Below are 55,910 nucleotides of genomic sequence, written 5' to 3' on the forward strand. Positions count from 1 at the left end.
GGCTGGGAGGAGGTCGAGGAAGGCGAAGTGGCCGAGTGGGAAGTGCACGAGAAACGCTGAGTCATCCTCCCCTCAAGACTCGGGGCCGCGGTCCGTCGCCTGACGGGCCGCGGCCCTTTCCGTCAGGAAATGTCGCCGCGTCTTGCCAATAAGGCTGGAACCTGCTAGAAAAATTCGTGTTTTTTTGGATAATGGCTTTTTGCGCACCTTCAGCTGTACGACGGATGACGCGTGAATCTTTTCGAGGAATTCGAGCAGCTTGTCAGGGAGTTTGAAGAAGAGAAGATCGGATACGTCGTGGTCGGGGCCGTCGCGATGGCCTTCCACGCGGAACCGAGATTCACGCAGGATATCGATATTCTGCTCGAACCTGAAGATTTTGCGAAGATGAAAGGGATACTCGAGGTACACGGTTATATGGAATCGGCGCAGCCGTGGACGTTTCAGAGCACGCCTTTGACGCTCCGGCGATTCCTCAAGGTCGAAGGACGCGACCAGATGATCATGGATATCCTTCTGGCAGGAGACGCCAGACATCTGGAAATAATCCGCAACGCCCTCGAAGCTTCCGGCGAGGGATGCACCGTCAGGGTCGCCAGCAGATCGGACCTCATCTGGCTCAAGAAACAAAGAGGTTCGCTGCAGGATCTGGCCGATATCGAGAGGCTGTCGGATGAAGGACGTTGAAACCGTCATGAGACAGCTCAGCAACCTGTACGAGTTCAACAGAAGATTGAAGACGTTCAGGCTGCATGAGCCTCGCTCCGCCGATGTTCGGATTCCGAAGCAAGAGCAGAGCCGTATTTCGCCGAGGCCCCCCCAGGGGTCGGACGCGGCCGACCCCGCGTCCTGAAGTTCAGATCATTCCCGTCTTTTTGAGGGCCTTGGCGGCGAAGAGGCCGCCGACGGCGCCGCCGACGGCCTGGATCACGTTGGCCAGGATCTCGGCTGCCGCGCCCTGCAGGCCGATGTTGGGCATCAGCGTCTCCCCGATGAAATACACGGCGATCATGGCCAGGCCGCCCAGGGCGAGCATGGCGTACTGCGTCGCGCCGCTGCGGCTTGCCGCCAGCGCGGCCAGGGCCCCTTCGGCGCCCTTGGCCAGGAAGGTCAGGGGGGCAAAGACGGCGAAACCGCTCAGGACGTCGGCCAGGGCCGAGCCCACGCCGCAGGCGGCCAGGGCCCAGAGCGCCCCCTGGCGCGGGTTCATGAAGCCCAGCACCAGGCCGCCGAAGACCACGGCCACGTCGCCGACGTTGAAGTAGCCCCGGCTGGGCAGGGGGATGCGCACGAAGAGGGTCGTCAGGCAGGCCAGGGCCGTGATGGACAGGGCGGCGATGCGGATATTTTTCATGGTTCCTTCCTCAGGTGACGGGTTCGGTGGTCAAAAAGCTCCAGGGTCTTCTCGGTCTGCTGGTAGATGCTGATGTAGGCGGCCACGATGACCCCGCAAAGCCGCAGGAACCTTCCGCTGCGGCGGCCGGCGAAGTGCGGCGTCAGGTCCATGAAGAAGCGGTAGCGGTGCAGCAGGGGCGTACATTTTTCCATGACGGCCTTCAAGACGATGGCGTTGCGGCGGGCCCCCGGACGCAGTGGCAGGCCCAAGATGTCGCGGAAGGTGATGGATTCCAGGCCGAGCTTCACGATCAAAAACGAGTTGGGGAAAACGAGGGCCTTGAGCAGGGAGTCGCTCAGCCAGTCTGTGCGGCCCATGAGGCCCGCCCATTGAAAGGCCGCTCCGAAGGCCAGCAGGGAGAGGACGAAGGGCAACACGAAGAGGATCGACCGCCCTGCGGAGCGCAGGCCGCCTCTCCACGCCGCGGCGGTGAGCAATATGGCCAGCAGTGCGGCCTGCAGCTCCATCCGCCCGTACCAGGGGCCGAAGACGAAGAGCCCGAAGAAGGCCGTCAGCAGGCCGAAAATCGTCAGCACTTTCAGGCCGGCCACAATCGCTCCAAGCCGAGGTGAACCTCCGGCCTTCCGGTGTCAGGACGCACGAAGGCCAACTCGAAGCCGCCCGGCAGGTCCGGCCTGACTTCCGGCCTCTCCAGGTGCGAGACCTGCACGACCCAGCCGAAACGTGACAGATTCAGGGCCGTGAACTGGGGGGCGGTCAGGTATTTGTCGAATTCGTCGAGAATGACGACCTCCCTGCAGCCGCCGGCCTCGATCCAGGCCGAGGCCAGGTCGGCCAGCCCCTGCGGCGCTTCGCGGCCCATCAGGGCCAGGGTGGCGCGCATGGTGTTCTGCTGCAGGTCCATGTCTTGGGCCAGGTACAGCAGGCAATGCCGGTCCCGCAGGTTCGGGATGAGTACGTGCTCCAGGAAGGTCGTCTTGCCCGCGCCGTTCTCCCCGCGCAGGCGCAGCCAACTGCCCCGCGGCAGCCGCAGGTCGCGGGCGAGCTCGTAGCGCAGGCCCGCGTGGGGGACGGGGTAGGTTCCGGCGGCGAGTTCAAGCATGGCGGCCTGCCGGTTGCGGTACGTTCCCGACCAGGGTGAAGAGTCCGGCCTCGGGCAGGACGGTCGCGAAGCGGTCCAGGAGAAGCTCCCGGTTGCGCGGCGAGAGGGTTTCGAGGACGTGCACGAGCAGGATGCGCAGGGGCCGGCGCGGCAGCAGCGCCATGAGGGTCAGGCAGCAGATGATGGCCTGCTCCCCGCCGGAATAGGACGAGAGCAGCCGGCCGGGTTCGAGGCGGACGTCGAACAGGGCGCACTCCCGGCCGATGTCCGCGAGGGCTCCATCACCGGCGCCCAGGAGCAGGAGCTCGTCCTCTAGGGTAGTACCGACGAAGAGGTTGTGCATGTCGATGACGCAGTGGTCGCGGCCATGCTCGGCCAGGGTCGAGGCGTTCACGGGCGTCCTGCGCTCTTCGGATTTGTTTTGCTTGACTGGCACGGGCGGTGATGCAATGGACATGCTCCATGATCAAATACAGTATCGAATGCTGGCTCTACAACGATCTCCAGGATCGCTTCCTGTTGCTGCGCTGTCCTGTGACGCACCGTCATGATGAATACTGGCAGCCCGTGACCGGCGGCCGCAACGCCGAGGAACCCTGCGTCGAGGCCTGCCTGCGCGAAGTGGAGGAGGAGACGGGGGTGAAGCTCGCCGCGGAGATGCTCGAAACCGTCATCACGGAATTCTGCTTCTGCATTCCCGAGGCCCGCATCGAACTGCGCAAGCCCGTGTATCTGGCGCGAGTGCGCAGCGAAAAGGTCGTCCTCTCGTCCGAGCACATCGGCTACTACTGGTTCGACGCCGTGGACGTGGAGGGGCACCTGCACTGGGACTCCAACAAGGAATCCTTCCGTCAGGTCCTGGCCTTCACCCGCCGTCAGTTCGCTCCCGCCCCCAGCAATCCTTCCAGATAGGCGACGATCTCGTCGCCGTCCCAGCGGGCCATGCCCGTGTGCCCGAAAACCACCCTGCCCTGGCGGTCGAAGATGTACGTCGTCGGCAGCCCTTCGGCCTGCAGCTCCGGCGGAACGGGCGGGTCGAAGACGTACAGCGGCATGTCGAGTTCCCTGGACATCGGGTGGGCGCGCACTTCGTCCGCGGTCTCGGTGCTGATGCACAGCACCCGCAGGCCGTCGTTCCCCTCGAATTTCTTCCACAGGTTCCGCAGGTACGGCATCTCGGCCCGGCAGGGCGGGCACCACGTGGCCCAGAGGTTCACGACCACGACCTTGCCGCGCAGGTCCGCAAAGGACGTGGCGCGGCCGTCCAGGTCCGAGAAGGTCCCCTGCAGGTCGCCCAGGCGGGTCATGGCCGGGATTTCCGGTTGGCCGGCGTCGGCGTCCACGAAACCGCCCATGATGACCAGGGCCGAAGCGGCTTCCAGCAGAAGCAGGGCGACGGCGGCGAAAAGGGCGCTTAGGGCCGGGTGTTTCGGGATATTCATGCGGTTTCCCCGCCCTGGGTCAGGCCAAGGCTCGTCTTGAGGCTGCTGATTTCACCGGGGCTCAGGTGACGCCATTTCCCGGACGGCAGATCGCCCAGGGTCAATGGGCCCAGCCCCACCCGCTTGAGGCGCAGGATGGTCAGCCCGAGGTCGCGGCACATGCGCCGGATTTGACGGTTGATCCCCTGGCGTAGGGTCATGCGCAGCAGGGTGCCGCCGCTGCGCAGCGTCCTCGCCTCGACATCGACCGGAGCCAGCGTTTCCCCTTCCTCAAGCCGCATGCCCCGGCGCATGACGTTCAGGGCATCCTCCGTCACGGCCTCGCGCACCAGCGCCTCGTAGAGCTTTGGGTGTTCGTGGCTGGGGTGGGTCAGGCGCAGGGTTACCTCGCCGTCGTTGGTCAGCAGCAGCAGCCCTTCGGACATGAAGTCCAGACGCCCTACGGGAAAGAGTCGAAGCCCGCGCAGTTCGCGCGGCAGCAGATCGAGGACCGTCTGACGGCCCTGGGGGTCGCGGACCGTGGTCACCGTATGCGCGGGCTTGTGCAGCATGATGTACACGGGCTCCGCTCCCCGGCCCCCTCTCACGGGCTTGCCGTCGCAGGCCACCTCGTCCCTGCCGGGGACGACCCGCGTGCCGGGTTCGCGCTGGACCGCGCCGTTGACCTTCACCCGGCCGGCCTGGATCAGGGCGTCGGCCCCGCGGCGCGAGGCGATGCCGGCATCGGCCAGGTACTTGTTCAGACGCACTTCACTGTTTTCGGACATGGGCGAAGCAATAGGGAGAAGCCTGCCGCAGGGCAAGCAAAAAGGCGTACGCCTGCCTGCTCAGTCCGTCTTTGCGGCGCGTTTCAGGTCGATATGCTCGGGTTCCTGATGCCGCCCGCCGCGCGTGATGCACAGATCGTGGATGAGGCCGTTGGCGATGGAGTAGATCCAGCCGTGCAGGTAGAGCGAGCGGCCCCGGTCCCACGCCTTGCGCACGATGCTGTTCAGGGCCAGGTTGCGGACCTGCAGCTTGACGTTGAGTTCGCACATGTCGTCCAGGTTCGGGGTCCGGTTGCGCTCCATGAGGTCCTTCACGTTCTCCAGCCAGTGGGCCAGCAGGCCCGGCGTCTGGTCCTTGAGCACGGCATCGATGCCGCCGCAGCCGTAGTGGCCGCAGACGATGATGTGCTTCACCTTGAGCACGTCCACGGCGTACTGCAGGACGCACATGAGGTTGATGTCCGTGTTGATGACCTGGTTGGAGATGTTGCGGTGCACGAAGACCTCGCCCGGCATGACGCCGATGAGCTGGTCCGCGGGCACGCGGCTGTCGGAGCAGCCGATCCACAGGAACTTGGGCTTGTGCTGGCTTTCCAGCTTGCTGAAGAAGCCCGGGATGTTCTTTTCGACATTCTGGGCCCAGATCCGGTTATTGTCGAGCAGCTTTGCTATTTCTTTCATGTCGCTCATCCGTTGGGTGTTGGGGTTTGAGCTGATTGTTTACTCATTTTGTCCGGATCGCGCAATGCGTCTCCCGTACCCGGAAACGATCGGGGCGCGCGGGTGGACCAAAAGCTCGGGTTGGGCTAGACTGGCGGTCCGCCGGCCGGAATCGTCGCCCTGTCCGGCAGCGCCGAACGCCATCCCGAAGGCCGGCGCAGCCCCCTCCACGCCTTTGCACCATGCTCCCTTCCGCCGGCATCGGGCGTGGAACCCGTTCACTTCAATCCCTGTGAGGTTGCAATGAACTTGGACAGTTCACGCTGGTGTGCGCGCACCTTCGCCGCGGAACACGCCGGCATCCTCGACGTGGTCAGGACCGCCGACGACCTCGACGCGGCGCGCAAGGCGCTCTACCTTTTCGTGACCGAGCGTCAGTATCTGATTCTTTTCGACGACCGCGAGCATACCGCCTTCGAGATGACCGTAGCCCGCGACTGTGCCCGCGTTCTGCGCGCGGTCCTGGCCAGAGGTTCCGACGCGCGGGCCGGCTTCAGTGTGGCCCAGGCCCTGTGGGACCTGGCCCGCGGCGTGGAGCGCCCGGACCTGAAGGCCGGCTTTTTCGCCGAGCTGTCGCACCTTTTTCACGGACTGAACGGCACCCCCCTGGGTGTAACCCCTGAACCCTCGACCCTGGACGAGGTCAGCGGGCGCGAGGCGGCCGTGGCCAGGTCCCTTGAACTCGACCGCATCTGGGAGGGCATCGCGCAGGCCATGGCGCGCTACGAATCGGGCCTTGAAGCGGCCTCTTTGGATCGGCGCAGGCAACGCAGACAGGAGCTCCAGACCCTGTTCAACGCATCGGACCCTGAGTGGGAGGACTGGCACTGGCAGGTGCGCAACATCATCGAGGACGCCGAAGGCCTGGCTGCGGCCGTCAACCTGCGCGATGACGAGCGCGCCGCCGTGGAGCGGGCGGTGCGGACGAAGCAGCCCTTCGGGATCACGCCGTATTACGCCTCCCTCATGGACAGCGACCCCGCGATCGGCCGCGACCGGGCCGTGCGCGCCCAGGTCATCCCACCGGCCTCCTACGTGGAGTGCATGGCCGTCCACGGCGACAGCCGGGCCGAGGTCTTCGACTTCATGCGCGAGGCCGACACGTCGCCCGTCGATCTCGTCACGCGGCGCTACCCGGCCATCGTCATCCTCAAGCCCTTCAACACCTGCCCGCAGATCTGCGTCTACTGCCAGCGCAACTGGGAGATCGAGCGGGCCATGGCGCCGGGGGCCATGGCGTCCCGGGCCGACCTGGAGCGCGCCGTGGGGTGGATCCGGCGGCACCCGGCCATCAAGGAGGTCCTGGTCACGGGCGGCGACCCGCTGGCCATGGGCGACGGGCCCCTAAAGCGCATCCTGAAAAGCGTCGCGGACATCCCCCACGTGGAACTCATCCGCATCGGCACGCGTACGCCCGTGACCCTGCCCATGCGCATCACCTCGGATCTGGCCCGCATGGTCGGTTCCTTCCGCGAGCCGGGTGTGCGCGACGTCTGCCTGGTCACCCACGTGGAACATGTCTCGGAAGTGACGCCTGAGTTCGTGGCCGCCGTGGACAGGCTCAAACGGCAGGGGGTGAGCGTCTACAACCAGCTCGTCTTCACGTTTTACGTCTCCCGGCGTTTCGAGGCCGCGGCCCTGCGGCGCCTCCTGCGCAGATGCGGGGTGGAACCCTATTACACCTTCGCGCCCAAGGGCAAGGAGGAGACAGAAGCCTACCGCGTGCCCATCGCCCGCATCCTGCAGGAGCAGCAGGAGGAGGCGCGCCTGCTGCCGGGCATGCGCCGCACCGACGCGCCCGTCTTCAACGTGCCGGGCTTGGGCAAGAACCATCTGCGCGCCGCGCAGAACCGCGACGTGGTGTCCATCCTGCCCGACGGCTCGCGGGTCTACGAGTTCCACCCGTGGGAGAAGAACATCGTCGAGCGCGACTCCTACATCGGGCAGGACGTGCCGATACTGACGTACCTCGAACGCATGGCCGACTGCGGCGAGGACCCGGACGAGTATTCGAGCATCTGGTACTATTATTAGGGCGAAAAAAAGCCTCCCCGGTGAAGGGGAGGCATGAGGGTCCGATAACGGTACGGGGTTTTAACGTGGGCCTTGAAAGGCATGGATCCCCCGATGCGACCTGAACCCATCGACGCTATTCGGCCATGACGAACTTGCCGCCCTTGACCTGGACCATGACCATGGAGTCCACTCCCAGGCCGTTGTGGTCCTCGGGGGTCAGGTTGTAGATGCCCGATATTCCGACATAACCCTTTGTCTGCTCGATGGCCGCGCGCAGCGCCTCGGGCTCGGTGCCGGCCTTCTCGATGCCCTTGACGACGAGCATGATGGCGTCCCAAGCGTAGCCCGAGTGGGTGTTGATGGGGAACTGCTTGGCGTAGCCCTTCTCGGTGTAGAGCTTGATGAATTCCTGGATGACGGCCTTCTGCGGGTCCGTGTCCGGCAGTTCGTCCGCGACCATGAGCTTGGTGGCGGGCATGCGGTTGCCCTCGGAGGCCGGGCCGGCCAGTTCGACGTACTTGGGGTCCGGCAGGCCGTGGCACTGGAAGAGGGGCAGGTCGATGCCGAGCTGGGCCACGTTCTTGGCCGTGATGGCGCCGGCCGGGCCGGTGGTCCAGACCACGAGGGCCTGGGGCGCGGCGTTCTTGGCCTTGGTCAGCTGGGCGGTCATGTCCGTGTCGCGGGCGCCGAAGGATTCCTTGATGAGGATCTCTATGCCGAACTCGGGTCCGAGCTGCTCCATCCAGCGCAGGCCGTCCTTGCCGAAGCCGTCGTCGGCCGAGAGCAGGGCGATCTTGGTCAGCCCTTTGTCCTTCAAATAGGTGAAGAGACGCTTGACCGCGATTTCCGAGCGCTGGGGGGACTTGAAGACCCAGTCGAAGGGGCCGAACTTGCCGCCCATGATGACCGGGTCGCCGCCCACGGTCATGACCGTGGGCGTCTTGCCGTCGTGGACGATCTTTTTCACGTTCATGCCCGTGTCCGTCAGCGTCGGCCCGATGATGGCCACGACCTTGTCCTTGTGGATGAACTTGGTGGCGATATTGGCCGCCTTGGCCGGGTCGCCCTCGGTGTCGGCGACGATCAGCTCGATCTTCTTGCCGCCGATGCCGCCCTCGGCGTTGATCTTCTCCACGAGCATTTCCGCCACCAGCTTGCTCGGCGTGCCGATGAAGGACGCGCGGCCCGACAGGTCGAAGAACCCGCCCAGCTTGATGGTGTCCTCGGCCAGGGCCGGGGCGGCCAGCAGCATGAGGCCGGCCAGAAGTCCTATAATCCTGCGCATGTCGTCTCTCCTCTGGAAAATGGTTGTTGCCGTTGTGGGAACGCCCTTGAAATTACACGATCTCGTCCTGGATGCGGCTGTCGAAGACCCGCTGGCTCTTGCGCTCCGAGCGGGGGAGGCTGCCGTAGTCCACGATGTCCAGATCCACGGAAACCATGAGCTGTCGCTTGATCTGATGCACGGCCTCGTGGGCCATTTCCGGCGCGCGGGACGCCCCTACGCCCTCGGCCCGCTCCACCACCAGGCGCAGGTTGTCGCGCCCGCCCTCGCCGCGGGTCAGGTGGATCTGGTACTCTGAGCCCAGTCCCGGCACGGCCGAAAGGATGGTGTCGATGGAACTGGGGTAGATGTTCACGCCGCGGAACTTGATGGTGTCGTCGGAGCGGCCCTTGATGCGCGAGTGGCGGGGCATGACGCTGCCGCAGGTGCAGGGGCCGGGGATGATGCGCGTGATGTCGCGGGTGCGGTAGCGGATGAGCGGGGCGCCCTCCTTGCACAGGGACGTGACGACCATCTCGCCCCATTCGCCGTCGGGCAGGGGCGTGAGCGTCTCGGGGTCCAGGATCTCCAGGAGATAGTAGTCCGACCAGTAGTGGATGCAGTCGTGGTCCGGGCATTCGATGCCGACGCCTGGGCCGTAGAGCTCCGTCAGGCCGGTGATGTCGAAGAGTTCGGCCCCGCCGAAGAGCTCCGAGATCTTCTTGCGCATGGAGCGGCTGGAGCGTTCGGAGCCGTAGATGATCTTCTTCACGGCGATCTTGTCGGCGATGCCGCGCTTGTGGATCTCCTCTGCCATCAACAGGGCCATGGAGGCCGTGGAGCAGAAGACCGTGGACTGGAAGTCGAGCAGGAACTGGATCTGCATGTCGATGTTGCCCGGTCCCACAGGCACGGCCAGGGCCCCGACCCTCTCGCAGCCGAGCTGGAAGCCCATGCCTGCGGTCCACACGCCGTAGCCCACGGCGATCTGCACGCGGTCCAGGGGCGTGACGCCGGCCGTCTGGTAGCAACGGGCGAACATGGAGATCCAGTCGTCGAGGTCCTTCTGGGTGTAGCACAGGACCTTGCGCTTGCCCGTGGTGCCGGAGCTTGCGTGCACGCGCACGAGCTGCTCGAAGGGCACGCTCTTCAGGGGGAACGGGTAGCCGTCGCGCAGGTCCTCGGTGGTGGTGAAGGGCAGGCGGCGCAGGTCGTCCAGGCTCTGGATTGCGTCGGGCGTGACGCCGGCGGCCTCGAGCTTGGCGCGGTATGCGGGCGAGCCTTCGTAGGCGTGGCGCACGGTCCACTGCAGCCCTTTGAGCTGGTGGGCCTGGAGGTCCTCGGCGGAGGCGAAGGCGGGCATGAAATCGGTCTGCATGGGTGTTTTCTCCAGTCGGATATTGGTCAGTCCGGCCGCGCCGAGGCGGCTGGCCGAGGGGTTGTCGTGGCTGGCCGCGCCGAGGAAGGCGGCGCGCAGGGCCGGGTCAAGGAGCAGGTCGCGGCTCTTGCCCTGTTCGACGATCCTGCCGCCGGCCAGCAGGAAGGCGGTGTCCGAGGCCGACAGGGCCCGGGCGGCGTTCTGTTCGACGACGAGGATGGTCGTGCCGGCGCGGGCCAGCTGGTGGATGATGGCGAAAATCTCGTCGGTGACGATGGGCGCCAGGCCCAGGCTCGGCTCGTCCAGGAGCAGCAGGCGGGGCCTCGCCATCAGCGCCCGGCCCATGGCCAGCATCTGCTGTTCGCCGCCCGAAAGGGTGCCGGCCAGCTGTGCGCGGCGCTGGCTCAGCTTGGGGAAGCGGGCGAAGACCTCGTCCATGCGCCGTTTCTCCTCGGCCTTGGGCAGGCTCAGAGGGATGGCCCCGAGCTGGAGGTTCTCCAGGACCGGCAGGTCGGCGAAGACCTCGCGGCCTTCGGGCGACATGGCCAGCCCCAGGCGGACCATGCGCGCCGGCGTGGCGCCGGTCACGGGTTTGCCGTCGAGAAGGATCTCGCCGCCCGAGGGCTTGAGCAGACCCATGATGCACTTCAGAAGGGTGCTCTTGCCTGCGCCGTTGGCCCCGACCAGGGCCACGGTCTGCCCGGCCTCGACGGCCATGTCGATGCCGAAGAGGGCCTGGGCCGCGCCGTAGTGGGCCGTCAGATTTTTTATGGTCAGCATCAGGCCGTGGCCTCCATTCGTCCGAGATAGGCTTCGAGCACCAGCGGGTTGCGGCGGACTTCGTCGGCCGTGCCCGTGGCGATGCATTTTCCGCTGTCGAGGACCACGACCAGGTCGGCGATGTTCATGACCAGGTCCATGTCGTGCTCCACCAGCAGGATGGTGTGTCCGGCCCGGCGCAGGTTGCGGAGCTGGTCGCCCACGGCGGCCGTCTCCTCGGCGTTGAGGCCGGCCACGGGTTCGTCCAGAAGCAGGAGCTTGGGGCGGCCGACGATGGCCCGGGCCAGCTCCACGCGCTTCTTGTCGCCGTAAGCCAGGACCCCGGCCGGCCAGGAGGCCTTGTCGGCCAGTCCGAAGGCGTCCATGGCCTCCAGGGCCCGCAGCCGCAGTTGCCGTTCGCGGTGGCGCAGGTACGGCAGGCGCAGCATGGCCATGAGCATGGAGCCACCGGCCTCGCAGGTCAGGCCCGTGAGCACGTTGTCCAGGACCGAGAGGCGCGGGAAGAGCCGCAGGTTCTGGAAGGTGCGGTGGATGCCCAGGCGCGTGACCTTGTGGGCCGGCAGCCCGGCGATGTCCGAGCCCTGGAAGAGGACGGCGCCGCTCGTGGGCGGGTTGACCCCCGTGATGCAGTTGATGAGCGTGCTCTTGCCCGCGCCGTTGGGACCGATGAGGGCCGTCAGGCGTCCCATGGGCGCGCCGAAGCTCACGTCCTGCAGGGCGGGCAGGCCGCCGAAATTCTTGCCTACGCCCTCAAGCCGCAGCATGACCGCGCCTCCTCAGGGCCAGGCGGACCCGGACCATGTCCGTCAGGCCCGTGATCAGGCCCTGGGGCAGGAACATGAGGACCAGCACGAGGATGCCGCCGTGCACGAAGTCCTTGTAGGTGTCGAAGAACTCTACCCACTCGGGCATGAGCGTCAGGAAGGCTGCGCCGAAGACCGAGCCCCAGATGGAGCCCATGCCGCCGATGACGACCATGATGACGAAGTCCGTGGAGGCGAAGATGCCGAAGGTGTCGGGACTGACGTAGGCGTAGCAGTGGGCGAAGAGGCTGCCGGCCAGGGAGGCCAGCACGGCCGAAAGCACGAAGACCTTGACCTTGGTGGCCCGCGTGTCGACGCCCAGGCAGGCGGCGGCCGTTTCGTCCCCGGCCAGGGCGGCCATGCCCCGTCCCACGCCGCTGCGCACGAGGTTCAGGCACAGCAGCAGGCAGGCCATGGCGAAGCTCCACAGCAGGTAGTGCAGGCTGACGGGGTCGTCGACGCTCGCGCCCGGCACCGAAAGGCTCGGGATGCCGGCGAAGCCGCTGGGTCCGCCCGTGACATCGTCCCACTGCAGCAGCACCGTGTGCACGACGTAGTTGAGGCCCAGCGTGGCCATGGCCAGGTAGTGGCCCGAGAGGCGCAGCACCGGGATGCCCACGGCCAGGGCCACCACGGCCACGAGGGCGGCGACCAGGAACATGGCGGACCAGGGTGGCAGTCCGAAGGTCACGGTGGCCACGGCCGAACCGTAGGCGCCCAGGCCGAAGAAGGCCGCGTGGCCGAGGGATATCTGGCCCGTGTAGCCGATGAACAGGTTCAGGCCCAGGACCACGATGGCGTTGATGGCGATGAGGTTGGTCAGGCCCAGGGTGTAGGGGTTGTCCTCGACGAGGGGGAAGAGCAGCAGTGCCGCGGCCATGAGCGTCACTGCCAGGCCGGTGCGGTGGAGGGTCAGGAAGTAGAGGAACTGTTGTCTGCCGGTCATGGAAATCCTTATTGCCGGTCATCGGCCGGGTGGGCCGTCGGGTGCGGCGGTGCCGGGAAAGTATAATCGATTTGGCCGGGGGTAAAGTCCGGAGATGCTTGTTCTATGGAGAAGGACCCAGCCTGCCGAGGAATGTTGTGCGTTTACTCTCAGTTTGCCGGACCGGGTTCTGTCGGGAAGAAAAGGCATGGATTCCCGCGAAGGCGGGAATCCATCTTCAAACTTCCGACAGAACGGATCTGCTGCAGGCGCACGGCTGCAAGTTCAATAACAATGGGCTAAAAACGAACCGCGACCTGAGGTTGATCTATTTTCCCAGCAACCCCTTGGGCCTGACGAAGAGCACCAGCAGCAGGACCACGAAGGCCACCACGTCCTTGTAGGCGCTGGATATGTATCCGGCCGAGAGGGATTCCAGGAGCCCCAGGCCCAGGCCGCCGAGGATGGCTCCGGGGAAGGAGCCGAAGCCGCCGAGGATGGCGGCGGCGAAGCCCTTGAGGCCCAGGAGCACGCCTACGTCGTAGTTGAGGGTGGTGATGGGCGTGACGAGCACCCCAGCCAGGCCGCCCAGAGCGCCGGCGATGGCGTAGCTCGTCAGGCGGATGCGCCCCGTGCTGATGCCGACCACGGCCGCGGCAGTGGGATTGGAGGCCACGGCGCGCATGGACAGGCCCAGGGGCGTACGGTGGAAGAACCAGGTCAGCACGGCGATGGCGACCACGGTCAGCCCCAGGATCCACAGGGCCTGGGGCAGGACGCTGGCGCCCAGGATCTGCACGGGCACGTCGGGGGTCAGGGGCGGCAGGGCCATGCGGTTCTTGCCCCAGACCATTTTGATGACGCCGCGCACGATGATGGACAGCCCGACGGTCAGGAAGATGAGGACCAGATGGTTGTCCGAGCGGGCCGGGCGCAGGCCGAAACGCTCCACAAGCATGGCCGCCAGGGCGACCAGGAGCACGGCCAGGCCCAGGGCCGGAACCGTGGGCAGGCCCAGGGCGAAGAGGGCCGAGAACATGAACATGCCGCCCAGGGTGACGAAGTCCACCTGGATGAAGTTGACGATGCCCATGGTGTTGCTGACCACGCAGAAACCCAGGGCGATAAGGGCGTAAATGGCGCCCCCGGTCAGGCCGCCGAAAACGAATTGCAGGAGATCGGTATGCAAGGTGGCTCCAACTGCTTGATATGCGGTACTATGCATGCGTAGTCGAGACGGTCGGGAATTTCAAGGACGGGAGCCTCCCTGCCTTTGCGTCCGTTCGCATCCTGATCGGCTCAGAGCCGACGGGTGGCGCTTGCGGTACGCATCCAGGCGGTTGCCTGGGACGCCTGCCGTCGGCCGCGTCCGCCATCTCTCAGACGAAAAAAAAGGCGGCCCCTATGCGGAGCCGCCATATTTTCCGTCTCGTGGAGCCGGATTACTTCTTCTTGTACACGCCCTTCAGCACGGCCTCGATGCGGCGGTTTTCGGCGCGGCCGGCGTCGGTGTCGTTGCTGGCCACGGGCTTGGACTCGCCGAAGCCCACTGCCGTGATCTTGGAGCCGTCCATGCCGAGCTTCTTGACCAGGTACTCACGCACGCTGTTCGCGCGGCGCTGGGACAGCTTCTGGTTGTATTCGTCGGTGCCCTTGGAGTCGGTGTGGCCGTCGATCTCGACGGAAACGCCGGGGTACTGCTGCATGAAGGCGGCGAAGTCGGCCAGTTCCTGGTGGTACTGGGGCTTGATGTCGGACTTGTCGAAGTCGAAGTTGACCTTCAGCTTCACGACCATGGGGATCGGGCAGCCGGCGGCGTCGACGGCCAGGCCGGCGGCGGTGCCGGGGCAGGTGTCCTTGCAGTTGCCGACGCCGTCGCCGTCGTCGTCCAGGGCGCAGGGATCGGCCGGGGCGGAGGCCTCGTCGTAGAACACGGCCTTGACGAACTTCTTCATGGCGGCGTCATCGGCCAGCTGGGCGGCGGAAGCGCCGACACCGCAGGACTTCAGGGCGGTGATGTCGTCCAGCAGCTTCTGGTTGCCGCCCACAGTGTCGGCGAAGCTGATGGTGTGGAAGCAGACGTTGTACTTTTCGGCCAGGGCGGCGGCGACCTTCAGGGAGCCTTCGCCGGCGTTTTCCTGGCCGTCGGACAGGATGATCACGGCGTTGCGGCCGGAAGCGCCCTGCAGGGCGGGCTCAAGAGCCTTGAGGCCGACACCCAGAGGGGTCGGGTTGGCGCCGATCAGAGTCGGGACCTTGGCCACGGAGGCGCCGTAGGAGGCGACGGCGAAGGGGGCCAGGGCCTGGATTTCGCCGGCCGGGGCGGCGGTGTTCAGGCCGCCGTTGTAGCCCAGTTCCGGGATCATGGCGTTCATGCGCTCCAGCAGGGCCTTGGCCAGGACGATCTTCTTGTCCTTGGTGCCGACGTACTTGTCATCCATGGAACCGGAACGGTCGACCAGGATGATGAAATTGTCGACTTTCTTCACGAGGTTCTGGGCCGCCATCGAGGCGGTGGCCACTGACAGGGCCAGCAGCAGGCTCAACAGGATCAGGGTGCATTTTCTCATAATTCTCGACTCCTCAGGTTGATATGTGATCTCGTAATGGACGAAATGCTCAAAACGTTTGATCTCTATAACAAAATAAGCGCTACTGACGAGTATAATTTTTGATTGTTCGTATTTATCGGAAAAGATTGAAAATTTAAGGAATGCCCAGGGGTTGGGGATGGCGGCAGGCTCAGGTCGATTTGCCGAACGCCGCGACGCTGGCGCGGTATTTGCCATTGATTTCAGCAGACTTTGTTTCAGCGAGGAGCGTATAGGTCCGATTCGAGTCTGTCCAGTTGTCTGCATCTGAGCGAGTGCGCCCCGGAAAGAGTCTCAAGCAGGCATGACTGCGGGTCTTTGTCCGTATCCACAGGCAGGTACGCGTCTGCGGGCGCAGGCTCGAACGCCTCGTAGCTGCGGAGCATGTCGTCGAGGTGGTGCAGCCGTGCGTCGGATGCCCCGCAGGAGCCTTCCCGCCTTGCCAGGCGGAGCCGCAGGGTTTCGACTGCGCAGGCGCAGTGAACGAAGACGATGCCGACCCTGAGGTCTGCGGCCAGCTCCGCGGCCGCCTGCCGCCACCTGCTTTCGGAGAAGGTCGCGTCCAGGGCCACGGATGAGCCGTTCCTGAGGTGTTCCTGGGCGAGATTGAGGAGCCTGGCGTAGACGCGTCCGCGCAACAGCGGCCGGTACAGCCCCGTGTTGAAGGGCGCCACGGAGTCTGCGGGTGTGCCCGGGTCTTCCTTTCTCACGGCGTCGGACGAAAAGACGGGCATGAACAGTGCCGACGCGGTACGCTCGGCCAGGGTCGACTTGCCCGAGGCCGGGAGGCCGCAGAAGACCCACAGCGTCGGTCGTCCGAAGGACAGGGCGTAGCGGAAGGCCAGGTTCAGGTAGGTTCGGACCTCGCTTTGCAGAAGGGCGCGGTGACGGTCGTCCGCCTGGGCCATGGACATGCAGGCGACCTTCAGCCTGACCAGGGCGCGGTATGCGGCGTAAAAATCCAGCAGCGCATAGACTTCGGGGTCGGAAGCCGCACGGGCATAGAATGCGACGAGTCTGCGGGCGGCCTCGGCAAATCCCAGACGATCCAGGTCCATGCTCAGGAAGGCCAGGTCAAGGGCCGTGTCGCCGTAGCGGAAGCGGTCGTTGAATTCGATGCAGTCGATGATCTGGATGCCATCGTGAAAATAGACGTGGTCGACGCGCAGGTCCCCGTGGCCGTCCCTGATCCTTCCGCTGCGCACGCGGTGCCGGAAGAGGTCGTGGTGGTCCTTCCAGAACGCGCGGCTGACTTGCCGGATAAACTCCCATTTTTCAATGTCCAGAAGCCCGGAGGCATATGGCCCGATCTGCTCGAAGTTCTCCTCCATGTTGAAGCGGATGAGTTCCGGGTCGCCGAAGCCATCTATGTCCGGGCTGCGCAGGGCGCCGGCGTGGAAGGTCGCCAGGACCCGTCCGAGGGCCTCCAGCCGGTCGTCCGTGAAACATCCGGATTCCAGGAGGTGCGCCAGGTTCGCCTCTTCGGGCAACTGCCGCATCTTCACCGCGTACTCGACGACGCGTCCTCCGGGCCCGAAGGACAGCCTGCCCCGGTCGTCCTCGTGGATGCCGACCACTCCGGCATAGACGCCGGAACTCAGGCGGCCGTTGAGTTCCGCCTCGCGCCGGCAGAATCGCCTGCGCTCCGCGAGTTTTCTGAAGTCAAGGAAGCCGAGGCTCTTGGGTTTCTTCAGCTTGTAGACCCACTGTCCGGTCAGGAGGACCGCGGAAATGTGCGTCTGTCTGATTTCGATCCGGGACACGTCGTGGGGGTAGAAGGCAGGATCGGACATGGCCCGCAGGATCGCGTCGAGTCTGGAAGGCGAAGTCATGGCTGTCTCCCTTTGGGGCATGGCATGGATGACGCTTCCAAGGTACCACAAATCCCGCCGTGCGCAAAATCTTTAACGCCTTGACTCGTATTGCGGCTATTTGACAGTGCTGCGCCCAGCGTGCATAGGCTGTTCGATTATCGTTCCAAGGGTGGGCGAAAAATCCGGTGGTACGAGATTTTCGTTGCCCGTTCGGCACGTTGAAATTACTGTCATACATATGTCCTACAGCCCGTTCGCCAGCCTGCGCATCCGCACGACCATCGTCCTGACCGCAATTTTTACGGCCATAGGGCTGGCCTGCGTGCTCATGGCCGGACTCATCATTTCCGACCGCGTCGACGGCTTCGAGCGGGAACTGGCCGCGGCCAACGTCCGCCGTGCCCGCAACGCCCTGCAGCAGGACATGAACAAGGTCGATGCCCTGCTCAAGGACTGGGCGTGGTGGGACGACACGTATGCCTTCATGGCGGAGCCGACGGACGCGTACCTGGCCAGCAACGTCACCCCGGACGTGTTCCGCAATCAGCGGCTGAACTCCATGATCTTCGTTTCCGTTCACGGGGAAATTCTGCACGCGTCTTTCAAGGACTCCGAAAGCGGCGAATTCGGCGACTCCGTGCCGGGCCTCATCCGGTATGTCCAGGATGCCGTTCGGGTGAGCGCCGCCGGAAACGCAGCAGGAGGCCGCACCGCCGTGGCCCATATCGACGGAAAACTCTGGATAGTCGGCAGCAAAACCGTCCTCACCTCCCAAGAGAGCGGGCCGTCCAGGGGATGGCTATGGATGATCCAGGAAATCGACACGCCGTACCTGCTCGAATTGAAGCGTCGCACGGAGCTCGATCTGCGTCTGACGGTCGCATCCGAGAGGGCTCTGCCCGAGGTCATGCGTCCGCTGCACGGGGATTCTACAGCCTTCGACAAGGCCGTGGTCGTTCCGGAGCAGTCGAGGATCTGGAGCGGCCTGCTGATCCCCGACGCCGCCGGCGGGGAACCAATCGCCATCATCGCCAACGCCCCGCGGGAACTCGCGGTGTATGTCAGTTCGGCCATGAGAAACAGCCTGGCCGTGGTCATCTTTTTCGGAGTCGTCGGCTTTTTCGCCGGCCTCTTCTTCCTCGACAAAAGTATTCTTTCCCGACTCGCGGACCTGCGTTCGCGTTTGGTGCGGGACGCCCCGGACGCGCAGATCTGCGCTCTGGACGCCCGTTGCGACGAGATCGACCAATTGAGCATGATCACGGACGCGGCGTTCAGGTCCGTGCGTGAGAACGAGCGTTTCCTGACCGAGGTCCTGGCCGCCCTCAAGGTCGGAGTGATGCTCATCCGCAAACGGGACAAGGTCATCGTCATCGCCAACCGTTACGCCTGCGAACTCATCGGCAAGACCGAGGAAGAGGTTCTGGGCAAGTCCTGCCACAAGTTCGTCTGTCCCACGGAATCGGGAAAATGTCCGGTCATCGACCTTGGCCAGGTCTGCGACAACTCCCGGCGGGTGCTGATCGGCCCTGACGGGGAGCGGATCGACATCCTCAAGTCCGCCACCACCGTGACGCGCAACGTCGAGGAGTACCTCCTGGAGACGTTTTTGGACATCCGGGAGATGGAGCAGACGCGGCGGTTGCTGGAACAGTCCGAAGCCCGTTACCGCGCCATATTCATGAACACCGGGACGCCCGGCATCCTGATTAACGATGACACGACCATCGCCGTGGCCAACACGGAGTTCCTCCATCTGGTCGGTGCCACGGAAGAGGACGTGGCCGCGCACCCGTCCTGGATGCGCTTCTTCGTGGAGGAGGACGCCCGCCGCATGCTGAATTACCACGTCCGGCGCCGCGAGAGCGAGGATTCGGCCCCGCGGTCCTACGAAGCCCGGCTTCTCGATGCCGCCGGCGGCATGCATTTCGTGCGCGTCACTGTGGCCCTCATCCCGCGCACGAAGCAGTCCATCGCCTTCTTTCTCGATATCACCGACATGCGCCGCGCCGAGGCCAAACTGCAGGAGCTGGCCTATGCCGACGCCCTGACGGGGCTGCCGAACCGGTTGTGCGCCCTGGAGCGTCTCTCGCGGACGCTGGAGAGCCTGCTGCCCCATTCCGGCAGCCTGGCCGTGCTGCTCCTGGATCTCGACGACTTCAAGATCGTCAACGATTCCTGGGGTCACGCCGCCGGCGACGTGGTCCTCATGGAGGTCGGACAGCGTCTGACCTCCGTCCTGACAACGTCGGAAATGGTCGGGAGGCTCGGCGGCGACGAGTTCATCATCGTTTCGGCCGTGGGCGCCGGGGAGGAGGATTGGGCCGACCTGGCCAGGCGCCTGATCGAATCCCTGAACAAGCCCTTCCATCTCGAAGACTCGGAAATCCATCTCGGCGTCAGCGTCGGCATCGCCGTCTTCCCCCGGGACGGGGAGACGGCCGGCCAGCTGGTGCGGTGCGCGGACCTGGCCATGTATCACTCCAAATCCGCGGGCAAGAGCATGTTCCAGTTCCACTCCCCGGAACTGACCCTGCACGTGCAGCAGCGCATGGAGATCGAGCGGGAATTGCGCCTGGCCCTGGACGCGGGGGAGATCGAGGCCTTCTACCAGCCCATCATCGACCTGGAGAGCGGCCGCATCGTCGGGGCCGAGGCCCTGGCTCGCTGGCGCAAGCACGACGGGACGCTGATTCCGCCAGCGGCGTTCATCCCCGTGGCCGAACAGACGAACCTCGTCACCGACATCGACCTCGTCGTGCTCTCCCAGGCCTGCCGCCAGGCGCGGTTCTGGAGCGACGAGGGGCTCGGCGACCTGCGCGTCTCGTGCAACATTTCCGCCCGCCATTTCCAGCGCGGCAACCTGCTGTCCGACGTGCGCAGAATCCTGGACGCAAGCGGCCTGCCGGCCGTGCGCCTGACCCTCGAGGTCACGGAGACGGTCTACATGGAGAACATCGACCAGGCCCGGACGATCCTCGACTCCCTGCGCAGCCTGGGGGTGTCCACGGCCTTGGACGATTTCGGGACGGGGTATTCGTCCCTGTCCTACGTGCGGTCCCTGCATTTCGACGTGCTCAAGATCGACCGGGCCTTCGTCAAGAATCTGCCCGATGAGTCTTCCCTGGCCCTGGTGCGCGCCATGCTCGGCATCGCCGACAGCCTCGGCATCACGCCCCTGGCCGAGGGCATGGAGAACACCGGCCAGTTCAACCTGCTCAAGTCCCTGGGCTGCCGCTTCGGGCAGGGCTACCTGTTCTCGCCCCCGGTCCCGGCGGACACGTTTGTGGGCCTGCTCGAACGCCAGGCCCCGGCGGATTGAATCAGGTCGAGCGCCGCATCCATTCCAGCGCCTCATCGAACACGTCTTTCGAGTGCAGCATGGCCACATGGCTCACGGGCCGCGTCTGCCGCTCCTCCCAGTCCTGCAGCCCGCAGCGCAGGGCGGAATTGGGCATGACCATATTGTCGGCCGGGGAATAGAGGGCCAGGCAGCGCACGCCGGCCGGCGTCGGCAAGGCCGCGATCCGCGTCACGGTTTCGCCCCCGTAGGCCAGGTAGCGGCCCAGGGAGGACAGAGCGAAGGGGGAAAGCTTGCTGCCCCCGTAGGGCGTGCCGAGGGTGACCAGCGTGCGGATGCGCGGGTCCGGCATCTGGGCCAGGGCGCAGCGCAGCAGCAGGCCGCCCAGGCTGTGCCCGACGAGGTGCACCGGCCGTTCGGGGTTTTCTGCCAGAATTTTCGTCAGGTATGTCGTAAGGCCGGCGACGGTCTCATCCCACTGCACGGCCCAACTGGGGTAGCCGAAGCAGGCCGTGCCGAAGCCCTTGGCGCGCAGCCTGTGCCGAAACAGAATCCAGGCCCCCGGGTTGTGGAAGAGCCCGTGAACCAGAACGACCAGCGGGCGGCCCTGCGTCGGCTTGGACCACAGGCCGGGCCACAGGCCCAGGGGGTGCAGGGCGACGATGGCCAGTTCGCTGGCCGCGCTGCGCAGGGCCGTCCGCCCGGCCATGGCCAGGAAGGGCGCAAGCGGCTGTCCCGACTGGTTCGTTTCCTCGTAGCAATAGAGGGTGTAGGTCAGGAGGGTGACGAAGCCGACGAAGCCGACCAGGGCGAGGAGCAGGAAGGTGATCACGGCCGCACCCCCGCCAGAAACTTCGCGTCCGCGTCGAGATGCCTGACGAGCTTGCGGTGCCCGGCCGGGAAGGCCAGGGCCCTGATCTGCGCCCACGTGGCCCAGCGGTGCTCCTGGGCGGCGCGCAGCTCCAGTTCGGCGGGGTCCGAGAGCAGGGTCACGGCGTAGGCGTACAGGGTCACACGGTACCTCGTGAAGGAATGCTTGAACGAGCCGATGGGCTCGGGGTGGTTGACGGCCAGGCCCGTCTCCTCCAGATATTCGCGGATGACGGCCTGCTGGGGGCTTTCGCCGTCCTCGACGATGCCGCCCGGGAATTCCCACAGGTTGGCCCAGATGTCGTCGGGCATCCGTTTCTGGGCCAGGACGAGCCCGTCGTGGACGAGCACACCCGTGGCCATGGTCAGGTAGACGGGCTGCGGAGCCGCCGCCGTGACCGGCCTGTCCTCCTGCACGCCGAGGGCCCTGGCCTGGCACCATCCGGCCAGGGGGCAGGCGGCGCAGGCCGGGTTGCGGGGCGCGCAGACCAGACTGCCCAGTTCCATCATGGCCTGGTTGAAGTCCCGCGCCCGACCGGGGGGCAGCAGGGCGGAGCAGCGGCTCTCGATCTCGGCCCTGGCCTGTCGGGACTTGACGGGAACGTCGATATCGTACAGGCGGCTGGCGACCCGCTCGACGTTGGCGTCGATGACGCAGACGTCGCGGCCGAAGGCGATGCTGGCCACGGCCCGGGCCGTGTAGGGGCCCACCCCGGGCAGGGACTGCAGGCCCTCCACCGTGTCGGGCAGCCGTCCGCCGAGGCGCTCCCGGACCTCGCGAGCCGCCTTGTGCAGGTTGCGCGCCCGGGAGTAGTAGCCCAGGCCCTCCCAGTGCTTCATGACTTCGTCCTCGTGGGCCTCGGCCAGGGCCGCCACGTCAGGGAAGCGCTCCATCCAGCGCTCGAAGTAGGCCACGCCCCGCTCCATCTGGGTCTGCTGGAGCATGATCTCCGAAACCCAGACGTGGTAGGGCTCGTACGTGCGGCGCCAGGGCAGGTCGCGGCGGTGGCGCGAGAACCAGTCGAGAAGGGCGTCGGCGAGGCCCTCTTTGGGCGCTTCCGCCGACGGTCGGGTGGGTGTCATGGTGGTGTCCGTCTGCTGGTTGAGGCTGCTCATGATTTTGTTCGGGAAACGGTTCGGCATGTGGCCTGCTTCGGTCAGCGCCTCGGGTGCTGTCAAGACCGGCATGGAGGGGATGGGAGAATGTCGTCGATGAGCCTCTTGCGCCCCGCGGTCTGGCGGGTGGCTCCGTCGGGGGGCGCGCAATGATCTCCGTGGTGCTGCCGTGCTTCAACGCCGAGGCGGGCCTGGCCCGGTGCATGGAGAGCCTGCTGGACCAGAGCTGGAGGGACTTCGAGATCGTGGCCGTGAACGACGGCTCTTCGGACTCGACCCTCGACGTACTGCGGGACTTTGCGGCCCGCGACGGCCGCGTGCGCGTCTTCGACCGCCCCCACGGCGGGGTGGTGCAGGCCATGAATTTCGGGCTCGAACAGTGCCGCGGGGAATACGTGGCGCGCATGGACGCCGACGATGTCTGCCTGCCGGAACGTCTGGCGCTGCAGAAGGCGCATCTGGATCGCCATCCGCACATTGGCCTCGTGGGCGGGCGGGTGCGCTTCGGCGGGGACCCGGTGGCCGGGCGCGGCTACAAGGCGTACGTGGACTGGACCAACACCCTGGTCGCCGAGGAGGACATCCGTCTGCACCGCTTCGTCGAATCGCCCCTGGCCAATCCCAGCGCCATGTTCCGCAAAGAGCTTGTCAGCCGTCACGGGGCGTTTTATGACGGCCCGTTTCCCGAAGACTACGAATTTCTTCTACGCTGGATGGACGCGGGCGTGCGCATGGACAAGGTGCCCGAGGACGTGCTGGTCTGGAACGACCCGCCGACCCGCCTGACCCGCAACGACCCGCGCTACGACCCCGACGCCTTCCACCGCGTCAAGTCGGGCTATCTGGCCGGATGGCTCAGGGCGCGCGGCGTCGACCGGGTTTCGGTCGTGGGCGGCGGCCGCGTGACCAGACGGCGCGCCCTGATGCTCGAAGAGCACGGCGTGAATATCGAACGCTGGCTCGAGGTCGACCCGGACAAGATCGGCCAGACCGCCAGCGGCCGCCCGGTCTGCTCCTGGCACGACCTGGGGGCGCCGGACGGCGAGTTCCTGCTGTCGTACGTCGGCAACCGCGGGGCCGGGACCCGCATCGCCAGGGAGCTCGCTGAGCGCGGTTGGCGCATGGGAACGCATTTTCTGCTGGCCGCGTGAGGGCCGGCATCACACAGTCACCCCAGGAGGTGAGGCATTATGGATATGATCAAGTTCGCCAAGGATATGGAGACGGTGCTGCGCAAGGTGGCCACGGAATTCGAACCCATTTCCGAACCGGCCGAGGACGGCGCCCTGTGGGGCTTCGAACTGGGCGAGGACGCCAGCGGCTTCCTGTCCCTGGAATCCAACCAGGGCACCCTCGACGTGCCTACGGTGACGGTGTCCCTGTCCCTGGGCTCCATCGAGGAAATCAGCAAGGAGGACCTCATGGACCTCCTGACCATCAACGGCGATCTTCTGGGCGCGTCCCTGACCATCACGCCGCCCCTGGGCGAGGAGCAGGAGGAGTTCCTCATGCTGCAGACCAAGTTCGTGGCCACGGAGTTCTCCGAGGACATGTTCAACAAGTCCGTGACCTCGCTCATGACCCAGATGTCCATCTTCTTCGAGTCGGAGTAGTCCGGGACCTGAACGCAGCCGGAGAACCTCGCCGGAACGGGCGGAAAGCCGCCGCACCATGACGATGAGGGCGGTCCGAGTCCATGGGTTCCCGCTTTCGCGGGAATCCATGGACTCGTCATGCCGCGACCTTGCACAACAGCCAACCGCATCAGACCAATGTCCAAAATCACAGTCCAAGCCGTTTCCAAGGCCTATTCCGGCGTCGACCTCTTCCAAGGCCTGTCCATGGAGGTCCATGCCGGGACGCGCCTCGCCCTCGTCGGACCCAACGGGTGCGGCAAGTCCACGCTGCTCAAGATCATGGCCGGCGACATCTCGCCAGACTCGGGCAAGGTGACCGTCCCCAAGGGCTCACAGATCGGCTTCGTGCAGCAGGAGTTGGGCGGGGCCGACCTGTCCAAGACCCTGCACGACTTCGTGCTGGAGGTCCTGCCGTCCTGGAACGAGTTCTGGCAAGAATGGCGCGCCGCCCTGGACGCCGGCGACGACGCGGCCCTGGTGCGCCTGCACCAGCGCCAGGAGGAACTGGAGCATCAGTACGGGTACAACCCCGAGCACCGCGCCCACGCCATTCTTTCGGGCCTGGGCTTTTCGCAGGCTGCCTTCCCGCGCCCCGTGGGCGAGCTGAGCGGCGGCTGGCGCGAACGGGCCAAGCTGGCCCGCGTGCTGGTGGCCGGGGCCGACATCCTCTTCCTCGACGAGCCGACCAACCATCTCGACCTGGAAGCGGTGGAGTGGCTCGAATCGTACGTCCTGGGCTTTCCCGGCGTGCTGGTCTTCGTGGCCCACGACCGTTATTTCCTGGACCGCTGCGCCAACAAGGTGCTTTTCCTGGGCGGGGAGAAGCCCGTGCTGCGCGACGGCAACTTCTCGCAGTTCCTGGAGTGGAGCGCCGAGCGCAGCGAACAGGCCCGCCGCCAGGCCGACAAGCTGCGCACCGAGATCGGCCGCAAGCAGGCCTTCGTGGACCGCTTCAAGGCCAAGGCAACCAAGGCCAGGCAAGCCCAGAGCCGCATGGGGCAGATCAGCAAGCTGCAGAGCGAGCTGGAAACCCTGACTCCCGAAGTCCGCAGCAGAAGTTTGTCCTTTTCCTGGCCCGAGCCCGAGCGCGGCAACCAGACCGTGCTCTCGGCCGTGGACCTGTCCTTCTCCTTCCCCGACGCGCCCCTGTTCTCCGACCTGAACTTCAACATCTACCGCGGCCAGCGCATCGGCCTGGTGGGGCCCAACGGCCGCGGCAAGTCGACCCTCATCAAGCTCATCACCGGCCAGCTCCAGCCCACGGGAGGGCGGATCGTCACGGGGTCGAGCATCGTGACGGGCTATTTCAGCCAGCACCAGACCGACATCGTGCGGCCGGCCTTCACCGTCATTTCCGAGATCAGGCGCCTGGCCGCGCCCCAGGCTTCGGACCTTCAGCTCAAGAGCGCCCTGGGCCTGTTCATGCTCGGCGAGCGCTACTGGGAGAAGAAGGTCGAGGAGTTGAGCGGCGGCGAGAAGAACCGGCTGGTCTTGAGTACCCTATTCCTGAGCCGCGCCAACTTCCTCATCCTCGACGAGCCGACCAACCACCTGGACATGGAGAGCCGCGAGGCCCTCATGGACGCCCTTTCGGCCTACACGGGCACCATGCTCGTGGTGGCCCACGACCGCTACCTCCTGTCGGAAGTGGTGAGCGAGATATGGGAGCTCACCCCCCACGGCATCGAGGTGCACAACTGCGGTTTCGACGAATACCACGCCCGCAAGAAGGAGCGGGATGCCCAGACCGAGCGCGTCCTGCCCGAGGACGTCAAGGCCGTGCGCCAGGAGCAGAAGCAGAAGAAGCGGGAGGAGGCGGAGCTGCGTAACCGCATCTACCAGCAGCTGCGGCCCCTGAAGAAGAAGTTCGAGAAGCTCGAGGCGGAGCTGGAGTCCAACCTGTCCGAACAGGAGGAACTGGAGACGCGCCTGGCCGACCCGGCCACCTACGAGGACCAGAACCTGTCGCGGGAGCTCGGGCAGAAGTTTTCGGCCCTGCAGTCCCGGGCCGAGGACATCATGTCGGACCTGGCCTACCTGGAGAAGGAAATGCAGGAACTCGAACTGCAGAGGGATGCGTGACGCACGACCCAGTCCTCGTCGTGGCCGGCGTAATTGTCCGCGACAGCCGCTTCCTGGCGGCCAGACGCTCGGAGACCATGGCCTGGGCCGGTTTTTGGGAATTTCCCGGAGGCAAGGTTGAGCCGGGCGAGACCCTGGCCGAGGCGCTGAAGCGGGAACTCCATGAGGAACTTTCCATTGCAATAGATGCTTTTTCCCTCTGGAAAGTAAAGGAAAAAAAGGTTACAGGGGGTGCAATTCGGCTGTTCTTCCATCTGGTGACGGAATTTTCCGGCACACCAACGCCCAGGGAAGGGCAGGAATTGGCCTGGCTCACCTGTGAAGAGGCGAAGGATTACACCTTTCTGCCGGTCGACGCGGAGGTTCTGGCCGAACTTTCCGGCTGTCTGCAAACACGGTGAAGCTCACCGGGATTCAAGGCGACGCAGGATTGCATCTTATTCCGACTCAATTTCCGGAGGACGTTCATGCCTATCTTCATTTACAGGGCGAAATCGCGCGCCGGCAGATCGGTCAAGGGTGATCTCGACGCCCCGGCCCTCGAATTTGCCGAGAACATACTGAGACGCAAAGGCTACTCCGACATCAAGGTCAAGCCGAAGCCCAAGGATCTGTTGGAGGGCACCTTTCTGGAGGGCCGCGTCGCGGACCGCGACATGGTCGTCTTCAGCCGCCAGTTCGCCACCATGATCAACGCCGGCGTGCCCATCCTGCAGGCCCTGCAGATCATGTGCGAGCAGACCGAGAACCCCAAGCTCAGGCGCAAGCTCTACAACATCCGCAACGACATCGAGGGCGGCAGTTCCCTCTATGAGGGGCTCAAAAAGCACCCCGACGTGTTCGACGCCCTCTACTCCAACATGGTCAACGCCGGCGAGACGGGCGGCATCCTGGACCAGGTGCTCCTGCGCCTGGCCGACTACATCGAAAAGGCCGCCAAGCTGAAGGCCAAGATCAAGGGCGCCATGATCTACCCCAGCGTGGTCGTGACCGTGGCCGTGGCGGTCATCGCGGTCATCCTCATCTTCGTCATCCCGACCTTCGAGATGATGTTCCGCGAGGCGGGCAGCGCCCTGCCGCTGCCGACGCAGATCGTCATCGCCATGAGCAATTTCGTCATCAACAACTTCCTGCTGCTGCTGGGCTTCATCGTCGCCTTCATCGTCGGCTTCAAGTTCTTCTACAAGTGGGAGAAGGGCCAGGTTCTCGTCGACCGCTGGGTCCTGTTCCTGCCGGTTTTCGGGCCGCTGCTCAGGAAGGCCGCCGTGGCCAAGTTCAGCCGCACCCTGTCGACCATGGTCTCAAGCGGCGTGCCCATCCTGAACGCCCTGGACATCGTCTCGCGCACCTCGGGCAACAAGACCGTTGAGAAGGGCGTGCTGGAGGCCAAGAAGTCCATCGCCGAAGGCCAGAGCTTGGCCGAGCCCCTGGAGGAGACCGGCGTGTTCCCGCCCATGGTCATCCACATGATCTCCATCGGCGAGACAACGGGCGCCCTGGACTCCATGCTCAGCAAGATCGCCGACTTCTACGACGACGAGGTCGACGTGGCCGTCGAGGCCCTGACCTCCCTCATCGAGCCCATCATGATCGTCTTCCTGGGCGTGGTGGTCGGCGGCCTGGTCATCAGCATGTACCTGCCCATCTTCTCCATCGCCGAGACGGTGGCGTAACTTCTCAAGGAGATTCAGTGCGCATCGCAGATCTGCTCCGGCGACAGGAACCCTTCCTGTCGCTGGAGTTCTTTCCCCCCAAGGACCGGGCGCAATGGCCCGGTTTTTTTGACGTCGTCAGACAGCTGAAGGTCCTGGACCCGCTGTTCTGCTCCGTGACCTACGGGGCCGGCGGGAGCACCCAGCACAACACCCTCGAGATCGTGACCCGCATGAAGCAGGAATACGGCCTCGAACCCCTGGCCCACCTGACCTGCGTGGGCGCCGACCGCGGCCGCCTCGGCGCCTTCCTGCAGGGGCTGCGCGAAGCCGGGGTGGACAACGTCCTGGCCCTGCGCGGCGACCCGCCCAAGGGCGAGACGGAGTTTAGGCCCGACAGCGACGAGTTCCGCCACGGCAACGACCTGGTCTGCCACATCCGCAGCGAGTTCGGGAGCCTGAGCGTCGGCGTGGCCGGGTATCCCGAGAAGCACCCGGAGGCCGTCAGCCCGGAGGCCGATCTCGAACACCTGCGCCGCAAGGTGGCCTGCGGCGCCGACTTCGTCATCACCCAGCTTTTCTTCGACAACGACCACTATTTCAATTTCGTGGACCGGGCCCGCGAGGCCGGCATCGACGTGCCCATCATCCCCGGCGTCCTGCCCGTGCAGAACCTGGCGGCCCTGAAGCGCATGCTGGCCTTCTGCGGCGCCACCGTGCCCGCGGGCTACATGCGGGATTTGGAGCATGTGCAGGAGGTCTACGGCGACAGCGGGGTGCGGGGCCTGGGCCTCGGGTACGCCAGGAGCCAGGTCCGAAATCTGCTTGACCGGGGGGCCCCTGGCGTGCATCTGTACACTCTCAATAAAGCCGATACCTGCCTGGAAATCTGGAAGGATTTCGCCGGCAGGCAAGGACGGCGGTAACCATATTCGGAGGCGACGATGAAGAAGAATCCAGTAGTGGCCGTGGTGGGCGCGACAGGCGCCGTGGGCAGGGAGATGCTCGATACGCTCCTGCGCCGCAATTTTCCTCACTCCGAAGTGCGGGCCCTGGCCTCGTCTCGTTCCGCCGGCACCACCGTCGAGTTCGGCTCCAAAAAGCTGACGGTGCAGGAACTGACCGAAGATTCCTTCAAGGGTGTCGATCTGGCTCTTTTCTCCGCCGGCGGCTCCACCTCCGAGAAGTTCGCCCCTTGTGCGGCCAAGGCCGGCTGCGTTGTGGTGGACAACTCCAGCGCCTGGCGCATGGACCCGGCCGTGCCCTTGGTCGTGCCCGAGGTTAACCCCGATGACCTGTCCTGGCACAAGGGCATCATCGCCAACCCCAACTGCTCGACCATCCAGATGGTCGTGGTGCTGAAGCCCCTGCACGACGCCGCCCGCATCAAGCGCGTGGTCGTGTCCACATACCAGGCCGTGTCGGGTACGGGCCAGAAGGCCATCAACGAACTCGAAAGCCAGGTGCGTCAGCTTTTCAACGGCCAGGACGCCGAGTGCAAGGTCTACCCGCACCGCATCGCCTTCAACTGCCTGCCGCAGATCGACGTCTTCCTGGACAACGAGTACACCAAGGAAGAGATGAAGATGGTCCTCGAGACCAAGAAGATCCTGGGCGACGATTCCGTCCGGGTCACGGCCACCACGGTGCGCGTGCCGGTCTTCTACGGCCACAGCGAGAGTGTGAACATCGAGACCGAGAAGAAGCTCACGCCCATGGAGGCCCGGGCCATCCTGTCCCAGGCTCCGGGCGTGCGCGTCTACGACAACCCCGGCGAGAAGATCTACCCCATGCCCATCGTGGCCGCGGGCGAGGACGACACCTTCGTGGGGCGCATCCGCACGGACGAGAGCATCGACAACGGACTGAACATGTTCATCGTGGCCGATAACATCCGCAAGGGCGCGGCCCTGAACGCCGTGCAGATCGCCGAGGTGCTCCTCCAGCGCGACCTGCTGCGCGTGCCCTAGAACCGCCGTTTCCCGCCGACTTCACGCCCCAACCGGAAACGGCTTGGGGCGTGTTTTCTTTGGGGCGGAACTTTTCGATCCGGAGGTGGAGATGATCGAAATCGGAAACGAAGAGCTTTATTGGGAACGCGTTCGGACGCTGCCCCGTCCCGGCGAGGAGAATTTCCTGGCCTTCTACGATCACCGTCTGGGGGCGGTCTTCACCAACCCCAGGCTCATGCTCATCCCCCTGGACGACCATCTGGTCCACCGCGGCGACGGGGTCTTCGAGGCCATGCGCTTCGAGGATGGCGCCATCTACCAGCTGGACGAGCATGTGGGCCGTCTCATGCGCTCGGCGGCGGCCATCGACCTGCCCTGTCCCGTGGGCCCGGAGGTCCTGGCGGAACTGGTCCGTCAGGTCTGCGTCGTCAGCGCCGCGGCGGAGGGCAATGTCCTGGTCTTTCTGGGCAGGGGGCCCGGCGGGTTCACCCTGGACACCCGGGAATGCCCCGAGTCGAGCCTCTACGTCGTGGTCAAGCGCTTCCCGCGCAAGTCCGAGTCCTTCTGGGAGGACGGCGTCAGCGCCGTGCGCACGCGCATCCCGGCCAAGCAGGGCTGGATGTCCCAGATCAAGAGCGTCAACTACCTGCCCAACGTGCTCATGAAGAAGGACGCCATCGAGCAGGGCGCCGACTATCCCCTGTGCTTCGACGACGAGGGCTTCCTGGCCGAAGGTTCCACCGAGAACGCGGTGCTGGTCGACCGGGACGGGGTGTTCGTGGTGCCCGAACTGCGCAACGCCCTCATGGGCACGACCCTCAAGCGGGCCATGAACCTGGCGGCCGGTTTCGTGCCGGTGGCCACGCGGCCCGTGCCCGAGGACGAGTTGTACGGCTGCCGCGAGATCATCCTGCTGGGCACGAGCATCGACGCGGTCAGCGTGGTGCGCTACAACGGGCGGGTCGTCGCCGACGGCAGGCCCGGCCCCGTGAGCCGGCGCCTGCGCGAACTGCTGGTGGCCGACCGCAAGGCCCACGGCCAGCCCCTGCAGGGGTAATGCTTGCGGTTGCGGCTACCGGCGCACGAAATGAAACCTCAACTCCTTTGAAGATGAGGCGGCAGGCATGCCGTCTCCAATGTTCATTGCTTCGCTTGGTGCCTTATGACGCAGCGCTCCATATGTTTTTTCAACACGAATCGGGCTTGGGGTGGGGGAGAACAATGGTATTTCGCCCACGCCCGGCTGTTCGCCAAGCGGGGCTGGCGGGTGAGCGCAGTGACGCACTCTTCCTCCGTGCTCGGTGACAGGTTGGCAGCATACCCAGACATCTCCGTGCTGCGCGTGCCCGTGGCGAATCTGAGTTTTCTCAATCCGTTGAAAGTGGCTCGCATTGCGGATTTTCTGAGGAGAAATCGGGTCGAGAGCGTGATTCTGGCTTTGCCGTCGGACCTCAAATGTGGGGGAATTGCTGCACGGCTCGCCGGCACCAATGATATCATCTTCAGGCGAGGCCTCGCCCTGCCGACGAAAAACACCGTTTTCAACCGGTTTCTCTTCCGGCATGTCCTGACGAAGCTGCTCTGCAATTCGGAGCATACCCGGCACATGGTGCTTTCCGAAAACTCTGCCTTGGTTTCCGCCGACAGAACCTTTGTCGTACACAATGGATTGGATCTCCCGCAGTTCGATGCGTCTTCTGCCGAACCTCTGGTCCCCAAGCTTCCTCAGCGCGTCGTAATCGGGAGCGCGGGGAGACTGACGGCTCAGAAAGGACACCGCTATCTGTTGGAGGCCATTGCCATCCTGCGGGGGAGGGGGCTTGATTGCACCCTTCTTCTGGCCGGCATCGGCGAATTGGAACAGGAACTCAGGCAGCAAACCGCAGATCTCGGCCTGGGGGATTGTGTGCATTTTGTGGGTTTTGTCGACGAGATGAAGCGATTTTATTCCTCCATTGACATCTTTGCGTTGCCTTCCTTGTGGGAGGGATTCGGGTATGTTTTGACCGAGGCCATGAGCATGTGTCTGCCGGTTGTGGCTTTTGCGGTCAGCAACATCCCGGAGGTGGTCGTTGATAGGGAAACCGGTCTGCTTGTGCCCGGCGGGAGCGTTGCGGCTTTTGCCGACGCCCTGGAAGCTCTCGTGCTTGATCCTGACCTCAGAAATCGTTTAGGGCATGCGGGGAGGGCCAGGGTTGAGTCGCACTTTACCTTGGCAAAGACATTTGAAGAATTAGAGGACGTTTTGTCGGTGTAAAACTCGGCTTGGGTCTTTGCCCTGTTTTCGAGTCCGACGCAGATTTGATGAACGATCACGAAGCCCCGTTCGCTGAACTCTTTTTTCCTGAGGTTCCCCATGGCCAAATCAGCACACGAAACCGAATGGTTCCTGCCCGAGGACCAGCGCAAGGCGCTCGGCGAATATCTGCGTGAATTCAAGGAGACCGTGCCCGTCCACCTTTTCATCAAGCCTGGTCAGAATGACGCCTACGCGGATTTTGCACGCAAGCTCATGCAGGACCTGGTCCGGCTGACGGACAAGGTCACCCTGCACCTGCACGAGGACGAGGCCGCGGCCAACGAGAAGCACGGCGTCACGCGCTTCCCGACCCTACTCATCGACCCGGAGCGCTATTCCATCCGCTTCACCGGGGCCCCGGCCGGCGAGGAGGGGCAGGCCTTCCTGCACGCCCTGATGATGGTCTCCACCAGGCACAGCTTCCTGTCGGAGAAATCGAAGGAGCTTCTGGGCGGACTGGGGGAGAAGCGGGTGGTCAAGGTCTTCGTCAGCCCGACCTGCCCCTACTGTCCGGGCCAGTGCGTCAACGCCATCAAGGCCGCCGTGGAGCGGCCCGACCTGATCGCCGTCGAATGCGTTGAGACGGGTGAAAACCCCGACTACGCCGAGGAATATTCCGTGGGCTCCATCCCGCATACGGTCTACAACGAAAATCTGTCCACCGTGGGCCTTGAGCCTGAGCCGTCCTTCGTGGCTCAACTCGTCACCCTGCAAGCCGCTCGTGAACACGCCCATGAGGCCGGCGAAGCCGCCGGGCAGGGCGTGAGCTACCACGACCTTGTCATCATCGGTTCGGGTCCGGCCGGGCTCACGGCCGGCATCTATGCCAAGCGCGCCGGGCTTGACGCCGTGGTCCTGGAGAAGGGCATCGTCGGCGGGCAGGTCAGCATCACGCCCGAGGTCGAGAACTATCCGGGCTTCGTCAACATCGGCGGAAAGATGCTCATGGACATGATCCATGAGCAGGCCAAGCAGTACGTCGATGTGGTCACGGGGCAGAAGGTCGAGGAGATCAAGATAGGCCGCAATCTCGAGGTCTATACCCAGGACAGGGTCTATGTGGCCGACGCGGTCGTCTACGCCGCCGGCGCGTCCTGGAAGAAGCTCGGCGTGCCCGGCGAGGATCGCTTCATGAGCAAGGGCGTGTCCTTTTGCGCGTCCTGCGACGGGTTCATGTTCAAGGGTAAAAAGGTGGCGGTGGTCGGCGGAGGCAACACGGCCCTGACCGACGCCCTGCACCTGAAGAACCTCGGGGTGGACGTGATGATCGTGCACCGCCGCGAGGGCTTCCGGGCCGAGCAGCATCTGGTGGATTCCATGCTGCGCGAGGAGATCCCGGTGCGCTGGAACACGGTGGTCGAGGAGATCGGCGGAGACAAGACGCTTGAGTACATCGCCGTGCGGGACGTGAAGACGGGCGACACGGAGCGCGTCAAGGTGGACGGCGTCTTCCTGGCCATCGGCATCGTGCCCAACGTCGAGGCCGTGTCCCACCTCGGCCTGGCCCTGGAGCCCGGCGGCTATATCCGGGTCGACAGGATGGGGCGAACCAGCCTGTCCCGGCTCTACGCGGCCGGAGACATAACCGGGGGCGTGCAGCAGATCGTGACCGCGGTCAGCGAAGGGGCCTCGGCGGCCATGGCCGTGTTCGAGGATCTGACCAGGCGCAAGGCCGAACAGGCCGCTCGCCCGAAATGAAGGGAGCCCCGTAGGGCCCTCCAAAAACGAACCGCCGCTTCCGCGGCGGTTCGTTTTTGGAGGGCGGGGGCGTTCACGCCATGGACAGGTAGCGCAGCCCGACGCCGTAATGCCTGTCGAATTCGGGCAGGTTTTTTTTCCAGATGACCTTGGCGTAGTAGCATCTTCGCGGGACGTTCTCGTCGCCCCACATTTTGTCGTCGCCGTCTTCGAGGACCTCGATGAGCAGGTTCGCCCCGAGTTTGGGCGGGGGGAACTTGAGTTCGAGGTACATTCCCGTGCTGCTGAAGTTGAACATCCGGGCCGGCTGGTATTCCTCATGGCCGCCGATGGAATACCGCACGACCGCCTGATGCGGCACCCGCCCCTTCTTCCGCTGATCGGCCGTGTTCCCGCGTTTCATGTTGACCTCGCTGTTCCGCGCATCGATGCGACTCGGCTGTGCGCACCATTCCAGACGACCTCGAAAATGAAACTATTGTGCCATATTTGAAATAAATAATTTTCCCAGCATATTGAGGTGTTTTCGTCGGTATCGGATAGGGTCAGTGGTGCGCAATAATCCGTATTTTCCGGACAAAAATGTCCCGTTCGGCGGTTCGGGGGCGGGTTTCGAGACGGTGGCGGGAGAGGCAGCGCCGGACAGGCTGTCCGAAATTTCGGGATTGTCAGATGCGTTCGCGCAGGGAAAAGCGGATGCCGCCCGACTCCACGCAGGCGACCTTGTCGCCGGGGAACTGAATCTGTCGCCCCAGCTTTCCTCCCTCCCAGGCCCGGTCCAGGAGAAGGAGATGGGCGGCCAGGGCCTGCCCCGGACCCATGCCGTCGAGGACATGCTTGTAGAGACGCAGGCGCTGGGCCGGATGGACTTCCAGAAAGCGGGATTCAAGGAGGCCGCCGGTCCGGGCTGGCAGCCCCGCGAGCCTTTCGTTCCAATAGTCCTCGTCGATGCGGGCCAGGGTCCAGACCTGCCGGAGCGTCTTCGACAGGGCGGGGTTCTCCCGACGCAGCAGGGGCAGGACGTCGCTTCGAATGCGGTTGCGGGTGCGGTCCGCCGAGTCATTGCTGCGGTCTTCCCGCCATGGGGCCCCGAGGGTTTCGAGGAGGCTCCGCAGTTCGTCTTTTTCCCAGTCGAGCAGGGGCCGCAGAAGGCGGCGCGCCGAATCCGCGCCCGTCATGCCGCCGAGCCCCGGCCAACCCGTGCCACGCACGAGGCGCATGAGGATGTCCTCGGCCAGGTCGTCGGCATGGTGGGCCGTGGCCACGAAATCCGCACCGCGTCCGGCCCGGACCGACTCCAGAAATGCGTAGCGCAGGTTGCGGGCGCATTCCTCCAGACCGGGTCCGCCGGGACGCATGGCCGAGGGCACATCCAGTCGGGCCGTCTCCAACGGAACGCCGAGCCTGGAACAGGTTGCTCGGGCGTGTTCGAGTTCCTCGTCGGATTCCGGGCGCAGGCCGTGATGGGCGTGGGCGGCCGTGAGCGTCAGCCCGAGGGGCCGGGACAGCAGATGCAGGAGGTGCAGGAGAGCCGTGGAGTCCAGGCCCGTAGAATAGGCCACGACCAGGTTCTTCCCCCGGACCTCGACGCCGAGGCTGTCCCTGCAGAAGCGCGGAAGGCCCAGGCAGCGCCGGGCCAGGGAGCGGGGGAGGTCCTGCAGACGCACGGGTTGCCTCAGAGGGGGATGTTCAGGTCTTTGAGCAGGTTTTCCAGATAGGAGATCATGTGCTCCTGCTGTTCGGGCGTGGCGTAGGCGATGCAGGCGCAGCGCAGGATGCGCTTGGCGCGCACGAGCAGTTCGAGCTTGACCCAGTCGCGGCCCGTCTCCACGGCCATGTAGAAGGGGCCGCACTGGGGCGCGTGCTCCTGCTGCAGAGGGGTCAGGAGCCTGGGGGGCAGGTTGAAGTGATAGAGGTGCTCGATGCTCTGCAGCTCCTGCTCCTTGAGCCAGTTTTCGAGCTTCTCCATGTCCTGCGGCGTGATTTCTTCGATGAGGAAGGAGCGCATGCTATGGGTCCTTATTTGCCGCCGCCCTTGCGGTCCAGGTGGGCCTCTGCGGGGACGGTTTCCCCGTCCAGGTTGAAGATGCGGCGGGCGTTGTGGATGAATCGCTGGGCCGAGCCTTCCTCCTGGGATCGGCGTTTGAGGTAGCTGATGGGTTCGTGGTAGATCTTGTGGCACAGGGACAGGGCCAGTCGTTCGAGGACGGCCACCATCTGCGGGTCCGGGTCGGGCCCGAGCTGCTTGATGGACTTGCGCAGCTCCTTGCGGGCGATGCGCTCGCCCTGGTCGAGCAGGGCGACGATGGTCGGCTGCAGGGCCAGCCCGTCGCGCCAGCGCATGAAGGCCCCGACCTCCTCGGCCACGATGCCGTGGGCCTTGTTGGCCTCCTGCTGGCGACCGGCCAGGTTCTCCTCGACCACTTCCTTCAGGTCGTCGATGTCGTAGAGGTAGACGTTGTCGAGGCCGTTGATGTCCGGGTCAATGTCGCGGGGCACGGCGATGTCGATGAAGAAGATGGGCCGGTTGCGGCGCAGGCGCAGGACCTCCTTCATGTCCTTGGCGCGGATGATGGCCGTGGGCGAGCCCGTGGAACTGATGACGATGTCCGTCTCAAGCAAAGCCTGGTGCAGTTCCTCGAAGGGCATGGACCGGCCGTTGAACTGCTTGGCCAGTTCCACGGCGCGGGCCTGGGTGCGGTTGACCACGGTGATGTCGCGAACGCCGGCCGAGAGCAGGTGCGTGGCGGCCAGCTCGGCCATCTCGCCGGCGCCGATCAGCAGGGCCCGGTGGTTGGTCAGGTCCGAGAATATCTTGCGGGCCAGCTCAACGGCCGCGTAGCTGATGGACACGGCGCTGGAGGCGATGGCCGTCTCGGTGCGGACCCGCTTGGCCACGGAAAAGGCCTTGTGCAGGAGGCGGTTGACGATGACCCTGGCCGCGCCGTTTTCCACGGCCTTGCGGTAGGCGGTCTTGAGCTGCCCCAGGATCTGCGGTTCGCCCAAGATCATGGAATCCAGGCTCGACGCCACGGTGAAGAGGTGGTCCACGGCCTTGTCGCCGACGTGGCAGTAGGTGTGGTTCTCCAGGTCGGCCTGGGGCTGTCCGCAGTGGTCGGCCCAGAAGCGCAGCACCTTGGAGCGGACGTCGCCCGCGCTGTCGCCGACCACGAGGAACTCCACGCGGTTGCAGGTCGAGAGGATCATGGCTTCGGACACGGCGCCCGTGTCACTGACCAGCCCAGTGGCCGCAGGATCGCAGTCGGTCAGGGCGAAACGCTCCCGGATGTCCACGCCAGCGGTCTTGTGATTGAGTCCGACGAGATAGATTTCCTGATTCATGTTCGGTTGCGGTCTTTCCTGATGATTACGGGCGGAAACTGTGGTGCGTGGGCAGCAGGAAGTTGACCCCGACCAGAGACACGAGACACAGCGCGAAGAGGACGATGGCCATCCTGGCCGGCTTGCGGCCCCGCCAGCCCAGGGCCGTGCGCTGGTGGAAGAGCACGGCGAAGATGATCCAGATGACGATGGTGATGAGTTCCTTGGGGTCCCAGCTGATGATCTTCTTCCAGGTGAAGGAGGCCCACAGGAAGCCGGACATGACGCTTATGGTGTAGAGCGGGAATCCGACGGACACGGCCCAGTGGTTGGCGCGGTCGAAGGTTTCCAGGGATGGGAGGTCCTTGGAGAAGCCGGGCATCTTGGCCTTGGTCTTGATGATCTTTTCCAGGTGCAGGTAGGCCACGCCGGCACCGAAGGCCATGGTGATGAGGCCCAGGGAGACGAAGATGGTGCCCACGTGCAGACTGAACCACAGGGCGCTGAAATGCTCGGGCACGGCCAGGACCTGGGTGCGCACGGCCAGGGACGAGGAAAAGAGGACCAGGGCCAGGGGGGCGGTGATCATGGCCAGGAAGTCGTGCTTGAGGCGCCGCCACAGGACGAAGAAGATGAGGACCACGAACCAGGCCAGCAGGCTCATGTAGAACTGGCCTTGCTGAAGGTTTACGGCGCCGATCTCGATGAAACGGACCCCGAGGTCCACGGTGTGCAGGGCGAAGGCGGCCACGGAGGTCCAGACGGCCGTTTTCTTCAGGATCGGCCGTCGCAGGACCAAGCCCAGCGGGTAGCTGACGGAGCCGGTCAGGTAAAGGAGCGCAATGAGCAGGTCAAACAGTCGGGATGCAGTCATCGCACCATTCTCCGATTCTGGGGTGCAGGGGGGCGGGCAGCACGGCCCGGAGCAGTTCCAGGCATGCGTCCCGGTCCTCGGCCTTGATCAGCGACGCCAGGGGGGAGGTGGCCAGAGCCCTGAAAACCTCCCGGTTCTCGTTGCTGGGGCGGCTCAGCTCCAGCATGGCCGCCCTGATGACGGCCAGAAGCCTGGTCAGGGCTTCGTACTCCTCTCCGTACCTGGCCTCGATATCCTGGCGGATGACCCGTGACAGAGCCGGGCTCGCGCCGCCCGTGGACACGGTGATGGTCAGGTCCCCGCGCGTGATGCTGGCCGGCAGGACGAAGCTGCCCGCCTCTGGGGCGTCTGTCATGTTGCACAGCACGCCGTTTTGCCGGCAGACCTCGCCGACCCGGGCGTTGACTTCGCGGCTGGAGGTGCAGGCGAAAACGAGCTGCGCGCCCTGCGCGTCCGACTCGGCGAAGGGGCGTCGTTCATACGTCAAGTTGCCGTGGCTGGCAAGGAGGGCCGCCAGCTCGGGGCCGGGTTCGGCCGGGTCCACGACGGTCACGGCGGCCGGGGAGCAGGGCAACAGTCCCTGGACCTTGCGCAGGCCCACCTCGCCGCCGCCGACCACCAGACAGCGCATTCCCATCAGATCGAGGAGCAGGGGGTAATATCGCATGCAGGCCGTCTAGCAGAGGCGGAGCCACTTGTCCAAGGGCGTCGGGCAGCGGGTCGAGAGGGCCTGATAATCCGGGGAGTTCTGGACTTTTTCCGGATTTTCCCGGATGAGGGGGTATGAACCCGCTCGACCCGGGGGCTCCCGCCGGCCCCGACTTCCTCGTCATCCAGCTGGCCCGATTCGGGGACCTGATCCAGACCAAGCGGCTCGTGGCCTCGCTGCAGAGCCAAGGGCGGGTGCACCTGCTCGTGGATCGTTCCCTGGCCGATCTGGCCCGGCTGGCCTTCCCCGGCGTCACGGTCCACGGCCTGGCCGCCCACGGCACCCACGGGCCGGACATCCTGCCCCGGGTGCACGACGACCTGGAAGGACTTGCGTCCACCGGGTTCCACCGCGTCTACAACCTCAATTTCTCCGGCATGAACTTCGCCCTGGCGTCCATGTTCCCGGCCCACGCGGTGCGCGGCTACCGGCAGGAGGCGGGGCAGAGATTCATGGATGCCTGGCCTTCGCAGGTCATGCGCTGGACGCGGTCGCGGGCGCTGACCGGCCTCAATCTCGTGGACGTCTGGGGATTGTACGCCGATGAGCCCCTGCCGCCCGACTGCGTCAACCCTCCGGCCAGGCCGCGCGGCGGCGGGCTCGGCGTGGTCATGGCCGGGCAGAACGCCCGGCGCTCCCTGCCGGCGCAGGTGCTGGCGCCCCTGGTCCAGGCGGCCATGGGCCGCGCGGGAAAGGGGGCCATCACGCTGCTCGGGGCCGGGGCGGAACGGCGGGTAGCCAAAGAGCTGACGGCCCTGTTGCCGGGGTCCTTGCGCGGGCAGGTCCGGGACCTGGTGGGCAGGACGGACTGGCGCGAGCTTGTGGACGTAGTGGGCGGTCTGGACCTGGTCCTGACTCCCGACACGGGCACCATGCATTTGGCCGCCCATCTCGGCGTGCCCGTCATGGCCTTTTTTCTGTCCTCGGCCTGGTGCCACGAGACGGGCCCCTACGGTCTGGGGCACCATGTGCTGCAGGCCACGACCGACTGCGCCCCCTGCCTGGAGACGGCCCCGTGTCCCCACGACATCGCCTGCCGGCGGGTTTTTAGCGACCCCGCGGTCCTGCGCCGCGTCAGCGGACGGACAACGGGGGAGATGCCCGGCGGGTGCGCCCTCATGGCCGGCGGCTTCGACGGGCTGGGCGCGACCTTCACGGCCGTGGCCGGGGATGACGCCGGAGCGGGGCGGAGGCGGGCCTTCAGGGCCATGGCCGCGGCTTGCGCCGGGGTGCCGTTGCCCGGGGCCGGGGAACGCGCGGCGGATGAATCCTGGATGATGGAGAGGGACTGGATGCTGCCCCAAACACTGCGAGGTCGGGCCCATGAATGAGAGCCGGCGAATCCTGCTGGTGCTGCCCATGTACGGAGGCTCCCTGCCCGTCGGCAGGTACTGCGAAAACGCCCTGCGCGAGCTCGGGCACATGGTCGAGACCTTCGAGGCCCCCGGTTTTTACGGCGCCTTCTCGGCCCTGAAGACCCTTCGCGTGGGCACAGACCGCCTGGACTACCTGGAGAACAGCTTCCTGCAGGTCGTGTCCCAGGCCGTGCTGGCCAAGGTCGAGGCCTTCGCCCCGGACCTGGTTCTGGCCATGGCCCAGGCCCCGCTTTCGAGGCAGGCCCTCAGGCGCCTGCGGCGGGACAAGGTGGCCACGGCCATGTGGTTCGTCGAGGACCACGAGGTGTTCCCCTACTGGCAGGCCTTCGCGCCCCTGTACGACCTTTTCGCCGTCATCCAGAAGGGGGACTTCCCGCGCAAGCTGGCCGAGGCCGGGCAGCCCAACTCCATTTACCTGCCCATGGCGGCGGACCCGTCCGTGCACCACCCGTTGGAACTTTCGCCGGTTGAGCGTCGGCGCTACGGCAGCGAGCTGTCCTTCGTGGGCGCGGGCTACCCCAACCGCCGCCTGGCGTTCAGGCAGCTGGCCGGATTCGATCTGCGGATCTGGGGCAACGACTGGGACGGGGAGACGGTGTTGGCGCCGTTCCTGCAGCGTCAGGGCGAGCGCATCGAGACCGACGAGGTGGTCAAGATCTTCAACGCCTCGGCCATCAACCTGAACCTGCATTCCTCGGTGCGGCCCGGAGTGCTGGTCGGCGACGGGGACTTCGTCAACCCGCGCACCTTCGAACTGGCCGCCTGCGGGGCCTTCCAGCTCGTCGACCGGCGCGGCCTGTTGTCGGAGCTTTTCGACGAGGGCGAACTGGCCCTCTTTTCGGACATGGAGGAGCTGCTGCGGGCCATCGAACATTTCCGCGCCCATCCCGGGGAACGGGCCGCAGTGGCGCAGCGAGGCAGGGCGCGGGTCCTGGCCGAACACACCTACTCCCACCGCATGCGCACCCTGCTGCAGCACGCCGAAGCCCTCATGCCGGAACGGGCGGCCCGGCCTTCGCAGTGGCGGGAGGAGATACCTGAGGGCCTGAGGGACCAGTTCGACGCCCTCCTGTCACGGTTGGGACTGTCCCCAACGGTTGCTTTCGACGATCTGGTCTGGGCCGTGCGCAGCCGCCAGGGCGAACTGGACCGTCTGGAGACGGCCATCCTCTTTCTGGACGAGTGGAAGAAACAGTATTCCGGCGAGCGCCCCGGCAAGGAAGGCTAAATTAGCGCTTGCCTCGCGTTAAGCCCAGCGGTACAAATTCAGGTTCCTTACGCGCATCAGATAATTTCGGAGTTTTCATGCATAAGCCATCCATCGGCCTCTCCCTGGAGGGGATGCCCTTCATCTTCCTGACCACGGTCGCCACCCTGACCTTCGCCATCCTGGACTGCTGGTTCATGGCCACGCTGCTCCTGGTGGTTCTCTTCCTGGTCCTCAACTTCTTCCGCGACCCCGAGCGCGTCGTGCCCCAGGAGCCCGGAGTGGCCGTGTCCCCGGCCGACGGCAAGGTCATCAAGGTCGAGACCATGCGCGACCCCTTGACGGGCGAGGACCGCACGGCCGTGTGCGTGTTCATGAACGTCTTCAACGTCCACGTGAACCGCATGCCCGTGGCCGGCCGCATCGCGCGCATTTCCTACTTCGGCGGCAAATTCATCAACGCCTCCTTCGACAAGGCTTCCGAGGACAACGAGCGCAACTCCGTGCTGGTGGAGGATGCCGATGGGAAGACCTGGACGGTGGTCCAGATCGCCGGGCTCATCGCGCGCCGCATCATCTGCTGGGCCGAGGAGGGCGACAGCCTGGCCCGTGGTCAGCGATTCGGACTGATCAAGTTCGGTTCCAGAGTTGACCTTTACCTGCCGAGTGACTATGAGTCGGTCGTCCGCATCGGAGAAAAGGTCTTCGCCGGCCAGAGCATTCTGGCCCGGAAAAAGCGGTAGAAACAATTTTTCAGGATACGATGGACCACCCAAAGCCCAAGCACAAGGGGTACTACCTGCTCCCCAACATGATGACCATGGCCAGCCTGCTGACCGGGTTCATGGGCATTTTGTGGTCCATAGACGGCCGTTTCGAGATGGCGGCCGTAGCCATCATCGTCAGCTGCGTCTTCGACGGGCTCGACGGCAAGCTGGCCCGCCTGACCAACTCCGCCTCAGACTTCGGCGTGCAGCTGGACTCCCTGGTCGACCTCGTCGCCTTCGGCGTCGGGCCGGCGGTGATGATCCACCAATGGTGCACCCACGAGTTCGGGCGCCTGGGCATCATGGCCTCCTTTCTGGTCATGGCCTGCGGGGCTCTGCGCCTGGCGCGCTTCAACATCCAGACGGGCAAGATCAGCAAGAAGTTCTTCATCGGCCTGCCCATTCCTGCCGCGGCCTGCACCTTGGCCACCTTCGTCCTGTTCTCTTCGTACATCCCCGAGACCATGGTCGACTGGATTCCCCGGATCACCCTGGTTCTGGCCTTTCTCGTGTCCATCCTGATGGTCAGCAACGTCCGCTACGCGTCCTTCAAGGACGCCGAGGTCATCCGCGCTCATCGCTTCAGCGCCACGGTCACGGCCCTGCTGGTCTTCGTTTTGGTCGCCTCCGAGCCGAAGCTCCTGAGCTTCGTCTTCTTCATCTGCTACATCATTTCCGGCCTCATCTACTCCTACTTCATTCTGCCCCTACGCGGTAAATCCTTCCTACGAGAGTCTTCTCACAAGATCTCGTAAAGGAACACGCAACCCCCTCAGCATCGTTTGCAGGAAACGGCAATTCAGGGCGCACCAGCCGCCCATGAATAGTATTTATCATCAATCGATTATAAATTATTGAAAAAGGAGAACAGCCATGTCCGACAGAATTTTCATTTTCGACACGACCTTGCGCGACGGCGAGCAGTCTCCGGGCGCGACCATGAACGGTAGCGAAAAGGTGCGTCTGGCGCGCCAGCTGGAGAATCTGGGCGTCGACATCATAGAGGCCGGCTTTCCGGCGGCCAGCCAGGGCGATTTCGAGGCCGTGCAGGCGATCGCAGCGGCCGTGCAGAACTGCCAGGTGGCCGGGCTGTGCCGGGCCCTGCCCGCGGACATCGACCGCGCCTGGGAGGCCGTCCGGGGCAACCCGCAGGCGCGCATCCACACCTTCCTGGCCACCTCTGACATCCACATGAAGTACAAGCTGCGCAAGGAGCGGCACCAGGTGCTGGAGATGGCCGAGGCCGCGGTCAAGTACGCCGTGTCCAAGACGTCCAACGTCGAGTTCTCGGCAGAGGACGCCTCCCGTTCCGACTGGGCCTTCCTGGCCCAGGTCTTCGAGCGCGTCATCGCGGCCGGGGCGACGACCATCAACGTGCCCGACACCGTGGGCTACACCCAGCCCCAGGAGTTCGCGGAACTCATCAAGTATCTGCTCGAAAACGTGAAGAACAGCCACAAGGCCGTCTTCTCCGTGCACTGCCACAACGACCTGGGCCTGGCCACGGCCAACACCCTGGCGGCTCTGAAGGCCGGGGCGCGGCAGGCCGAGGTGACCCTGAGCGGCATCGGCGAGCGCGCCGGCAACGCGGCGCTCGAAGAAGTGGTCATGTCCATGGACGTGCGCAAAGACTTCTACCAGCTGACCACGAACATCAAGAAGGAGCAGATTTTTCCGTCGACCCGGCTCTTGTCTTTGATCATCGGTCAGCCTATACCACCCTACAAATCGATTATCGGTTCTAACGCCTTCGCCCACGAGTCCGGCATTCATCAGGACGGCGTGCTCAAGAACCGCCAGACCTACGAGATCATGACGCCCGAGTCCGTGGGCCGCAAGGAAGAGGACATGGTGCTGGGCAAGCATTCGGGCCGGGCCGCCTTCGACAAGCGCCTGAAGGACCTGGGCTACCGCCTGGACGAGGAGCAGCTGGGCATCGTCTTCACCGCCATGAAGAAGCTGGCGGACCGCAAGAAGGAGATTTTCGTCGAGGATCTCGAAGCCGTGGTGCTGGACGAGATCTTCCGCATCCCGGACAAGTACCGGCTGGAGTACCTGAGCGCCATCAGCGGCAACATGGCCATTCCCAACGCGGTGGTCAAAATGTACGTGGATGGTGAGGAGCGCATCCTGTCGGACTTCGGCACGGGTCCCATCGACGCCGTGTTCAACACCATCGGCAAGGTTGTGGGCCGCAGCCCCAAGCTGGTCCGCTACGCCGTCAACGCCATCACCGGCGGCACCGACGCACAGGGCGAGGTGACCGTCAAGATTGAAGAGAATGGAAGAACCTCGGTGGGCCGCGCATCCGACGCGGACATCATCGTGGCCAGCGCCAAGGCGTACCTGAACGCCCTGAACCGCCTGGCCAAAAGACAGGAGGATACGATATGCGACAGACTTTAGCCCAGAAGATACTGCAGCGCCACACGGACCAGCCCATCACGGCCGACGGACAGATCGTCCAGTGCCGCGTGTCCCTGGTCCTGGCCAACGATATCACGGCGCCCCTGGCCATCAAGTCCATCCGCGGCATGGGCGTGAAGCAGGTCTTCGACAAGGACAAGGTGGCCCTTGTCTGCGACCACTTCACCCCGAACAAGGACATCGACTCGGCCGAGCAGGTCAAAGTCGTGCGCGACTTCGCCCGCGAGATGGACATCACGCACTACTACGAGGGCGGCAACGTCGGCGTGGAGCACGCCATCCTGCCCGAGTACGGCCTGGTGGGCCCCGGTGACATCATTGTCGGCGCCGACAGCCACACCTGCACCTACGGCGGCCTGGGCGCCTTCGCCACGGGCCTGGGCAGCACGGACGTGGCCGCGGCCATGGCCCTGGGCGAGACGTGGTTCAAGGTGCCCGAGACCATCCGCGTCAACTTCACGGGCAAGCTGCCCGAGCACGTGGGCGGCAAGGACCTCATCCTCTTCACCATCGGCCAGACCGGCGTGGCCGGGGCCCTGTACAAGGCCCTGGAGTTCGGCGGCGAGGTCATCGATGATTTGTCCGTCGAAGCGCGCATGACCATGGCCAACATGGCCATCGAGGCCGGCGGCAAGGTCGGGCTCTTCGCGGCCGACGCCAAGACCCTCGAATACTGCCGGGCCCACGGCCGAGACGGGGACGAGCCTATCGCCGCCGACCACGGAGCGGCCTACTGGAAGGAAATGACCTTCGACGTGTCGTCCTTCTCGCCGCAGATCGCCTGTCCGCACCTGCCGGACAACGTCAAGCCCGTGGAGGAAGTCTCGGACATCCGTGTGGACCAGGTGGTGCTCGGCTCTTGCACCAACGGCCGCATCAGCGACCTGCGCGAGGCGGCGGCCATCATCAAGGGCCGCAAGGTGGCCAAGGGCGTGCGCTTCATCGTCATCCCGGCCTCTCCCGGGGCCTATTCCATGGCCCTGGACGAAGGCCTGCTGCGCATCTTCCTCGACGCCGGGGCCATCATCAGCCCGCCGACCTGCGGGCCGTGTCTGGGCGGCCACATGGGCATCCTGGCCGGCGGCGAGCGCTGCCTGGCCACGACGAACCGCAACTTCAAGGGCCGCATGGGCAGCCTGAAGTCCGAGGTCTACCTGGCCAATCCGGCGGTGGCCGCGGCCACGGCCGTGACCGGCCTCATCACGCACCCGGGCAAACTGTAGGAGGACGCCATGACATTCAAGGGAAAGACCCACGTGGTGGGTGACCATATCGACACGGACGCCATCATCCCGGCCAGGTTCCTGGTCACGGCCGACACGGCCGAGCTGGGCAAAAACTGCTTCGAGGGCCTGGAGGAGGGCTGGGTCAAGCGCGTCACCCCCGGCGACATCCTGGTGGCCGGGGAGAACTTCGGCTGCGGCTCGTCGCGCGAGCACGCGCCCCTGGCCATCATCGGCGCGGGCATGCCGGTAGTGCTGGCCAAGAGCTACGCGCGCATCTTCTATCGCAACGCCTTCAACATGGGCCTGCTGCTCCTGGAACTGGGCGACGACATCGCCCGCATCAAGGACGGCGACGAACTGGAGATCGACGTGGCTGCCGGGAAGATCGCCAACCTGACCAGCGGCGAGACCATCGGCTTCAACCCGGTCCCGAAATTCATGATGGACATGCTGTCCGGCGGCGGCCTGGTCGAGTACGTCAAACGCAAGGTCGCGCAGTAGACCCGTTCGGCACGACTGCCGCGAGCACCGGATTTCCCCATCCCACCCCCATGAAAGGGGTGCAGGGGGCGTGCCCCCTGCCCGCCGGAGGCATGCCTTAATATATTCGCATCAACGGAGTTCTCAATGAACATGAAGATATGCCTCATGCCCGGCGACGGCATAGGCCCTGAAATAGTGACCCAGGCCGTGAAGGTGCTGGAGAGGGTGGCCGCGAAATTCGGCCACACGGTGGAAACGGAGACGGTCCTCATCGGCGGCGCGGCCATCGACGCCGTGGGCGAGCCGCTGCCCGCGGCAACGGTGGCGGCCTGCAAGGCTGCGGACGCGGTGCTGCTGGGGGCCGTGGGCGGCCCGAAGTGGGACACCATCGACCCGGCCATCCGGCCTGAGAAGGGGCTCCTGGGCATCCGCAAGGCGCTCGGGCTGTTCGCCAACCTGCGTCCGGCGGCGCTGTTCCCGGAACTGGCGGCGGCGTCGTACCTGCGTCCCGACATCGTGCGCCAGGGGCTGGACATCATGGTCGTGCGCGAACTGACGGGCGGCGCCTATTTCGGCGAGCCCAGGGGCGAGACCGTGGTGAACGGCGAGCGCGCGGCCTTCAACACCATGATCTACTCCGAGTCCGAGGTGGAGCGCATCGTGCGCGTGGCCTGCGAGATCGCGCGCAAGCGCGGCAAGCGCCTGTGCTCGGTGGACAAGGCCAACGTGCTCGACGTGTCGCGGCTGTGGCGCGAGGTGGCCATCCGCACTGCGGCGGAGTTTCCGGACGTGGAGCTGTCGCACATGTACGTGGACAACGCGGCCATGCAGCTCATCCGCGACCCCTCGCAGTTCGACGTCATCGTGACCGAGAACCTGTTCGGCGACATCCTGTCGGACGAGGCCTCGATCATCACGGGCTCCATCGGCATGCTGCCCTCGGCGTCCATGGGATCGGGCGGCCCGGCCCTGTTCGAGCCCATTCACGGCTCGGCGCCGGACATCGCCGGCAAGGACGTGGCCAACCCGCTGGCGACCATCCTGTCCGTGGCCATGATGCTCAGATTCTCCTTCGGCCTGGAGGCCGAGGCCGCTGCCATCGACGCGGCGGTCAAGGGCGTGCTGGCCAGGGGCTACCGCACCGGCGACATCTTTGTCGGCGAGGGCACGAAGGTCGGCTGCACGGAGATGGGCAGGCTGGTGGCGGACGCCGTCTGAACTTCGCGGGGCGCGGCCTGTTGTGCAACGCCCTGAAATATGGAAATGTCGGGCAGGTCATGCGTGACCTGCCCATTTTTTTTGCAAGGAGCCCCATGTGATCGAGGAACTGCTGGCGGAGAACGGCATCGAGCCGGACATTGACGACGACGCCCTTGGCGAGGCCTACGACCGCTGCCCGGCGGTGAACAAGTCGGTCATCAAGAACGCCGTGGCCTTTGCCTGGGCCCTGGCCCAGGAGGGGAGCGAGCCGGTGACGGAAACGCGGCGTTTCGCCCACGTGGACCGCACGGTCGGCCACGAGCGGCTGGACTGGGCCTTCTTCGCCGTGGACCAGCGCCGCTTCCCGCTGACGGCCGTGTTTTCGGCCATGGTCCAGGCCCTGGCGGCGCGGGTGGACAGCCTCGTGGTCCATGTGAGCGGTCCGGTCACGGACGCGCTGCTATTCGGCTGCGACCTGCTCTCGGCGAACCAGATATTCACCCGTGAGCCCGGCCCGATCCTGCAGCTTCTGAGCGGCACCGGAGAGGGCGTGTGCATCGACCTGGCCGGAATCGCCATCGACCATCACCGCGTCGTGCGGCCCGATCCGCAGGCCTACGGCGTGGCTCTGGAACTGCCGGACAGCGAGTATGTCCAGGCCTACCGGGCCGTGACGGCCGAGACCGCGGTCCAGGGGCGGCCGTACATCGCGTACGGCGGCGAGGCCGGAGCGGCGCCCGTGGTCGTGGCCGAACGCTTTCTGGGCTGCTGGCTGTGGGACGTCATTACCCCGCAGACGTTCCGGCGCACCATCACGACATTCTTCTAACCCCTTCGCGCACCCATGAAGAAACACGACATCTCGCGCAACATCGGCATCATCGCCCACATCGACGCCGGAAAGACGACCCTCACCGAGCGGCTGCTCTTCTATTCGCACAAGATCCACAAGCTCGGCGAGGTCCACGACGGCGCCGCGACCATGGACTACCTCGAAGAGGAGCAGAAGCGCGGCATCACCATCACTTCGGCCTGCACGACCATCCAGTGGCACGGCACGCGCATCAACATCATCGACACGCCGGGCCACGTGGACTTCAACGTCGAGGTGGAGCGGGCCCTGCGCGTCTGCGACGGGGCCGTGGTGGTCTTCTGCGGCGTGAACGGCATCGAATCCCAGAGCGAGACGGTCTGGCGGCAGGCGCGCAAGTACGGGCTGCCGCGGCTCGTCTTCATCAACAAGACGGATCGGCCCGGCGCGGACTACTGGCGCGTGGTCGGCGACATCGGCGACAGGCTCGGCGTGCGGCCCGTGCCCGTGACGGTGCCGTCCCTGGCCGTGGAGGGCGGGGTGCTGCATCTGCTGCGCGGATTGGTGCTGACCTTCGACCCGACCGATCAGGGCTCGACGGTGCACGAGCAGGAACCGCGCGGGGCGGACGCGGAGCAGCTGGAGGCCAGGCGGCGCGAGTTCATCGAGACCCTGGCCGACCTCGACGACGCGGTCATGGAGAAATACCTGGGCGAGGAGGATCTGGGCGACGAGGATCTGCGCGCGGCCCTGCGCCGGGTGACGCTCTCGGGCCAGGCCGTGCCGGTCTACTGCGGCAGTGCGCTGAAGAATATCGGCGTGCAGCCGCTGATGAACGGCGTGACGCATTTCCTGCCCTCGCCCGAGGAGTCCCAGTCCCATGCGCGGGTGCTGGCGCGGATGGAGGAGGCGGGCGTCAAGGACGACCAGTTCGTGGGCTTCGTCTTCAAGGTCCTGTTCGAGGGCGCGCACAAGAAGATCTTCCTGCGTGTCTACAACGGCCGCGTGGCCGAGAACAGCGCGGTCTGGAACTCGCGCCTGGAACGCTTCGAGAAGATCCATAAGCTCTACACGGTCCACGCCAACCGCTTTGAGCCCATCCCCGAGGCGCGGGGCGGCGAGATCGTGCTGGCCACGGGCCTCAAGGAGTGCGTGACGGGCGACACGCTGTTCACGGGCAAGTCGGATCTGCGGCTGGAGAATATCGACGTCCTGCAGCCGGTGCTGAACGTGGCCCTGGTTCCGGGCAGCGCCAGCGATACGGACAAACTTCAAGCGTTGCTTGAGAGATATTGCATCGAGGACCCGACCCTGCGCTCCTTCACCGACGAGGACACGGACCAGCTCATCGTGGCCGGCCTGGGCGAGCTGCACCTGGAGGTGGTGCTGGAGCGTCTACGCAAGGAGAGCGGGGTGGCCTTCCGCTACGGCAACCCGCAGGTCATCTTTCGCGAGACCGTCGAGGCCGCGGCCGAGGCCGAAGGCACGTGCCGAAAGCTCATCGCCGACAACCTGCATCGCGCCCTGGTGCGCCTGTCCGTACAGCCGCGGGAACGCGGGGCGGGCAACGCGGTGGTCTCGGACGTCCCGGCTGGCAACATGGCCAATATCGCCCTCAAGGCCATGGAGGACGCCCTGCAGGCCGGGGCGGCCCACGGCTGCGTTGTGGCCGACGCCGAGGCCCGGCTCCTGGCCGTGTCGCCCTTCGAGGACGGCCTGACGGAACTCGGTGTGCGCATGGCCGCCCTGGAGGCCATGAAGACTGCCCTCTCCCAGGCCTCGCCGGTCCTGCTGGAGCCCATCATGAGCGTGGAACTGCGCATGCCTCCGGAATACGTCGGCGACTGCGTCAACCTCCTGGGCGCCAAGAACGCGCGCATCCTGGACGTGCGCACGGGCGACTTCGACTCCGGCATCACGGCCATGGCCCCCATGCGCCAGCTCTTCGGTTTCTCGACGGAACTCAGGTCCCGCACCAAGGGCAAGGCCTTCTATTCGCTGGTCTTCAGCAAATACGACGTGGTGGGGTGACCTGCGGCGCTTGCCCAAAAAAATGAAGCCCCCGAGTCCGTAGACCCGGGGGCTTCATTTTTAGCTGACCAAGGGATGGGCTACTTCACTTCTTCCACAGGAAATCCTGCGCCCTTCCAGCCGAAGATGCCGCCGGGGAAGCGGTAGACGTTCTTGTAGCCGAGCTTCTTGGCCCAGACCGCGCCGTTGTGGCTACGGGTGCATTTGACGAAGCCGCAGTAGACGATGACCGGCTTGTCCTTGTCGGGCCCCAGCAGGGCTTCGAAGTCGGCCTGGGTCTTGCCGTCGGTCTCCTTGGCGTCCCACTCCTTCATGTCCGGGATGGGGAAGAGGAACTGCACCGCGCCGGGCACGTGCTCCTTCTTGTAGCTGTCCGCGTAGGGCATGGTGTCGACGATGACCATGTCCTTGCCTTCGTCCATCATCTTCTTCAGCTCGGCGGCCGTGACCAGGTCGTAGCCTCCGGCGGCTGTGTCGCGCACCAGCTTCACGGCTTCGGTTTCCTTGGTGGCTTCGGCCTCGAACTTGGAGTCGAAAAGGGCGAAGGACGGGTTGGCGAGAAATGTGACAAGCAGGACAACCACGGGAACGAGAACTTTTTTCATGCGCATTCTTCCTTCCAGATAAGAGTTTTGACGGACTGGTATTTCGAGGCGAAGGAGACCGGGCGCATGCCCAGGAACCAACGCCACGCGTACAGTACGGCCGCGCAGGCCAGCATGAGGAGATCGCGGCGCAGGGCGCTGCGGATTCCTGAGAAGGCTTCGGCCTCGGGATCGCCGGGACCGTAGCAGCCGCAATCGATGTCGAGCCCCATGTGCAGGCCCCAGGCGAGTACGGCGATGAAGACGAGGAGCATGAGGGTGATGAGGCCTAGGCTCCCGCGGATGTCGAAGATGAGGGCCACTGCCCCGAGGATTTCGAGCACCGGCAGGACGAAGGCCGCCGGCAGGACCAGAAAGCCCGGCAGGATGCCGAAGGCGTCGACGGTCGCCGCGAAGGTCATGGGGTTCTGGATCTTGATGGCTCCGGCAGTCAAAAAGGCCAGGGCGAGCCCCATGCGGACTGCGGAGTAGGAGAATGATTTCCAGGTAATGGAGAGCATGGAATACTCTCTGGCTTTTGGCAGTCCAGAGGTCAAATCGTTATTCCGGATCAAATCAAGCCAAAGTTATTGATAATTTTGATGCTGGCTCTGACGCTCTGCGGGCGGGGCGAGGGGAATGGGCGGAACGCCGGGCGCAAAGGCGCAGGGAGCGTGAAACACGGTCCACTGGCGCCCGTAGGGGTGAAATAGGCCCAGCTGGCTGGCATGCAGCAGGAGACCCGCGGGGTCGGCGTCCCCATCCGGGCCGTAGAGGTTGTCGCCCACGATGGGGTGACCGAGGCTGGCCATGTGCACCCGAAGCTGGTGCGAGCGTCCGGTGTGGGGCAGCAGGAGGACCAGGGTGGTCCGCGTGTCGCGTTGGAGCACGCGGTATTCCGTCAGGGCCGGCTTGCCGGTGGCATGGCAGACCATCTGCCGGGGGCGGTTGGGCCAGTCGCAGACCAGCGGCAGGTCCACGACGCCTTCATCCGGAGTGATGGAGCCTTCGACCCGTGCCAGGTAGGTCTTGCGCGTCAGCCGTTCCTGGAACTGTCGGCGCAGCTCGGACTCGGCCTTGCGTCGCGTGGCCACGACGAGGACGCCTGAGGTGCCCAGGTCCAGCCGGTGCACGGCCTGGGCGGCGGGGTGCAGCTCCCGCACCCGGGTCAGGGCCGAGTCGAAGAGCTCCGGGGTGCGGCCCGGCACGGACAACAGGCCGCCGGGCTTGTTGAGGACGACCATGTCCCGGTCCTCGTGGATGATGACCAGCCGCGGCTCGGTCGGCGGTTCGTAGCGCAGGGGGGCGAGGGTCATGGTCAGGGCTTGGGGGCGCCCAGCGCGTCCTGGTCGGTCAGGTCGGCGATGGCGGCGTTGATGCGTTGGAGGGTGCTGTCGGGAACGCTCTTGGTGAAAATGAGGTAGCGCAGGTTACCCGCCGGGATGTCCTGCATGGTCAGAGTGGTGAACCGGACTGCGTCAACCTCGGCCAGCCGCAGCAGGGTCGGGACTTCCTCGGGGGCCACGAGCATGTAGGCGGCGCGCCCCTGCAGAATCAGCTTCGGCAGGACTTTTTGGGAGGACGATACGGTCAGGCTGCGCACCAGAATCTCTTTTTGCATGCGGTCGACGGCTTCGCCGTAGGAGAACGAGGCCACCTGGGCCATGATCAGGGACCGATCGGCCAAGACGTCCCGCAGGGTGGTGTGGCGGCTGAACAGGTGCGTCTTGTCGGTTGTGGTCAGCAGGACCAGGGGCTGGTCGCGGTAGATGGGCAGGCTGAACGTGGCGAAGGTTTCGCGTTCGGGCGTCTTGAACCAGCCGATGGAGCACGTGGGGCCGCTGTCGGTGCGGAGTTCTTCCATGATCCGGTTCGGGGGGTGTTGGCTGAAGGACGCCGGAATCCCGGCCCGGTCGAGAATCTGCCTGGTCAGGCCAAGCAGGAAACCCCGCGGCTGCCCGTTTTCGGTCCAGTAATAGGGCGGGCGTTCGAGGTAGACCACGTGCAGGTCGGTGGCGTTGGCGGCTGCGGCCGGAGTCGCCAGGAGGCTGCCGAGCAGGACGAAGAGGACGAGAAGCGCCCGCCGCCTGGTCATTGCAGACCTTCCGGCGGTTCGTGCACCCCGAACTGGTCTAGCTGCCAGCCCACGTCCTTGCCGATCATCCGCCGTTTGCGCACGGTGATCCACCAAAGTCCCTTCCACTGCCAGCCCGGGATGGACCTGACGTAGCGCGCCTGCCGTTCCAGGGCGGCGCAGATGAGGTCCAAGGTCTCCTCGGGCCTGTCCTGGGGTTCGAGGCCCGTGCGGCGTTCCAGCGTGGCGCGCCCCGCATGATGAGCCTCCAGAAGCTGCGGCAGCGTCAAGCCCGGAAAGGCCTGCACGAAGGCGCCGGGGACCGTGGGCAGGGTGTGGGCGTCGGGGGCGTTGGTCGTGGTCACGCCGGTCTTGTCGTCGTAGATGGTCACCAGTTCGAGGAAATGCTTGCCCAGGCCATGGTAGAAGACCAGATAGGTCTTTTCGGCGGCATTCTTCCAGGTCTTGCAGAACAGGGACTGGTCCTTGTCGGCGATGCGGAAGTCGAACATGACGTCCTCGGCGAAGCCGTGGTCCGCCGCCCAGTCCGACGCCTGGCGCAGGGGCTGCCGCACGTCCTGGTCAACCGGGACATGGGAGCGGGGAACCATGCGTTCCTTGGGGGAGGACAGGGCGTCGACGGTGACTTTCATGATCTTGGTCGAAAGGTACCACACGGCCGTCATGACTGCCAGCAGCAGAACAGGAAATGCCATCATTTTTGCCTACCTCCGCCATGGGGAGCGGACTGCGTTTTCATGAAACCTTCTCCAGTGCGTCCAACTCTTGGGTGACCAGGGGCAGGATGCCGTCGACGATGCGCGCCACGCCCGCGGCGTTGGGGTGCAGGCCGTCGTCCAGGACCAGGGACGGGTCGCGGACCACGCCTTCGAGGAAGAAGGGGTAGAGGGGCAGGTCATGCTCCTCGGCCAGTTCGGGGAAAACGTCGTCGAACTGTTTGCGATATTCGAGTCCCCAATTGACCGGAGCGCGCATCCCGGCCAGAATGATCCTGGCCCCGGCCTCCTGGCATTGCCTGATCATGGCGTCGAGATTGTCTCGCATGCGTACGGGATCCAGGCCGCGCAGTCCGTCATTGGCCCCGAGTTCAAGCACCACGAGGTGGGGTTTGTCCTCCAGGGACCAGGCCAGACGCGCCAGGCCGCCGGCCGTGGTGTCGCCCGACACGCCCGCGTTGGTCACGCGCACGTCGCGGCCCATGTCGCGCAGGCGCCGCTCCAGTTGGGCGGCGAAGGACTGGTCGGCGGGCAGGCCGTAGCCCGCCGTGAGGCTGTCGCCGAAGGCGAGAATGTGCATTGTCGTATCTCCGTGAACGAGCCCGGCCGGGCTGGCGAGAAGCAGCGCGGCCATGAGGATATGTCGAATGAGCTTGGATGCCATGAATGTTCCCTCGGTTGTGCTTGAGGACGTCCACCTGACGCTAACCGCCGGTTCGGGGCCGGTCAACATCCTGAACGGGGTCAGCCTGACGGTGGGGCAGGGCGAGACCCTGGCCGTGGTCGGGCCGTCGGGTTCGGGCAAGACGACCATGCTCATGCTCCTGGCCGGTCTGGAACGGCCGACCTCGGGCGCGGTGCGCATGGCCGGTAAGGACCTCACGGCCATGGGCGAGGACGAGCTGGCGCGCTTTCGGCGCGAGAACCTGGGCATCGTCTTTCAGGCCTTCCACCTCATCCCGACCATGACGGCCCTGGAGAACGCAGCGCTGCCGCTTGAGTTCGCCCACCATCCCGACGCCAGGCGCCAGGCCCTGGACGCTCTGGAGCAGGTGGGCCTGGGTCACCGCGCCGGCCACTACCCCTCGCAGCTTTCGGGCGGTGAGCAGCAGCGCGTGGCCCTGGCCCGGGCCTTCGCGCCGCGGCCGCGCATCATCCTGGCCGACGAGCCCACGGGCAACCTGGACGAGGGCACGGGCGCGCGGGTCATGGAGCTTCTTTTCAAGATGCAGGCCGAGGAAAAGGCCACGCTGGTGCTGGTGACCCACGACCGGAATCTGGCCGGGCGCTGCGGCCGCACGGCGTCCATGCACTCGGGCCGCATGGAGGAGCGATGAGCGGCCGGGACTGGCTCGTGGCCCTGAACCTCTGCCGCCGCGAGCTACGCGGTGGCCTGCGGGGCTTCGGCGTGTTCCTGGGCTGCCTCTTCCTGGGCGTGCTGGCCATCAGTGCCGTGGGCTCCCTGGGGCGGGCCCTGGAGGCCGGGCTGGCGGCCGACGCCAAGGCCATCCTCGGCGGGGACGTGAGCGTCAGTCTGACCTCCCGCGACCTGAGCCCGGTCGAGGCCGATTTTCTGCGCGGCTTCGGAGAACTGGCCCGGACCCTGTCCACGCGGACCATGGCCCGCGCGGGCGACAAGGCCGTTCTGGTCGAGCTCAAGGGCGTCGACGCCCTCTATCCCCTGTACGGGCGCATGGAAATCGAGGGCGGGGGCGTGCTTCAGGAACTCCTGCCCGAGCGCGGCGGGCTGCCCGGCGCCGTGGCCGACCGGGACCTTTTGGCAAGGCTGGGTCTGGCTGTGGGCGACGAGGTGGCCGTGGGCGAGGCCCGCTTCCAGGTGCGCGGCGTGATCCTGCGCGAGCCGGACCGGGTCATGGAATTCTTTTCCCTGGGGCCGCGCCTCATGGTCGGGGTCGAAGGGTTCGGGGGCACGGGCCTGTCCGGGGCCGGAAGCCTCTTCCGCACCGAGTACCTGCTGCGGCTCCCGGGCCGCGACGCCTCGCAGACGGCCGAGGCCATCCGCGCCGCCTACCCCGAGTCGGGCTGGCGGGTGCGCGACTTCAACCGCGCCGCGCCGCGCATCAGCACGGTCCTGGAGCGTCTGCGCGTGGACCTGACCCTGGTCGGCCTGGGCGCGCTGCTGGTCGGCGGCCTGGGCATCGCCGGCGGCGTGCGCGGCTACCTGGGCGGGCGCCTGGCGCACATGGCGGCCATGAAGTGCATGGGCGGGCCGGTGCGCGTGCTCTTCGCCTCCTACCTCATGCAGGTCCTTTTCCTGGGGGCCGTGGGGGCCCTGGCCGGCATGGCCGGCGGGAGCCTCGTGCCGTGGCTCGGCGCCCGGTTCTTCGCCGACATCCTGCCCATCCAGGCGCGTGGCGGCCTGTACGCGGCCCCGCTGATCCAGGCCGCGCTCTTCGGCCTGGTCACGACCCTGGCCTTCTCCATGCCCCCGCTTTTCCGTGCGGTCATGGTCAGCCCGTCCGGCATCTTCCGCGGCTACATCTCGGCCGACATGGG

54 protein-coding genes (1 of these 54 running past the window's edge) are annotated in these 55,910 nt (G+C 65.5%); 26 read left to right on the forward strand and 28 right to left on the reverse strand.

The window, feature by feature from the left end:
- Positions 1-231: 231 nt before the first annotated feature.
- Positions 232-687, forward strand: coding sequence for a nucleotidyltransferase family protein (locus G394_RS0114795; RefSeq protein WP_028578326.1), 456 nt, complete (start codon positions 232-234; stop codon positions 685-687).
- 169 nt (positions 688-856) lie between these two features.
- Here G394_RS0114795 and G394_RS0114805 read toward each other — a convergent pair whose 3' ends face one another.
- Genes G394_RS0114805 through G394_RS0114820 form a run of 4 tightly spaced genes read right to left on the reverse strand, consistent with a single transcriptional unit; the run spans position 857 to position 2,895 of the window.
- Complete coding sequence (locus G394_RS0114805; protein WP_028578328.1) at positions 857-1,354, reverse strand: ECF transporter S component; 498 nt, start codon at positions 1,352-1,354, stop codon at positions 857-859.
- Positions 1,351-1,947: a hypothetical protein gene (locus G394_RS0114810; protein WP_028578329.1), complete on the reverse strand. Its 597-nt coding sequence runs from the start codon at positions 1,945-1,947 to the stop codon at positions 1,351-1,353. Before G394_RS0114810 ends, G394_RS0114805 begins: the two co-directional genes overlap by 4 nt.
- Positions 1,935-2,459 (reverse strand): P-loop NTPase family protein, encoded by a 525-nt coding sequence (locus G394_RS0114815; protein WP_028578330.1) that lies wholly within the window; start codon positions 2,457-2,459, stop codon positions 1,935-1,937. Before G394_RS0114815 ends, G394_RS0114810 begins: the two co-directional genes overlap by 13 nt.
- Complete coding sequence (locus tag G394_RS0114820) at positions 2,452-2,895, reverse strand: hypothetical protein (RefSeq protein ID WP_043776167.1); 444 nt, start codon at positions 2,893-2,895, stop codon at positions 2,452-2,454. The genes G394_RS0114815 and G394_RS0114820 overlap by 8 nt, the downstream gene beginning before the upstream one ends.
- Positions 2,896-2,921: 26 nt before the next feature.
- On the opposite strand from G394_RS0114820, the gene G394_RS0114825 reads away from it, so the two are divergent.
- Entirely contained in the window at positions 2,922-3,371 is a 450-nt protein-coding gene (locus tag G394_RS0114825; protein ID WP_028578332.1) for an NUDIX hydrolase, read from the forward strand.
- Here G394_RS0114825 and G394_RS19445 read toward each other — a convergent pair.
- Genes G394_RS19445 through G394_RS0114840 form a run of 3 tightly spaced genes read right to left on the reverse strand, consistent with a single transcriptional unit; the run spans position 3,335 to position 5,349 of the window.
- Positions 3,335-3,901: a TlpA family protein disulfide reductase gene (locus G394_RS19445; RefSeq protein ID WP_051307230.1), complete on the reverse strand. Its 567-nt coding sequence runs from the start codon at positions 3,899-3,901 to the stop codon at positions 3,335-3,337. The genes G394_RS0114825 and G394_RS19445 overlap by 37 nt on opposite strands.
- Positions 3,898-4,668 carry a pseudouridine synthase gene (locus tag G394_RS0114835; RefSeq protein ID WP_043776168.1) on the reverse strand — a complete coding sequence of 257 codons (771 nt, stop codon included), beginning with the start codon at positions 4,666-4,668 and terminating at the stop codon, positions 3,898-3,900. Before G394_RS0114835 ends, G394_RS19445 begins: the two co-directional genes overlap by 4 nt.
- Before the next feature lie 60 nt (positions 4,669-4,728).
- Positions 4,729-5,349 (reverse strand): carbonic anhydrase, encoded by a 621-nt coding sequence (locus G394_RS0114840; RefSeq protein WP_028578334.1) that lies wholly within the window; start codon positions 5,347-5,349, stop codon positions 4,729-4,731.
- 282 nt (positions 5,350-5,631) lie between these two features.
- Here G394_RS0114840 and G394_RS0114845 point away from each other — a divergent pair, with 282 nt between their 5' ends.
- The gene (locus G394_RS0114845) at positions 5,632-7,422 is read left to right on the forward strand and encodes a KamA family radical SAM protein (RefSeq protein WP_051307231.1); all 1,791 of its coding nucleotides are present in this window, start codon (positions 5,632-5,634) and stop codon (positions 7,420-7,422) included.
- A 115-nt stretch (positions 7,423-7,537) separates the two neighbouring features.
- Here the strand turns inward: G394_RS0114845 and G394_RS0114850 are convergent, their stop codons facing one another.
- The 7 genes from G394_RS0114850 to G394_RS19450 form a co-directional block, all read right to left on the reverse strand.
- Positions 7,538-8,689, reverse strand: a complete 1,152-nt coding sequence (locus G394_RS0114850; protein ID WP_028578336.1) for an ABC transporter substrate-binding protein — start codon at positions 8,687-8,689, stop codon at positions 7,538-7,540.
- A 52-nt stretch (positions 8,690-8,741) separates the two neighbouring features.
- Entirely contained in the window at positions 8,742-10,826 is a 2,085-nt protein-coding gene (locus G394_RS21790; protein ID WP_084435721.1) for an ATP-binding cassette domain-containing protein, read from the reverse strand.
- Entirely contained in the window at positions 10,826-11,590 is a 765-nt protein-coding gene (locus G394_RS0114860; RefSeq protein ID WP_028578338.1) for an ABC transporter ATP-binding protein, read from the reverse strand. Before G394_RS0114860 ends, G394_RS21790 begins: the two co-directional genes overlap by 1 nt.
- Positions 11,577-12,575 carry a branched-chain amino acid ABC transporter permease gene (locus G394_RS0114865; RefSeq protein ID WP_028578339.1) on the reverse strand — a complete coding sequence of 333 codons (999 nt, stop codon included), beginning with the start codon at positions 12,573-12,575 and terminating at the stop codon, positions 11,577-11,579. The genes G394_RS0114860 and G394_RS0114865 overlap by 14 nt, the downstream gene beginning before the upstream one ends.
- Before the next feature lie 307 nt (positions 12,576-12,882).
- Positions 12,883-13,743 (reverse strand): branched-chain amino acid ABC transporter permease, encoded by an 861-nt coding sequence (locus G394_RS0114870; RefSeq protein WP_028578340.1) that lies wholly within the window; start codon positions 13,741-13,743, stop codon positions 12,883-12,885.
- Between the two features lie 253 nt (positions 13,744-13,996).
- Positions 13,997-15,124 (reverse strand): OmpA family protein, encoded by a 1,128-nt coding sequence (locus G394_RS0114875; protein WP_028578341.1) that lies wholly within the window; start codon positions 15,122-15,124, stop codon positions 13,997-13,999.
- 239 nt (positions 15,125-15,363) lie between these two features.
- Positions 15,364-16,977, reverse strand: coding sequence for a bifunctional aminoglycoside phosphotransferase/ATP-binding protein (locus tag G394_RS19450; RefSeq protein WP_051307233.1), 1,614 nt, complete (start codon positions 16,975-16,977; stop codon positions 15,364-15,366).
- 220 nt (positions 16,978-17,197) lie between these two features.
- Between G394_RS19450 and G394_RS0114885 the strand changes: the two genes are divergently transcribed.
- Positions 17,198-20,281 (forward strand): EAL domain-containing protein, encoded by a 3,084-nt coding sequence (locus G394_RS0114885; RefSeq protein ID WP_043776170.1) that lies wholly within the window; start codon positions 17,198-17,200, stop codon positions 20,279-20,281.
- 1 nt (position 20,282) lies between these two features.
- On the opposite strand, the gene G394_RS19455 is transcribed toward G394_RS0114885, so the two are convergent.
- Both G394_RS19455 and mutY read right to left on the reverse strand, forming a co-directional pair.
- On the reverse strand, positions 20,283-21,092 hold the full coding sequence (locus G394_RS19455) for an esterase/lipase family protein (protein WP_051307234.1): 810 nt from the start codon (positions 21,090-21,092) through the stop codon (positions 20,283-20,285).
- Positions 21,089-22,273, reverse strand: a complete 1,185-nt coding sequence (gene mutY / locus G394_RS19460) for an A/G-specific adenine glycosylase (RefSeq protein WP_245578351.1) — start codon at positions 22,271-22,273, stop codon at positions 21,089-21,091. Before mutY ends, G394_RS19455 begins: the two co-directional genes overlap by 4 nt.
- 122 nt (positions 22,274-22,395) lie before the next feature.
- On the opposite strand from mutY, the gene G394_RS0114900 reads away from it, so the two are divergent.
- The 10 genes from G394_RS0114900 (at position 22,396) to G394_RS0114945 (ending at position 33,566) form a co-directional block, all read left to right on the forward strand.
- The gene (locus G394_RS0114900; RefSeq protein WP_028578343.1) at positions 22,396-23,397 is read left to right on the forward strand and encodes a glycosyltransferase family 2 protein; all 1,002 of its coding nucleotides are present in this window, start codon (positions 22,396-22,398) and stop codon (positions 23,395-23,397) included.
- 39 nt (positions 23,398-23,436) lie between these two features.
- Entirely contained in the window at positions 23,437-23,859 is a 423-nt protein-coding gene (locus G394_RS0114905) for a hypothetical protein (protein WP_156902635.1), read from the forward strand.
- Positions 23,860-24,018: 159 nt separating this feature from the next.
- Positions 24,019-25,965 (forward strand): ABC-F family ATP-binding cassette domain-containing protein, encoded by a 1,947-nt coding sequence (locus G394_RS0114910; RefSeq protein WP_028578345.1) that lies wholly within the window; start codon positions 24,019-24,021, stop codon positions 25,963-25,965.
- A 20-nt stretch (positions 25,966-25,985) separates the two neighbouring features.
- Positions 25,986-26,366, forward strand: coding sequence for a (deoxy)nucleoside triphosphate pyrophosphohydrolase (locus tag G394_RS0114915; RefSeq protein WP_281168289.1), 381 nt, complete (start codon positions 25,986-25,988; stop codon positions 26,364-26,366).
- 66 nt (positions 26,367-26,432) lie between these two features.
- A complete protein-coding gene (locus G394_RS0114920; RefSeq protein ID WP_028578347.1) occupies positions 26,433-27,638 on the forward strand; it encodes a type II secretion system F family protein in 1,206 nt (401 codons plus the stop codon).
- A gap of 17 nt (positions 27,639-27,655) precedes the next feature.
- Entirely contained in the window at positions 27,656-28,543 is an 888-nt protein-coding gene (gene metF / locus G394_RS0114925) for a methylenetetrahydrofolate reductase [NAD(P)H] (protein ID WP_028578348.1), read from the forward strand.
- An 18-nt stretch (positions 28,544-28,561) separates the two neighbouring features.
- Positions 28,562-29,587 (forward strand): aspartate-semialdehyde dehydrogenase, encoded by a 1,026-nt coding sequence (locus G394_RS0114930; RefSeq protein WP_028578349.1) that lies wholly within the window; start codon positions 28,562-28,564, stop codon positions 29,585-29,587.
- A 91-nt stretch (positions 29,588-29,678) separates the two neighbouring features.
- Entirely contained in the window at positions 29,679-30,626 is a 948-nt protein-coding gene (locus G394_RS0114935; protein ID WP_028578350.1) for an aminotransferase class IV, read from the forward strand.
- A 105-nt stretch (positions 30,627-30,731) separates the two neighbouring features.
- The gene (locus G394_RS0114940) at positions 30,732-31,826 is read left to right on the forward strand and encodes a glycosyltransferase family 4 protein (protein ID WP_028578351.1); all 1,095 of its coding nucleotides are present in this window, start codon (positions 30,732-30,734) and stop codon (positions 31,824-31,826) included.
- Positions 31,827-31,925: 99 nt separating this feature from the next.
- Positions 31,926-33,566, forward strand: coding sequence for an FAD-dependent oxidoreductase (locus tag G394_RS0114945; protein ID WP_028578352.1), 1,641 nt, complete (start codon positions 31,926-31,928; stop codon positions 33,564-33,566).
- A gap of 73 nt (positions 33,567-33,639) precedes the next feature.
- Here G394_RS0114945 and G394_RS0114950 read toward each other — a convergent pair whose 3' ends face one another.
- The 6 genes from G394_RS0114950 to G394_RS0114975 form a co-directional block, all read right to left on the reverse strand.
- Positions 33,640-33,969, reverse strand: a complete 330-nt coding sequence (locus G394_RS0114950) for a PilZ domain-containing protein (protein WP_028578353.1) — start codon at positions 33,967-33,969, stop codon at positions 33,640-33,642.
- 265 nt (positions 33,970-34,234) lie between these two features.
- A complete protein-coding gene (gene tilS, locus G394_RS0114955; RefSeq protein ID WP_051307235.1) occupies positions 34,235-35,233 on the reverse strand; it encodes a tRNA lysidine(34) synthetase TilS in 999 nt (332 codons plus the stop codon).
- A gap of 8 nt (positions 35,234-35,241) precedes the next feature.
- Entirely contained in the window at positions 35,242-35,574 is a 333-nt protein-coding gene (locus G394_RS21450) for a hypothetical protein (RefSeq protein ID WP_028578355.1), read from the reverse strand.
- A gap of 11 nt (positions 35,575-35,585) precedes the next feature.
- Positions 35,586-36,908 (reverse strand): glutamyl-tRNA reductase, encoded by a 1,323-nt coding sequence (gene hemA / locus G394_RS0114965; RefSeq protein ID WP_028578356.1) that lies wholly within the window; start codon positions 36,906-36,908, stop codon positions 35,586-35,588.
- 25 nt (positions 36,909-36,933) lie between these two features.
- A complete protein-coding gene (locus G394_RS0114970) occupies positions 36,934-37,761 on the reverse strand; it encodes a cytochrome C assembly family protein (protein WP_028578357.1) in 828 nt (275 codons plus the stop codon).
- Positions 37,739-38,428, reverse strand: a complete 690-nt coding sequence (locus tag G394_RS0114975; RefSeq protein ID WP_028578358.1) for a precorrin-2 dehydrogenase/sirohydrochlorin ferrochelatase family protein — start codon at positions 38,426-38,428, stop codon at positions 37,739-37,741. Before G394_RS0114975 ends, G394_RS0114970 begins: the two co-directional genes overlap by 23 nt.
- A 116-nt stretch (positions 38,429-38,544) precedes the next feature.
- Between G394_RS0114975 and G394_RS0114980 the strand changes: the two genes are divergently transcribed.
- From G394_RS0114980 to G394_RS0115025, 10 genes are all read left to right on the forward strand, one after another.
- Positions 38,545-39,801 (forward strand): glycosyltransferase family 9 protein, encoded by a 1,257-nt coding sequence (locus G394_RS0114980; RefSeq protein ID WP_051307236.1) that lies wholly within the window; start codon positions 38,545-38,547, stop codon positions 39,799-39,801.
- The gene (locus G394_RS0114985) at positions 39,794-41,074 is read left to right on the forward strand and encodes a CgeB family protein (protein WP_028578360.1); all 1,281 of its coding nucleotides are present in this window, start codon (positions 39,794-39,796) and stop codon (positions 41,072-41,074) included. The genes G394_RS0114980 and G394_RS0114985 overlap by 8 nt, the downstream gene beginning before the upstream one ends.
- Positions 41,075-41,151: 77 nt before the next feature.
- The gene (locus G394_RS0114990) at positions 41,152-41,796 is read left to right on the forward strand and encodes a phosphatidylserine decarboxylase family protein (protein WP_028578361.1); all 645 of its coding nucleotides are present in this window, start codon (positions 41,152-41,154) and stop codon (positions 41,794-41,796) included.
- A 20-nt stretch (positions 41,797-41,816) separates the two neighbouring features.
- Complete coding sequence (gene pssA / locus G394_RS0114995; protein ID WP_028578362.1) at positions 41,817-42,575, forward strand: CDP-diacylglycerol--serine O-phosphatidyltransferase; 759 nt, start codon at positions 41,817-41,819, stop codon at positions 42,573-42,575.
- Positions 42,576-42,693: 118 nt separating this feature from the next.
- Complete coding sequence (locus tag G394_RS0115000; protein ID WP_028578363.1) at positions 42,694-44,226, forward strand: 2-isopropylmalate synthase; 1,533 nt, start codon at positions 42,694-42,696, stop codon at positions 44,224-44,226.
- Positions 44,211-45,470 (forward strand): 3-isopropylmalate dehydratase large subunit, encoded by a 1,260-nt coding sequence (gene leuC / locus G394_RS0115005; protein WP_028578364.1) that lies wholly within the window; start codon positions 44,211-44,213, stop codon positions 45,468-45,470. The genes G394_RS0115000 and leuC overlap by 16 nt, the downstream gene beginning before the upstream one ends.
- A 9-nt stretch (positions 45,471-45,479) precedes the next feature.
- Complete coding sequence (locus G394_RS0115010; protein WP_028578365.1) at positions 45,480-45,974, forward strand: 3-isopropylmalate dehydratase small subunit; 495 nt, start codon at positions 45,480-45,482, stop codon at positions 45,972-45,974.
- A gap of 126 nt (positions 45,975-46,100) precedes the next feature.
- Positions 46,101-47,174 (forward strand): 3-isopropylmalate dehydrogenase, encoded by a 1,074-nt coding sequence (gene leuB / locus G394_RS0115015; RefSeq protein WP_028578366.1) that lies wholly within the window; start codon positions 46,101-46,103, stop codon positions 47,172-47,174.
- A gap of 97 nt (positions 47,175-47,271) precedes the next feature.
- Positions 47,272-47,985: a hypothetical protein gene (locus G394_RS0115020; protein WP_028578367.1), complete on the forward strand. Its 714-nt coding sequence runs from the start codon at positions 47,272-47,274 to the stop codon at positions 47,983-47,985.
- Between the two features lie 15 nt (positions 47,986-48,000).
- Positions 48,001-49,998: an elongation factor G gene (locus G394_RS0115025; protein ID WP_028578368.1), complete on the forward strand. Its 1,998-nt coding sequence runs from the start codon at positions 48,001-48,003 to the stop codon at positions 49,996-49,998.
- A gap of 80 nt (positions 49,999-50,078) precedes the next feature.
- Here G394_RS0115025 and G394_RS0115030 read toward each other — a convergent pair whose 3' ends face one another.
- The 6 genes from G394_RS0115030 to G394_RS19470 form a co-directional block, all read right to left on the reverse strand.
- On the reverse strand, positions 50,079-50,609 hold the full coding sequence (locus G394_RS0115030) for a rhodanese-like domain-containing protein (RefSeq protein WP_028578369.1): 531 nt from the start codon (positions 50,607-50,609) through the stop codon (positions 50,079-50,081).
- Positions 50,600-51,103, reverse strand: a complete 504-nt coding sequence (locus tag G394_RS0115035) for a MauE/DoxX family redox-associated membrane protein (protein ID WP_028578370.1) — start codon at positions 51,101-51,103, stop codon at positions 50,600-50,602. The genes G394_RS0115030 and G394_RS0115035 overlap by 10 nt, the downstream gene beginning before the upstream one ends.
- Positions 51,104-51,169: 66 nt before the next feature.
- Complete coding sequence (locus G394_RS19465) at positions 51,170-51,898, reverse strand: pseudouridine synthase (RefSeq protein ID WP_051307237.1); 729 nt, start codon at positions 51,896-51,898, stop codon at positions 51,170-51,172.
- 2 nt (positions 51,899-51,900) lie between these two features.
- The gene (locus G394_RS0115045; RefSeq protein ID WP_028578371.1) at positions 51,901-52,677 is read right to left on the reverse strand and encodes a substrate-binding periplasmic protein; all 777 of its coding nucleotides are present in this window, start codon (positions 52,675-52,677) and stop codon (positions 51,901-51,903) included.
- Positions 52,674-53,375, reverse strand: a complete 702-nt coding sequence (locus G394_RS0115050) for a hypothetical protein (protein ID WP_028578372.1) — start codon at positions 53,373-53,375, stop codon at positions 52,674-52,676. Before G394_RS0115050 ends, G394_RS0115045 begins: the two co-directional genes overlap by 4 nt.
- 37 nt (positions 53,376-53,412) lie before the next feature.
- A complete protein-coding gene (locus G394_RS19470; RefSeq protein WP_043776174.1) occupies positions 53,413-54,057 on the reverse strand; it encodes an arylesterase in 645 nt (214 codons plus the stop codon).
- On the opposite strand from G394_RS19470, the gene G394_RS0115060 reads away from it, so the two are divergent.
- Together G394_RS0115060 and G394_RS0115065 are read left to right on the forward strand one after the other, a co-directional pair.
- Positions 54,041-54,730, forward strand: a complete 690-nt coding sequence (locus G394_RS0115060) for an ABC transporter ATP-binding protein (RefSeq protein WP_245578353.1) — start codon at positions 54,041-54,043, stop codon at positions 54,728-54,730. The two genes, G394_RS19470 and G394_RS0115060, sit on opposite strands and share 17 nt — an antisense overlap.
- Positions 54,727-55,910: the 5' end (the start) of an ABC transporter permease gene (locus tag G394_RS0115065; RefSeq protein ID WP_028578374.1), read on the forward strand. Its footprint extends 1,333 nt past the window's final position; 1,184 of the gene's 2,517 nt are visible here — the first part of the coding sequence; it begins with the start codon at positions 54,727-54,729; its stop codon lies beyond the right edge, outside the window. The genes G394_RS0115060 and G394_RS0115065 overlap by 4 nt, the downstream gene beginning before the upstream one ends.

Source organism: Desulfomicrobium escambiense DSM 10707 (genome assembly GCF_000428825.1).
GTDB lineage: Bacteria > Desulfobacterota > Desulfovibrionia > Desulfovibrionales > Desulfomicrobiaceae > Desulfomicrobium > Desulfomicrobium escambiense.

Bases quoted from the DNA above. Each gene is read 5' to 3' on its own strand.
- G394_RS0114805 (WP_028578328.1), bottom strand. From the start codon at position 1,354: ATGAAAAATATCCGCATCGCCGCCCTGTCCATCACGGCCCTGGCCTGC.
- G394_RS0114815 (WP_028578330.1), bottom strand. From the start codon at position 2,459: ATGCTTGAACTCGCCGCCGGAACCTACCCCGTCCCCCACGCGGGCCTG.
- G394_RS0114825 (WP_028578332.1), top strand. From the start codon at position 2,922: ATGATCAAATACAGTATCGAATGCTGGCTCTACAACGATCTCCAGGAT.
- G394_RS19445 (WP_051307230.1), bottom strand. From the start codon at position 3,901: ATGAATATCCCGAAACACCCGGCCCTAAGCGCCCTTTTCGCCGCCGTC.
- G394_RS0114835 (WP_043776168.1), bottom strand. From the start codon at position 4,668: ATGTCCGAAAACAGTGAAGTGCGTCTGAACAAGTACCTGGCCGATGCC.
- G394_RS0114840 (WP_028578334.1), bottom strand. From the start codon at position 5,349: ATGAAAGAAATAGCAAAGCTGCTCGACAATAACCGGATCTGGGCCCAG.
- G394_RS0114845 (WP_051307231.1), top strand. From the start codon at position 5,632: ATGAACTTGGACAGTTCACGCTGGTGTGCGCGCACCTTCGCCGCGGAA.
- G394_RS0114850 (WP_028578336.1), bottom strand. From the start codon at position 8,689: ATGCGCAGGATTATAGGACTTCTGGCCGGCCTCATGCTGCTGGCCGCC.
- G394_RS21790 (WP_084435721.1), bottom strand. From the start codon at position 10,826: ATGCTGACCATAAAAAATCTGACGGCCCACTACGGCGCGGCCCAGGCC.
- G394_RS0114860 (WP_028578338.1), bottom strand. From the start codon at position 11,590: ATGCTGCGGCTTGAGGGCGTAGGCAAGAATTTCGGCGGCCTGCCCGCC.
- G394_RS0114865 (WP_028578339.1), bottom strand. From the start codon at position 12,575: ATGACCGGCAGACAACAGTTCCTCTACTTCCTGACCCTCCACCGCACC.
- G394_RS0114875 (WP_028578341.1), bottom strand. From the start codon at position 15,124: ATGAGAAAATGCACCCTGATCCTGTTGAGCCTGCTGCTGGCCCTGTCA.
- G394_RS19450 (WP_051307233.1), bottom strand. From the start codon at position 16,977: ATGACTTCGCCTTCCAGACTCGACGCGATCCTGCGGGCCATGTCCGAT.
- G394_RS0114885 (WP_043776170.1), top strand. From the start codon at position 17,198: ATGTCCTACAGCCCGTTCGCCAGCCTGCGCATCCGCACGACCATCGTC.
- mutY (WP_245578351.1), bottom strand. From the start codon at position 22,273: ATGCCGAACCGTTTCCCGAACAAAATCATGAGCAGCCTCAACCAGCAG.
- G394_RS0114900 (WP_028578343.1), top strand. From the start codon at position 22,396: ATGATCTCCGTGGTGCTGCCGTGCTTCAACGCCGAGGCGGGCCTGGCC.
- G394_RS0114905 (WP_156902635.1), top strand. From the start codon at position 23,437: ATGGATATGATCAAGTTCGCCAAGGATATGGAGACGGTGCTGCGCAAG.
- G394_RS0114910 (WP_028578345.1), top strand. From the start codon at position 24,019: ATGTCCAAAATCACAGTCCAAGCCGTTTCCAAGGCCTATTCCGGCGTC.
- G394_RS0114920 (WP_028578347.1), top strand. From the start codon at position 26,433: ATGCCTATCTTCATTTACAGGGCGAAATCGCGCGCCGGCAGATCGGTC.
- G394_RS0114930 (WP_028578349.1), top strand. From the start codon at position 28,562: ATGAAGAAGAATCCAGTAGTGGCCGTGGTGGGCGCGACAGGCGCCGTG.
- G394_RS0114935 (WP_028578350.1), top strand. From the start codon at position 29,679: ATGATCGAAATCGGAAACGAAGAGCTTTATTGGGAACGCGTTCGGACG.
- G394_RS0114940 (WP_028578351.1), top strand. From the start codon at position 30,732: ATGACGCAGCGCTCCATATGTTTTTTCAACACGAATCGGGCTTGGGGT.
- G394_RS0114945 (WP_028578352.1), top strand. From the start codon at position 31,926: ATGGCCAAATCAGCACACGAAACCGAATGGTTCCTGCCCGAGGACCAG.
- G394_RS0114950 (WP_028578353.1), bottom strand. From the start codon at position 33,969: ATGAAACGCGGGAACACGGCCGATCAGCGGAAGAAGGGGCGGGTGCCG.
- G394_RS21450 (WP_028578355.1), bottom strand. From the start codon at position 35,574: ATGCGCTCCTTCCTCATCGAAGAAATCACGCCGCAGGACATGGAGAAG.
- hemA (WP_028578356.1), bottom strand. From the start codon at position 36,908: ATGAATCAGGAAATCTATCTCGTCGGACTCAATCACAAGACCGCTGGC.
- G394_RS0114970 (WP_028578357.1), bottom strand. From the start codon at position 37,761: ATGACTGCATCCCGACTGTTTGACCTGCTCATTGCGCTCCTTTACCTG.
- G394_RS0114975 (WP_028578358.1), bottom strand. From the start codon at position 38,428: ATGCGATATTACCCCCTGCTCCTCGATCTGATGGGAATGCGCTGTCTG.
- G394_RS0114980 (WP_051307236.1), top strand. From the start codon at position 38,545: ATGAACCCGCTCGACCCGGGGGCTCCCGCCGGCCCCGACTTCCTCGTC.
- G394_RS0114985 (WP_028578360.1), top strand. From the start codon at position 39,794: ATGAATGAGAGCCGGCGAATCCTGCTGGTGCTGCCCATGTACGGAGGC.
- G394_RS0114990 (WP_028578361.1), top strand. From the start codon at position 41,152: ATGCATAAGCCATCCATCGGCCTCTCCCTGGAGGGGATGCCCTTCATC.
- pssA (WP_028578362.1), top strand. From the start codon at position 41,817: ATGGACCACCCAAAGCCCAAGCACAAGGGGTACTACCTGCTCCCCAAC.
- G394_RS0115000 (WP_028578363.1), top strand. From the start codon at position 42,694: ATGTCCGACAGAATTTTCATTTTCGACACGACCTTGCGCGACGGCGAG.
- leuC (WP_028578364.1), top strand. From the start codon at position 44,211: ATGCGACAGACTTTAGCCCAGAAGATACTGCAGCGCCACACGGACCAG.
- G394_RS0115010 (WP_028578365.1), top strand. From the start codon at position 45,480: ATGACATTCAAGGGAAAGACCCACGTGGTGGGTGACCATATCGACACG.
- leuB (WP_028578366.1), top strand. From the start codon at position 46,101: ATGAACATGAAGATATGCCTCATGCCCGGCGACGGCATAGGCCCTGAA.
- G394_RS0115025 (WP_028578368.1), top strand. From the start codon at position 48,001: ATGAAGAAACACGACATCTCGCGCAACATCGGCATCATCGCCCACATC.
- G394_RS0115030 (WP_028578369.1), bottom strand. From the start codon at position 50,609: ATGCGCATGAAAAAAGTTCTCGTTCCCGTGGTTGTCCTGCTTGTCACA.
- G394_RS0115035 (WP_028578370.1), bottom strand. From the start codon at position 51,103: ATGCTCTCCATTACCTGGAAATCATTCTCCTACTCCGCAGTCCGCATG.
- G394_RS19465 (WP_051307237.1), bottom strand. From the start codon at position 51,898: ATGACCCTCGCCCCCCTGCGCTACGAACCGCCGACCGAGCCGCGGCTG.
- G394_RS0115045 (WP_028578371.1), bottom strand. From the start codon at position 52,677: ATGACCAGGCGGCGGGCGCTTCTCGTCCTCTTCGTCCTGCTCGGCAGC.
- G394_RS0115050 (WP_028578372.1), bottom strand. From the start codon at position 53,375: ATGATGGCATTTCCTGTTCTGCTGCTGGCAGTCATGACGGCCGTGTGG.
- G394_RS0115060 (WP_245578353.1), top strand. From the start codon at position 54,041: ATGAGCTTGGATGCCATGAATGTTCCCTCGGTTGTGCTTGAGGACGTC.
- G394_RS19470 (WP_043776174.1), bottom strand. From the start codon at position 54,057: ATGGCATCCAAGCTCATTCGACATATCCTCATGGCCGCGCTGCTTCTC.